The sequence below is a fragment of the Duganella qianjiadongensis genome (assembly GCF_009857915.1).
GTDB lineage: Bacteria > Pseudomonadota > Gammaproteobacteria > Burkholderiales > Burkholderiaceae_D > Rugamonas > Rugamonas qianjiadongensis.
Genome location: NZ_WWCM01000012.1, coordinates 113,954 through 154,830, shown reverse-complemented (window position 1 = coordinate 154,830; position 40,877 = coordinate 113,954). Strand labels below are relative to the sequence as shown.

Below are 40,877 nucleotides of genomic sequence, written 5' to 3'. Positions count from 1 at the left end.
GTTCAACGGGAAACGGGTACTGCTTCTTGGTTTTTGGCTTCTTAGTGGTCATTACGTCGGTCATGGAAAATCCCTTTCGGTATTATTTCATGACCCCGGATTCACACAAAAATTCTGACAGGCTCGCCAGAACACTCGGAGGCAAGTTTTCAAATCGTCCGCTTTATTTCCCGGCGGCCTTGGCAGCCTTCTCCACCCAATCGCCCAAATTTGTAAACCCGTCGTCAGCATTCCAACGATAGAAATCATAGCCAGCAGGAAGTTCACCGCAACGTTCAGTCGTGTTGCCGTTAAAGTCTTTAATCTTGCTGATGTCAATTCCAAGCAAGCCGTTACCACGAAGTTTGCTTTGCTCGATTTCATACGCGACCCACTCGCTATCGCAGGTCTTCTCGCCTACCAGAACGACGGTGACAGAAGTTCCTTTCATCTGTTCGTCAATCCAGTTCTTGATGGCTTGTTTACCTTTTCGTTTCACTTCTTCGAATTCCGCCTTATCGATAAAGCCAGCGGCTTCTTTACCCTTGGTGATCGCACTATTGCGAACAACCATTGCGCGGGTCACATCTTCGTATTTAAAGCTGAAAAAGACCTTCCTTGCCATTTGTTTCTCCGAATAAAAATCTACAATGATTCGATCGACGCAGCCTTGCAACAAAGCGAGGTGAGCCCTTCAGCCATTAAATCTGATCTCGTTTCTCGGTCGCCGATATGCCCAACTCTTCGTGAAACATTCGCGCAAAGTCAATGCGATTCTCAGCTTGCCCCATCTGATCCGCTAAAGTTAACGCAGCGCCGCCGGGCAATCGAAGGGCCAACACCTTTGCTTTCGGATGCATTTTCTGAAACATAGCAAACTCAGCAACAACCCCATCCATCCCCCCGACGAACACTGCTGCTTCGAACGTACCAGACAGCATTTCGGTGCGCATCCGTAAGAGGCTTTGCGCCTCATCGCCATCAACAGCGTCAGTCAGCACAACATTTCCAAAGCGCTTATTTTCATCCGGGAAATATTCGGTAAATAACTTACTTTGGTAAAGCGTAACGGCCTTGGAGTACTCAACCCCTAGTTCCTCACATACTGCCCAGACCATCGGGGTAATGGCGGGATGCCCTCCCCAAACCAGCAATCGTCGCCCAAGGCAGACGGTTAATAACTCTCGGACGGCAAACTGAATCAAAAAGGGATTCGCGGTCAGGTGATAGTCTCCACGACCTGGTTGCGGAATGCTTGTGGACAGAAATATGCGGCGCATTAGGTTGCCTCCCAGCCGCCAAGATCCCAAGCGGCATCAGTTTTCTTAATCCATCTAGCGCCGGGAACCTTCTGCGCCAACCAATTCATATGAGATTGCCAGCTACGCTTCAAACCAAAGTGATCATAGACAATCGCACTTTCATCCGGTCCGGCCCGCTCGAACGTCTCTTGCAAAATGGTCGACGTCGGAACTCCAATCGTAGGTTGCACCATCAGCTTTCGGCCGGACCGCAAGGTTAAATGTAACGTACGATTAGCTCCGATACCGTCAAATTTCCCCTCTACTTGCTGAACTGCATCCTGAACCGCAGTCACCATGCTTAGATGCCTTGTGGCATGACTAAGGCTTCGGACATCCTCCAGCTGCGAGCAAATCCTATCAATAGCGGATTGCGCAAATTGTCCTACAACATCGAGTTCTTCGGGGACAACTTCAACCAAGCTTGCTGTACCGGTGTGAATCGATGGCGTCGTGTCCGGCCATTGAATTCGCAAAACACCAATTCCTTTTGCCAATGCCCGTCCGTATTCCGCGCTTGTCCATCGACTCTCGAAATATCCCGGTGTTTCCAACATCACCAGTACGTCAACATCACATAGTTGATGCCATAGAGTTTCCTGAAAATCCACTGCCGGACCAATACCTTGTGTATCAAGGAAGACCTCGAACTGCCGTGACGACAATTCAGCAAAAAGCTGCACCGCTGATGGAGTTGCCTCATTTCGTCTGTAGCTGATGAATACCCGCCTTTGCCGAGGCAGAAGACCGACACATTCGAGAAGTGCATGGAAGATTCGCTCTGGTGTCACCTTATCCGCAAACAGACAGTTCAAACGGCGCAACGGGGGCGGGATTTCGGTCATTACCGCAGCATCACTAGACGCAATCGGTAAAACTGTCATCGCGTCAAAGTCGATGACCTTCGCTATGTCCAAGTTTACCGAGTTGATGCCGCCAAAAAAGATCGCGGCAGCTGCGGCTCTGCTATCAGGCCGGAATTCTTCCGGCTGGATGGTCAACGCTATATCTTGTCCCAACTCGAGTTGAAACTGACTGCACGCGGCCTGTAACAATTCCTGAAACTTTGCGATCTGTTCAACAGTTGGCGCACCCAAGACTGCGAGTTCTTAAAGGGCCATCAGGTCTCCGATAAATTGAAATAACTCAACTGCTGAATCATGGCGCACCTGATGAGGCAAGAAAGCCCACACAGTTGTGCACGAGAAGTACTAACTGTTATAAGTTTTTAACAAAACTCCCACCAGTGTTTTGCCCTGCTGGGAACAGCGCTAGGCCGCCAACGTCGGCCGGCGTAATCTGCTGATACAGTTGCAAATATTCGTTCCCGTGATGCCTTCCCGAAGTATCGGTGGTTGGGATCACCGCAATACGCCCCAAAGGCTTCTTACCGTCTGCATAACCGATTTCCCACGGACACCACCTTGATGCCGTCGAGTTCGCAGTCGCAAGAAACAAGAACCAATCTGCGGACACAATGCGGCTTTGGATACGACCTGCGGTCACTCGATTAGGTGACGCTGGCATTTCGGCATCCTGCCAATCGATGTAGACCTCCCACCCGGCCTCGTGAAGCAAAGTCTGGAGCCCTTCGGCAAGCGCGCGATCCAAGTGGGAATGGCAAAGGAACGCAGTGGGCTGCCCAGAACGGACAACACTCTTACGGATGACGCCTCTCGAGGAAGCGCGAGCGAGGTCTGACTGCAAAATTGGCATGTGATTTTCTCAGTTGTATTTAAGGAAAATTTGCATAAAGTATAGCAATAAATGGCTTGCAACAGCATCAAGTAATTTGCGGCGAGGCCAAGAATTGCCCCCCTCCTCCGCGCCGTAAATACAACTTCAGACACGCAGCCTGCATATCCAGTGGGCTACGTTGATAGTGCTAATATGCAATTTCTATCGACTACCCAATTACATCGCGCTGTTCCTCCAGCCCCACCGATACATACCAGTCCGTAGGATGAGCATAGATAAAGCACGCATCGTAATCACTGTTAGTCCCTACTCAATTTGTCGGCGCCACGCAGTCTTCTTGCGCTCGCGCAATTTTGAAGTTTTTGCGCTATTCAAAATGATTTCCTGAATCTTGTCCGCCCCCCATACTCATTGCGTGAGAGGAATCGAGATGAAACGCCATACGATCACTTTGGGTGCATCAACTAGCGCAGGTGGCAAGGTAATCACCGCGAGTAGCAACGGCAGTATTCACGGAAGCAAAATAGCTCTTGAGGGCGATGCCATCTTCTGCCCTGCATGCAAATCGCAAGGAAAAATTATGTGTACCGGGCCGCGAATTGCAGAGACTTGGAACGGCAAGAAAATTGCGTTGGAAGACGATCTATGCAACTGCGGATGCCTAATCCCTCCCAGACTATTACCGGTGCAGTTCGTCAGGTATCAAACTATCGCCATTTCTGCCACCAGCGCTAGTGCGCCCATGGATCGAACTTCAAACAAGGCAGCGATATTTGACGACAGGTACATTCTGTTCGATGGAGATACTGGTGAACTTTTGATCAATACAGAATATGCATTAAGAACGACAGACGGGGAACTTGAGTTTGGCACCACGGATGCAAATGGACATACACATCTTATTTCAACGTTTACCGAATCAAAGCCCATCGAAATTTACCTATAGGATAAGCATATGCCTTCAACAGTGACCTCTCCATCCGGCCGCATCCTGCATCATCGAACAACCCGGAATACAACGCCAAAGGAAGATGCAGAAGCTAAGCCTGTCAAAATAGATCTCTGCAGGGAGCGACGACTGGCAGAGAATCGAATCCTGCTCAAGAACACGAACGTTTGGGCGTTTCTGAAGGCAATTGCTGAAGCGGAGGGCGGTGGCTATGACTTCATGTTCGGTGCCATAAAAGGCAAGAAAAACGATCCTTGGCGTTTCACCAATTACTCCACTCATCCTGGACCTGGATTTGGAGGTAAGACAACGGCCGCAGGAATGTATCAGGAAAATATTGAAACTTGGCGTGAGATGGGCGGACAAATGGGATTGAACGATTTCACACCCGAAACTCAAGACCTTATCGCGGTAGAAATTCTCCGAACTATAAGGGTCATCGATAGTATCCAATCCGGCGACATCAATGCCGCATTAGAAGAAGCGTCGCATCGATGGTCTGCTCTCCCCAGAGGAAAGGGTAAGACTGGCCGCTATCCAAAGCAACGATCCGTCTCTTTTGAAAAATTCGAGTCCGACTACAAGAGTTCAGGAGGTAGCGTGAAATGATCACGGTCCGAAAAATACTTTCCCTTGCGTCTCTCATCCCACTATTAGCGACAGGAACTCCTCTCACACTGCATAAAGACATGCCTTTCAGTGCAGCACGTAAGCTACTTATTCAGCAGAAATGGAAGCCTATTCACGTCCATGCTGACGATCACTATTCCCTGATGGGAGTTGAACATGAACTTGCCAAACTGAATATTAGAGAGTTTGACTCATGCAGCATCGATTATTCGAACTGTATCATGCGCTACAAGCGTGACGATCAATGCCTAACGGTGTACACCATCGGCGAAAAAGTAAAATACATGAAAGTCGTCGATTGGACTAACGAATGCCCGGAATCGCAACAGTCAGCGGATGCGCCATCCAGACGATAACGGATCGTCTAAGGCCTCACATGGTAACGCCTGCACGAGTGGAGACTATGAAAATCAAGGCTACAGATTCATGAAGAACTCTTCCAAGAATTCCGCATACAATTAGTCCAGCCTTACAGCACAAGCCGACGCACCGTCCATTAGCCCTAAGAACGTAATGGTGCTATCCGGGAGCTGTAAACCCTCTTCGAGGAATACGCCGTTCGCCAGCGTGGCGCGAAAACCCGCCCGTTCCAGATTCGCCACCAGACAGGCTTCGCCCGCCTCGCCGGGAGCGCTACGCAGTGCCACATCCTGCGCCGACACCACCGACCGCAGCATGGCCACGCGCGCTTCCGCTATCGGCCCGCCGTCGAAAATATCGACGTAGGAATCCACATCGAAGCCTTCCGCCACCAGTATGCCGAACGGCAGTTCGCCATCGGGATGCAGCTGGCCCATGGCCCACTGGGCGTCCTTGGTCAGCAGCGACACATACACGGGATTACGCGGCATCAGCTCGGCGATATAGCTTTTGGAACGCCCCCCCGTGCGCTGTTCGGCCTCGGGAAAAGGCATCTTGAAAAAGCGGTGGCCCAGCGCATCCCATACGGGGCTATTGCCTTCGTCGTCGCACAGACCGGGGTTTTCCGCACCTATGCGTTCGGCAAACAGGTGCGGATAGTTACGGATGAAGAGCAGCCGGCCACGCGACAGCAGTTGCGGCGCCAGCGTGTCGCTGTATTCGGGCTCGATGTAGAAAGAACTCAGTAGCGTGTGGCCGGACAGGTCCTCGCACAGCCGTAAGGTGTGCTCGCGGTTGGTGATGCCCAGTTCCTCGCTGCCGTGCACGAGAAACTCGTTACGGTAGCAATAGAAACGCCCGTTCGAAGCGGCGCTGGCGACAATGCCGCTGGTGCCCACCACCCGCCCGGCCCGCAAATCTTCCAGCACGAAGTGATAGATCTCGTCGCCATTCAACGGTTCGCTGCCGGCAAACGCCTTGAGCGAACGCTCCACCCGCGCCGCCAGGCGGGCACGATCCGGTTTCAAGGTACGGATACTGAAAGTCGCAGCACGGGAAAATTTTTCGATGACGTCGAGGTCATCGAGCGTGGCCGGACGCAGCAGGTAATCCATGTGGTTCATTCGTTATCGTCTCCGGCATTATCAGTCTCGACCAGCGGCATGGTATGCCGGGCGCGCTCCTCCCGCGGAGTGTACCCAAAATAATTGCGGTAGGTGGTAGAAAAATGTGAACCCGAGGTGAATCCGCACACCAGCCCCACCTGCAGTATCGACAGGGTGGTCTGCTTGAGCTGGCGGCGTGCGTGCTTGAGGCGCAATTCGAGGTAATAGCGCGATGGCAGCGTATCGAGATGCTGACGGAACAGGCGCTCCAGCTGGCGGCGCGACACGCCCACCAGCTGGGCGATATCCTCTGCCGGCAGCGGTTCGGCCAGATTGGCCGCCATCAGTTCCAGCGCATCCTTGAGGCGCGCCGAACCTATCGCAGGCTGGGAAGAAGCTGGCACGGGCTGGCGTTCGTCGCCGCCGCGCATGCGCTCCAGCCCCAGCGCTACCGCGACTTCGGCCGCAAAGATACTGCCATGGCGCTTGCCCAGCCAGTGCAGCAGCATGTCCGTCACGGCCGCACCTGCACCGGCGCTGATGCGGTTGCGGTCGATCTCGAACAGCCCTGTAGTGAACACGGTGCCCGGATGGCGCTTGGCAGCTTCCGCCTGTATCTGCCAGTCGATGGCGGCGCGATAACCTTCCAGCAGGCCATGCTGGGCCAGCAACTGCGCGCCCGCGCCACTGGCACCGACGGTCCAGCCATTATCGAGTCCGAAGCGCTGCAACTGCTGCGCCAGATGATGGCTGGCCGCTACGCTCAGGCGCTCATCGGGACGTTCGCCGGCTATCACTAGCAGCAATCCGCCCTGCTCCGCCTGCAGCTGCTCCAGCGCTTCGGCCGCCAGCGTCAGACCGCATTGCGTGCTGGCGCTGTCGCCGTCCGCGCTGTACTGGCGTAGCCGGTACAAAGGCTCGCCTTCCACTTCATTGGCCAGCGCGAACACGGAGCGCACCGCACCCAGCGTAAACAGCGAGAAGCCGGGTAACAGAATCAGTGCAATCGAACAGGGTGTTCCCATACTATTTATCCTAAAGCCGCCCTGCCCTGTTACGCCGATAACAGCGGGCCGCTGCGCAGCGCGACCTTGCCGGCCACTTTACTCAGACGCGTGCCGGGACCCACGTAGCGCCGGTTCTCGCGCGCGAAGTAATAGCCGTCCACCGGCGCCAGCAACTGCTGTACGCTACCGCTAACCGGATCGATCAGATCGATAATCGGCTCACCGGCGCGCACAGTTTCGCCCAGCTCGCGCAGATAAACTACCAGCCCGGCCGCCGGTGCCGCCACCGGCATGCAGCCAGCCAGCGGGGTCGGCTCGCAGGCCGGCGGTACCGGCTGCGACAACGGCCCTCCCACCATGCCCTGCAAGCGCAGATAGTCGAGTATGGCCGCAGCATCATGCGCGGCCGTGGCGTGGTTGACGTCGATAAAGCCGCGCAGCTCGATGGTTACCGCCACGCAGGCCAGCGGAATCGGGAAGCGCTCGCCCGCCAGTGCCGCGATATCCCACCAGATGCGCGAGCAAGCCTCATCAAACGGATCGTCGCCCGATTCCGTCTCCAGCAGGGCCACATGGGCACCGAGCAGCCCCGCCAGCGGCGCCACGCGGTCCCACAGCGGCGTGCCCGCGTACATATGCAGCAGCGACTCGCAATCGCAATGCAGGTCCAGCACCACATCGGCATCGGCGGCGAGCCGCATCAGTGCCAGCCGCTGGGCCGACAGTTCGTCGGCAGCAGCCAGATCGCGCTGGCCATCGGCCAGACTGGCCCGGATGGCCGCACGGATCAGCTGCTGGTTGGCCTGTTCATCCTGTCCCAGCTGCGCCTGCACGCGCTGCCACACATCCTGCGACAGATTGTGGAACAGGCGATTGAAGTTCTGCCCCGTACGCAGATCGAACCGGCCCTGGCTGGTGCCCAGCAGGGTTTGCGCCAGCCCGACGGGATTGGCAGCCGGTACCAGGATCACCTCGCCCAGCAACTGGCCCTGCTGTTCCAGTTCGGTCAGCGCCGCGCGCAGATGATGGGCCACCAGCATGCCCGGTAGTTCGTCCGCATGCAGCGACGCCTGGATGTAGGCCTTGGGCCCCTTGCCTTGCTGGCCGAAGCGCAGATAGCTCAGACTGCGGGTGGTTCCGGCAGCGGGGGATGGCAGCGCAATAGTGATCTGTTCCATGAGAGTTTTCAGTGTGCAGTCAGGTGTGTAGTCAGATAGTCGGCAGCCAGACTGGCGAGCGCGCGTACGCCCGTCAGCAGAGCTGCTTCGTCAGGGTTAAAACGAGGCGAGTGGTTGGCGGCCCACTGTGCGGGGTCGCTACCCGCCGGATTCACCCCAAGGAAGAACAGCATGGAGGGAACTTGCTGGCCATAATACGAGAAATCTTCCGAGGTGGTGCTGGGCGCTACGTCGCTGAGCAACTGCGCGCCGGCCACGCGCTGCAGGCTAGGCAGCATCTGCGCCGTCAGCGCCGGATCATTCCATGTCACGGGATAGCCGGCATCAAAGCTCACCTGCGCCGTAGCGCCGGCGGACGCCGCCAGATTTTCCGCCGTGCGTTTTATCTGCACTAGCAGCTGTTCTCGCACGGCAGGGTCGAAGCTGCGGATGGTGCCGCTCATTTTCACTTCAGCGGGCACGATGTTGGCACGCTGGCCGCCGTGCACGGTGCCCACCGTAATCACGGCCGGCGCCACGGTCAGATTGGTCTGGCGGCTGACGATGGTCTGCAGGCCCAGTACGATCTGCGCTGCCACCACCACCGGATCAACCCCGTTCCACGGCAGCGCGCCATGGGTCTGGCGGCCCTGCACAGCAATCTCGAAGGTATCGCTACTGGCCATCAGCCCGCGCGCGCGGGTGGAAATAGTGCCGGTGGACTGGGGCGTAATGCCCACATGCAGGCCGAACATGGCCGATACCTTGGGATTCTCCAGCACACCCGCCTTGACCAGCCGTTCGGCCCCATTCGGTTCATTGGCCACGCCTTCCTCGGCCGGCTGGAACACCAGCTTGACCGCCCCCGCCAGCTGCCCGCGCATGTCGGCCAGCACGCGGGCTGCACCGAGCAGCATGGCCACATGCATATCATGACCGCAGGCGTGCATCACGCCCACTTCCTTGCCACCCACCTGCGCTTTGTCGCGCGAAGCAAACGGCAGCCCGGTTTCTTCCGTGACAGGCAGGCCATCCATATCGGCACGCAGCGCTACCACCGGGCCGGGCCGGCCAGTATCGAGCAGGCCGATCACGGCGGTTTCAGCCTGGCCCCGCGTCACCTGGTAACCCATGCGGCTCAATTCCCGCGCCACCAGATCAGCCGTGCGGCGCTCGTGAAAGGCCAGCTCGGGATGGGCGTGCAGGTCGCGCCGCCAGTTCACCACCTGCGGCAGCACCTGGGCCGCAGCAGCGTCGAGCGCTGCGTGCAGCGTCAGCGACTGGGCCAGTGGCGCAGGCGGTACGGGCGCTCCCACCTGGGCCGTCGCCTGAGCGCACAGCAGCAGCGCCGCTAGACAAAATCCTGATTTCATTTCCACGCCTGATAGAAGGGAACCTTGATACGTATCGGCCGCACATCGAGCCGTGCATCGAAGATAGAGTACTCGTTATCGTCCAGACCTGCACTATCCCAGCCGTGGGTGTGTTCATCGCGCCGCAGGATAAACTCGAAGCCCAGTTCCGGCGCAGGGTCGGCCACCGGCGCATCGGGCAGCTGTTCCAGATCGAAAGCGATGCCCCGTATATGGTCGCGCGGGCCATCCACCAGCTGGGTCAGCGCGCGCAGTATGGTATTTTCGCCCAGCATATCGGTGTAGGCCGGACGGATATTTTCCAGATCGGAGACAAAGCCGGGCTGGCGGAACTTGATCTCGCCGTGCGCCTGCTTGGCGGCCATGACCTTGCCCTGCAGTTTGGACAGGTCGTAGCGGTCGCCGTTATCAAGGTAGGAGATCCGCACATTCTTCACATGCACCGGCCCCGGCTCGCGCTTGGCCTGACGCAGGTCCACCAGCAGCGCACCGCTGGCGCCGACAATTTCGATTTCGCTGCCGTGAATGATGGCTGCGGTATCTTCATCCACGCCCAGCCCTACCTTGTAGCCCTTGGCCAGCATCAGCGCCAGCATGCGCCCTACCCGCCCGCGCTTGAGGAAGTGCTGGTCGATGAACAGCTGGTCGCCCACAAAGCCCAGCCCCCGCTCGATCTCTTTACCATCGCGCATCACGCCCTTCATCACCTGCACCGGATTGAGCGCATCGCGGAACATCACCGTACTCATAATGGCAGCTCCGGCACTGCTGCCGGCTATCACGCCGCCCCGCGCCTGCAGCTCGCGCACGGCCTGCAGCACAGGCGAAGCCACACCGTCGGGATTGAGCACATCGGCCGTGCGTTCCTGCGCACCGCCGGTAAAGAATACCGCCGTAGCATTACGGATCTTTTCCACATTGGCTGGATCGGCTGCGGCCTTGCGGGCCGATTCCAGCGATTCGCCTTTCCACATGGGAGCAATCTTGAGTAGCTCAGCCTGCGCGCCGCGCCGGCGCAGTTGCTCTACAGCATTAGCGCCCGAACTCTCCGGCAGCGACGAGGAAGTGGGTATCACCACAAAGCGCGCCGCCGTGCCGCCGGCCAGCTGCACCAGCCGCTGGCGCACGGCTTCATTATTGTCACGCACCGCGCCGCCCATCGGGATGACGGTGCCGGCCACGGGCTGGAAGGCCAGCGCCTGTGCAGATTCTTCGGCCTGGGCGGAACCGGCCAGCAGTTGCGCTGTCAGTTGGGCTGCACACAGCAGCAATAGCGACACGGATTTCACAGCGACAGCCTTTCACAACGATGGGATAGGCGCTTATGTTGCCACTGATCGCGCGACGATAGCCCGCATCAGGCCGCTCTTTGCGCACATTGGCAATTGCATGTCGCACTGTCGGAAGTCCGCAACAGCTGATTACTGATTAGATTGCAACAATGCGACACGGCATTTTCCCAGAGCGACCCATGCACTGTCCGATGCGCGCAAGCCGGTCTGTGCTGCATACACTGAAACTGTTCCATAAACTAGCCTATCAGGGCGGCGCCGGCATAACGCTTGCGTATAAATACTCACTTCAGAGGACTGATCGCATGAAAACACCAAGCAAGCACGAGGCGTCCGCATTCCGCCGCTCCCGCTGTACCCATGCCGTAATGCTGGCACTGGGCATCATGAGCCTGAATGCTCAGGCGCAGACCATGCAGCGCGTGGAAATTACCGGCTCCAGCATCAAGCGCATCGAAGGCGAGGCTGCGCTGCCGGTGGAAATCATCAAGCGCGAAGATATCGACAAATCCGGCGTCACCACCGCCGCCGAACTGCTGCAGAAGATCTCTTCCAACGTGGGCGGCCTGACCGACGGCGCCAGCGTGTCCGACGTGATGGGCGGCCAGCGCGGCTTCAACGGCGCCAACCTGCGCGGTCTGGGCGTGTCCAGCACGCTAGTACTGCTGAACGGCCGCCGCATGGCCAACTTCGCCAGCCCCGGCGACAACTCGGGCGTGGACCTGAACAATATTCCGGCTGGCGCCATCCAGCGCGTGGAAGTGCTCAAAGATGGTGCATCGGCGATTTACGGTACCGACGCCATGGGCGGCGTGATCAACTTCATCACCCGCAAGGATTATCAGGGCGGCGATGTCAGTGTGTACACCTTGCGCACGGGCGAAGGCGGCGGCGGCAAGCAATCGGCTTCGCTGTCGGGCGGTTATGGCGACATCACGACCGACCGCTTCAACATCTTCGGCGCACTGGACCTGCAGCAGACCGGCCGTCTGGCCAGCTCGCAGCGCAAGTTCATGCAGGAATACAGCCTGCCGGACCGTCTGTCGCCGCAGCTCTCCAGCACCACCTTCCCTGCCAACGTGGACCTGACGGCCGCCCAGCTGGCATTGCTCAACAAATCCAGCTACCTGAAAGGCTCCGGCCCCGGCGGCACATGGCTGCCTTCGCCTGGCCGCCGCGTCAACTTCGGCAAATCCTCCTGCGTCGACGGCAGCCCTAACGTAGTGCGTCCGCTGGGCCCCGGTGGCACGGAAGGCTGCTCCTTCAACTACATGGGCGATTCGGAAGTCTATCCGGAGTCGAAGAAACAGAGCTTCATCGGCCGCGCCACCTTCCAGCTGGCCGATGACCATCAGGTATTTGCCGAAGCGCTGATCAGCGAGGCCAAAACCCAGTACGCCGCTTCTCCCGCCACCTCGGGCAGCATCAACGGCACCAGCACCGGCATCTATCTGCCCGCTGCACTGCAGGCCCAGACCGGCATTACCACCCCGATCAACTTCCGCTTCCGTCTGACCGATGCGGGCCGCCGCACTTCGGAAGTGACCAGTAAAGCGTCGCGCTTCGTACTGGGCGCTACCGGCAAGTTGGGCAGCTGGGAATACGATACCGCCTACAACCACAGCGAAAACAAGGCCACCGACCTCGATATCGATGGCTGGGTCTCGCGCAGCAAACTGCTGGCCGGTATCGCCAGCGGCAAATACAACCCCTTCGTGCCGGCTACCGATGACTCGGGCCGCAAGTTCATGGACTCGATCAAGATCAACGGTGCTGCCCGTATCTCCAAAGGCACTAGCGACAGCGTCGATGGCAAGCTGACCCACGCCCTGATGGCACTGGGCGGCGGCGACGCCATGCTGGCCATCGGCGGTGAAGTACGGCGCGAAAAAACCTCGTTCACGTCGACCGATGCGCTGCGCACCAACGACGTGCAGGGCGACCGCTCCAGCTCCGACGAGCTGCTGGCCGATTCGTCCAACTCGCGCGATATCGCCGGTTTCTACACCGAGATCAACGCGCCGTTCAGCAAGGAATGGGAAGGCCAGTTCGCCATCCGTCATGACCGCTACAAGGCCGTCTATGATCCGATCACCAAGCTGACTGCGCCGGAACTCAAAACCACCAACCCCAAGCTGGCCGTGAGCTACCGTCCTAGCAAGGAAGTGCTGGCACGGGCTTCCTACGGTACCGGCTTCCGCGCCCCGTCGATCGCCGAACTGTTCCTGCCGGTGCGCTCGGGCACCACTGCCAGCTTCGTCAAGGATCCTGTCTCGGGCGAGATCGCCCAGTTCGATCTGGACCGCTACGGCAATCCTAATCTGAAGCCGGAAAAATCCAAACAGTTCTCGGCAGGTCTGGTACTGGAACCTAACCGCAACTGGAACGCCAGCCTCGATTACTGGATCATCCGCAAGACCGACATCATTTCGGAAATCGGCGAGCAGACCGTGTTCGACAATCCGGTCTACTACAACGATCCGAAAATCGTGGTGCGCGACAGCGACGGTGCTGTGTCCTATCTGCAGTTCAAGAAAGAGAACCGCGGCAAGCTCAATACCTCCGGTCTGGACGTCGGCCTGAACTGGCACGGCGACGCTACCACGCTGGGCCGCTTCAGCGCCAGCCTGAATGGCACCCTGATCACCGAGTACAAATTCCAGTCCGATCCTAACTCGCCGATGACCGACGGTCTGGGCGTGTTCCGCGACGATAAGGCCGTGCAGCGCTGGCGCCACAAGCTCAATATTGACTGGACTCAGGGTCCGATCAGTATGACGCTGGGTAACACCTTCTTCTCCAGCTACCGTGACCAGAACATTCCGGGTCTGGCCGATCCGGGCTGGAACGACCGTGATGTGAAAGCCTATTCGCTGTGGGATCTGACGGGCAGCTATGCATTCAGCAAGAACCTCAAGCTGCGTGCCGGCGTGATCAATATGTTCGATACGGCGCCACCGTTCACCAACCAGTCGCGCTACTTCGAAGTGACCTGGGATCCGACCTACGGCGATCCACGCGGCCGCTCGTTCTTCGCTAACCTGCAGTACAAGTTCTAAGTCCCCTCCGGCGCCCTGTCCTGTCATGCCGCTGTATGCATGGCAGGCAGGGCGTCACCTCATTTTGCCCAGACTTCTGCCGAGACCCTTGCCATGAGCAGCCCCGCTAGCCGCTTCAAAGTTCCCAATACCCTGATTATTCTGCTGTTCATTGCCCTGTTCGTGGCCCTGCTGGTGCCCTGGGTACCGGCCGGCTATTTCGAAAAAGGCGTGGCTATTTCGCTCGACTCCTATCGCGTGGCCGAACACAACATCCATATCGCGTGGTTCGCCAGCGGCAAGGAGGTGGGCCTGTTCAACGCGCCGTTCGAAGGCATGACCTCGGGCAGCCGTACCGGCTCGGCCATCGGCGTGATTGCCTTCATCCTGCTGGTGGGCGGCGCCTTCGGCGTGATCAATGCCAGCGGCGCGGTAGACCGTGGCCTGCTGCGCCTGATCGCGATGACGGGCGACCACCCGCGCCTGCTGCTGGGCAGCCTGTTTGCGGCGTTCGCTGCCGGTGGCGCCGTATTCGGCATGGGTGAAGAAACCATCGCTTTTCTGGCCCTGCTGCTGCCGCTGATCCGGCGCATGGGCTATCCGCCCGAAGTGGGCGTGATGATGACCTATGTGGCCAGCCAGATCGGCTTCGGCACCTCGTGGATGAATCCTTTCGGCGTGGCGCTGGCGCAGGGCATCGCCAATGTGCCGCTGCTGTCGGGCGCGCCGCTGCGCATGGTGATGTTCGTGATCTTCGTCAGCACCGGCATTGTCTTCACGCTGTGGTATGCAGAACGCCACCGCCAGCTTCCGCAGCCGACCGATGGCGAGGACAGTGCCTCCTCGTCCGCCGTCAAGCACGCCGCGATGACCATGGCCGACCGCCTGATCCTGGCCGGCATCGTCGCCACCATCGTCTGGATCGTCTGGGGCGTGGTGGCAGCAGGCTACTTCATACCCGAAATCGCCACCCAGTTCGTCACCCTGTGCCTGTACACGGCGCTGATCTCCATTCTGGCAAAGCGCCTCAGTGCCGATGGCGCCGCCGAAGCCTTCATCAACGGTGCCCAGCAACTGATGCCGGCCGTGCTGGTGATCTCCATGGCCAAGGGCATAGAATACCTGCTGGGCGGCTCCAATCCGCACGCCCCCTCCGTGCTCAACACCTTCTTGCACAGCATGGGCACCATGCTGGAAACCTGGCCGCCGATACTGGCCGCGCAGGGCATGCTGGCCGTGCAGACGGCATTTACTTTCGTGATCCACTCGGGCAGCGCGCAAGCGGCCATCAATATGCCGCTGATGGCTGGCCTGTCCGATCTGGTGGGCGTCACCCGCCAGACCGCCGTGCTGGCCTACCAGCTGGGCAACGCCATGGCAAATATGAGCGTTCCTACCGGCGCCATTCTGATGGCAACGCTGGGCGTGGCAGGCGTGCCATGGACGCGCTGGTTCGGCATCATCTGGCGCTTCCAGCTACTGATCCTGCTGATGTCGATGGGGATGGTGGCTTTTGCCGTAGTCTATGGCTACAACTGATAGCCCGGAACCGAACCAGGGTCCATACACGCTGCTCATTACCCGTCTAAATACTGTCTCCCCATGAATCCACACTATCTGCACTGCCCTGTTGCTGTTTCCCCCGCTGCGCAGGCGCGCGTACCGGCGCTGGACCGGATCGACCTGATCACGGTACGCATACCCTATCTGCGGCCTTTCTCCACCAGCGTACACACCTGGGCCGCCAAGGAAGCGCTGCTGCTAAGACTGGAATCGGGCGGCGTGGTGGGCTGGGGCGAATGCGTGGCCGATCCAGACCCGTTCTACGCCAGCGAAACTACGCGCACGGTGCGCCACATCTTCCAGGATTTCCTGCTGCCGCTGCTGGCGCCGGGCCAGACGCTGGCCGAGCTGCTGGCCAGCTGGAGCCCCGTGCGCGGCCACGGCATGGCCAAGGCTATGCTGGAGAACGCCCTGCTCGATCTGATTGCACGCCAGCAGGGTGTGCCGCTGCACCAGCTGCTGGGACTACGCCCGCGGCCTATCCAGTCCGGCGTGGCGCTGGGCATACAGCCATCCGTCGAGGCGCTGCTGGACGCCGTGGGCGATGCACTGCGCCGCCCCTATCACCGGGTCAAACTGAAAATCATGCAGGGCAAGGATGTGGAGTGGGTGGCCGCCGTGCGCGCCGCCTATCCGGACATCGCGCTGATGGCCGACGCCAATGGCGACTACGGACTCGAACATGCTGCGCTGCTGCGCCAGCTCGATGCCTACCATCTGACCATGATAGAACAGCCGCTGTCCTACAGCGACATCGTGCAGCATGCAGCCTTGCAGCAGGAACTGCGCACGCCGCTATGTCTGGACGAATCCATCCACGACCTCGACGATGCCCGGGCGGCACTGGCGCTTGATGCGGCACGCATCATCAACATCAAGCAGGGACGGGTAGGCGGCATGATCGAATCGCTGCGCATTGCCGCGCTGTGCGAACAGGCCGGGGTGGGCGTGTGGTCGGGCGGGATGGACGAAACTGGCATAGGCCGCGCCTTCAATATCCAGCTACAGGCCGCAACGGGCTTTACGCTGGCAGGCGACACGGCCGAAACGGCCAGCTACTTCAAGGAAGATATCGTCGACCAGCCGGTAGTGCTGGCCGACGATGGCTACATTGCCATGCCCGCCGGGCCGGGCATAGGCGTCAACGTGCTGGAAGAACGGGTGACGCGCTACACCCTCAAGCGCCAGCGCATCCGCTAGGGCATGCGCTGGGGCTGATCCGGCTTAAGGCTTGCTGGCCGGTGCTGCCGGCGCTGCAGCGGCTTTGGCGAAGTCGCCTGCCTTGACCACCGAAATAGCTTCCGGCTTCAGGTTGGCGCGCAGGGCTTCGTTGACCTGTGCCAGCGTCAGCGCGCTGACCTTGGCTTCCAGATCCTTCTCGAAGGCCATGGTACGGTCGAAGCTCAGGTAGTTCGACAGGCGGCTAGCCAGAGCGCCATCGTTGGTGCGGCCTACCTGTTGCGATTGCAGCCAGGCTTTCTTGGCATCGGCCAGCTCTGCCTCGGTGAAGCCGTCCTTGAGCACCTTGTCGATTTCTTCGCGCAGAGCCGCTTCCACCTTGACGGTGTTCTGCGGCGCGCTGATCGCGAAGGCCAGCCACAGACCGGCTGGATCACGCGAGGGCACCGACAACTGCGAACCGATGCCGTAGGACAGGCCTTCCTTCTGGCGGATACGGTCAGCCAGACGGCTGCGCAGTGCGCCGCCGCCAAGCATGTAGTTACCCATCAGCAGAGCCGGATACACCGCCGCATCATCCTTCAGCGGCACTGGCTGGATCGCCAGCAGCACCGAGTTGGCCTTGTCCGGCGTTTCCAGCGCCACCTTCTGCCCTGCGACCGGCTTCATCTCGGCCGGTATGCGCACATAGGCCTGCTCGGCTTTCCAGCTGCCGAACAGCTTGGCCGCCTGGGCCTGCACGGCTGCCACATCGAAGTCGCCCACGACCGACAGGCTGCCGGCGGCAGCACCGTAGTAAGCCTGGTGGAAGGCCCTGACCTGTTCCAGCGTCACGGCTTTTTCTTCCGCCAGCTGTTCCGGCAGCGTCTTCACGTAGCGCACATGGCCCTGCGGGAAGGGGTTGGTCAGGCGGCGCATGGCCACGCTGGCCAGCGGCTGCGGTTCCGTCATCTGCTGTTCGGTTTCCGAAATCGATTCGCGCTGGCGCTCGGAGTAGTCTTTCTCGCTCAGAGCCGGATGCATCAGCGATTCGGCCAGCAGATCCAGCGCCGCCGCCAGATTCGCGCGCGTGGTGGTGACGCTGGCCGTGATGCCTTCCGCACCGCCGGAGATATTCACATTGGCTTTGAGCTTGTCGAAGCTATCCTTGACTTCCTGCCGCGACAGACGGGTGGTGCCGTCAATCAGCAGCGCCGCCGTCATTTCGCCGATGGCTGCCTTGCCCTGCAGGCTGTCGGCAGTGCCCATGCGCAGCTGCACGGTGGCGCTGACAGTATTGCCCTTGGTGCTCTTGGACAGCAGCGCCAGCTTCATGCCGTTGGCCAGCGCAGAACGCTGCACGCGCTGCTCGATATTGTCCGGGCTAGGATCGAATACTTCGCCCTGCGCGATCACGGCGCGGCCCTTATAGTCCTTGACCAGTGCCGCGACGTCCGGCGTCTTCGGCACTTCGGTGCGGTCGGCGCTATCGGTCGGGATAAAGCGCGCCAGCGTACGGTTGGAAGCCTTCAGGTACTTGACTGCAGCGGCCTGCACAGCGGCAGCATCGACGGCTTCCACCTGATCGCGGCGCTGATGGAACAGACGCCAGTCACCTGCCGCCTGCGCCGAAGTCAGGGCGATAGTGAAGCGCGCCGTGTCATTGACGATCTGGTCGATGTCCTTGGCGATCGCCACTTTGGCACGCGCTACTTCAGCGTCCGTGATCGGATGGGACTTGATGTCTTCCAGCGTCTTGAGCATGACCTCTTCTACCGTAGCCAGCGGCACTTCCTTCGGCACTACGGCGCCGAACAGACGGTAGCCCGGTTCCATCTGGTTGAAGTCCAGATCGATCACATTGGAAGCCAGCTTGCTATCGACCAGCGCCTTGTGCAGACGGCCACTCGGCGCATCGGTCAGGATCTTGCCCAGTACCTGCAGCGCGGCTGCATCGGCGTGACTGGCAGGTGCCACATGGTAGCCGGTGGCCAGCAACTGGGTACCGCCACTGCGGCGTATGTTGACCGAGCGTTCACCATCTTGGGTCGGTTCGGTAGTGTAGGTCGGCGCCAGCACGCGGGTTGGTTTAGCAATCTTGCCGAACAATTCGTTAATCTGGGCCAGCACCTTGCTTTCATCAAAGCGGCCCGCCACCATCAGGATCGCATTGTCCGGCTGGTAGTAGCGCTGGTAGAAAGCGCGCAGGCGGTCCACGCTCACTCCTTCGATATCCGAGCGGGCGCCGATGGTGGACTTGCCGTAGTTGTGCCAGTCGAAGGCCACCGCCATGGTGCGCTCCAGCGTAACGCGGAACGGATCGCTCTCGCCGCTTTCGAACTCGTTGCGCACGACCGTCATCTCGCCCTTCTGGGTTTTGTTATTCCACAGATCGTCCTGACTGATGGGCGAATTGATCATGCGGTCCGCTTCCAGCGCCAGCATCTGCTTGAGGTTGTCGTCGTTGGCAGGGAAGGTGGCGAAGTAGTTGGTGCGGTCATACCACGTGGTGCCGTTGAAGCGGCCGCCGATCTGGTTCAGCACTTCTACCGGTGTCTTAGTACCTTTCTTGATGCCGAAGTTGGCCGTGGGCTTGAACAGCAGGTGTTCGAGCAAGTGCGCCATGCCAGTCTCGCCATAATTTTCGTGGCGCGAACCCACCATGTAGACGATGTTGGTAGTCAGGGTAGGTTTGCTGGCGTCGGGGAATAGCAGTACGCGCAGACCATTGGCCAGACGGTATTCGGTAATGCCTTCCACCGAAGTGACTTTAACGGGAGCAGCTTTGGCAGCAGCAGCGCTAGCCGGTGCAGGCGTCGTCGTGGCAAACGCAGGCGACAGTATGCCGGCGCTGAGCATGATGGCAGTTAATAGCTTCACTCTTAATAGCCCCTATAAGAAAGTTAAGGTTGAAGATTATATAACTGCAATTCCTGCACAGATGAAAATTCTTTCATGCTGTTACATGGCGGCCTGGCGCTCGCTGGAGAAATCTGGCGTCCCGACAGTTATGCAGGCAAACGCGCTGTTATAGATCAACTCACCTGACCTCTACACGTACAGTCCGGGCAATACCGCTCTGTGCTTGCGCACAAAAACACCGTCACCAGACCAGCCTTCCCGTGCCTGTGACAATTGTATAGATTCGCAATTAATTTACTCATGTAGTATTCGCCCGCCTATACAGCATCACCTCCACTCAGACCGAAAGCAGAATCATGTTGAATAAAATAGTCGCCGCCGTCCTCATCACGGCGGCAGGAATGTCCTGCGCACAGACCACCATTCCGGCAGGCAGCGGCGCTTACCTGGGTGCCAGCTACGCGCGTGTGACCGTCAAGAACGCCGTCATCAAAGGCGACAATGTTTCACCTTCCACACTGGGCGCCATATTCGGCTATGACTTCAACCAGCACGTGGCCCTGGAAGCCCGTCTGGCGGGCGGCGCCGGCAGCGACACCCTGAACCTCGCGGGCGCCGACTTCCATGTGAAATTCAACCGGCTGGCCGGCGTCTATGCCAAATGGAGCCAGCCGATTGATGACGGCCTGTCCGTGTATGGCGTGTTCGGTGCCACCAGTGGCAAGGTCAAGGTCAGCCTGGGCAGTAGCTCCGCCGCCAGTTCCAAGAGCAGCGCCAGTTTCGGTGCCGGTCTGAGCTATCAAATCACCCGTTCCAGCGCCGTCTCGATCGAATATGCACGCCTGTATTCCGACGCCAACGCCCTCAGCGTAGCAACCCGGTTTAATTTCTGATTCGCCCCTTACCGGATCCGGCCGGTCGGCCGCCCTGCCGGCCGCCGGATTGCGCCCCACTCCGCCCTAGCGGCTGGCCTCCACACCGGCGCGGGCAATCTGCCCGTCCTGTGCACTGGCGCCACCGGAAACGCCGATCGCCCCCACCAGCTTGCCATTGAGCAGTATCGGCTCGCCGCCTTCTATCATCAGCAGATCGGGCAGGCTGAGCAAAGCGTTGCGGCCACCGGCGATACCATCTTCCAGCGCCTTGCTGGGACGGCGCATCATGGCCGCCGTGCGGGCTTTCTGCAGGGCGAAATTGGGGCCGGCCGTCATGGTATCGTCCAGCACTTCCAGATACACGGGCGCGCCATGGGTATCGACGACGGCCACCGCCACCGACAGCTTCAGCTTGCGCGCTTCGGCCACGGCGCCGGCGGCCGCTTTCTTGGCCTGCTCCAGCGCGATGGGCGCACCGTAGCTCGGTTGCTGGGCAAAGGCTGGCAGGGCCAGCAGCAGCGACATGATCAGGGCTAGATTGCGGGGAAACAGCGACATCGCACACCTCCGGAACTGGATTGGAAAGAAGCGGACACATGCCGGATAGGCATGTTATTCTCACAAGACTATACCCCTGTTCGACCTGCCTGCGCCATGAAAAAGCCCCTGCTCCCCTTGCTGTGCCTGAGTTCACTGTTGTTTTGTATGACACCGCTCCGTGCCGAACCGGCGGCGCCGCCCAAGATGACCCTGACGCTGATGAAAACACGGCTGGGCGTGGCCCAGTTGCCGGCCATTGCGCGCATACCGGGCTGGAGCAAGCGTTGCGACAGCTTCGTCTCCATCACCCGCACCGCCAGCGAGCTGTCCATCGTCTGCCCGCAGGCGGTCATTCCCGCCAAGCTCAAACAGGAAAGCGGCTACCGCATCGTGCGCGTCGAAGGCCAGCTCGATTTCGCTCTGGTCGGCATACTGGCCTCGATTACCGCCCCGCTCGCACAGGCCGGCGTCAGCATCTTCACCGTGTCCACCTATGACACCGACTACGTCATGTTCAAGGACGACCAGCGCGAACAGGCGCTAGCGGCACTGCGCGCCGCCGGCCATACCGTCAGAATCGAAGAATAAACAGCGCTCAGGGCTGTACTGGCGGCAGATGCTGCACCGGACACAGGCGGTAAGGGTGGGCTTCCGTGCCCACATAGGCCGGGTAGGTACGGCAGCCTGCGGGCTGCAGCATCAGCCCATAGTGAGCCAGATGGCCCTGCACCTCGGCTTGCAGCGCCGCATCCTCGGCGACCAGATCGGCGCGGTACTGAGGCTGCAATACCAGCGTGCAGGCCTGTCCCGATGCAGCAGCCGTAGCCGCTTCCAGTGCCTGCACCTCGACCTGGAAACGGACTTTGCCCAGCCAGCCGGCCAGCCTGGTGCAATCGGCCGCACTGGCCGTCAGGCCTAGCGCGCGGGCCAGCGCCAGCTTGCGCTCGGCGCCGCTCTGGCGGATGTTTACGGCCGCGGGCAGCATCACATAATGCTGGCCGGTGCGCGCCGCCGCCTGCGCACGCAAGCGCTGCAGATAGGCGCCGGATTCGGGGAAGCCGCTACCGATCGCCATGAACGCCACCTCCGGCTGGAAGAAGCGGGTCAGCCACGCCATCGGCGTGCGCACCATGTACACCACGCTGGCCTGTGGCTGCGCCAGTTGCGGTGCTTCGGCGCGGAAGGCCTGCGCCGTCCAGCCGCTGTGGCCCCACGTCACAAACGGCAGCGTGTACAGCACGCAGGCGGTCAGTGCCCAGCCGGCGACGCGCTGCGCCCGGCCTGCTGTCATCAGGCCATGACACAGTAGCCAGACCAGCAATGGCGCCAGCAGTTCCAGCGGCACCAGATAGCGGTAGATGCTGAACAGCTTCAGCCAGATCAGATAGGCCACCAGCGTGAATACCAGCAGCACCTGCGCCGCTGCAGGCACGGTGGCAGCGGCAGTCACCGTAACGGCGCGGTAGCGGCACCACAGCCGCCGCGCCACATAAGCCACCAGCAGCACCATCAGCAGCGGCCAGATAAACTGGCGCAGCGGTACTTCGGCAATGCGCGCAATATCGCGGGTGAACACGAACGGCCAGAACACCGCTTCCGTCAGCGTGTGCGGCAGATGCTCGGTATCGAGCACGCCCAGTTGCGCCGCTAGCGGACTGCGGAAGATGTCGTTAAATTGCGGGAACAGGGGGTTGCCATACAGCCGCCACATGGTGGCCCACCACCAGCCTGCCGTTACCGCCAGCCCCGCCAGCACGCCCACACCGAACCACCATGCCAGTCCGATGCGGCGCCAGAACGCCTGCGGCCACACCAGCAGGGCCAGACACAGCGCCACCGCATAGTTGATATTGGTGAGCTTCAGACCGGCCGCTGCGCCCATCAGCAGCCCCGCCAGCAACAGCGTGCGCACGCTGGCCGCCACGCCATGGCGCAGCACCAGTAGCACTGACCACAGCACCAGCAGCGAGGTCAGATTGTCACCCATGCTATTGCCCAGTTCGGACAGGAAGCCCGCGCCCAGACAGCCCGCCAGCGCCAGCAGCAAAGCCGCCCGCTGGCGCTCCGGCAGCAACTGGCGCGCCAGCATGGACAAGGGTATGAAGTTCAGCCCGTGCAGCCAGCCGAACACGAAACCGGCCACAGCACCGGGCGCATAGCGCGTCAGCAGGTAGTAGGGCAGATCGAGCAGCGGGTTGAAATAGCTCTGGAAACCGGCCGGCGAGAAATCCAGCGCCAGCCTGCCATTGAGCAGCGCGTACGGATTGTACAGATGGTAGTTGCGCATATCCCAGCCATCATCCTGCCCCAGCAGCAGGGACTGCAACGCCAGCAGCAGCGGCACGAGCAGCGCCGCGTAAAACGGTGCACGGGGATGATCGAGCATGGCGCTGCGGCGCAGGAACCACGCTTCCAGCCGCTGGAATACAGTCAGCACAGACTACTCCTGATGATTTTTGGTGAAGATGAACAAGCGCGCCGCGATGAAATTCACCGACATGCCGGCCAGCGAGCCCACCGCCACGGCCAGCGCGGGCAACCAGAAGTGGTAGGGCAGCGCATAGTTCAGCAGGCTGGAGACGCCATAATTGACCGCCCCGCCGCCCAGCATCGCGGTCAGGTAGCGCCACCACTCCTGCCATGCGCTGCTGCCGCTGGCAGCAAACGTGTAGCGCCGGTTGAGCTGCCAGGTCACCCACACAGCAGACAGGAAGGACAGCCCCCGTCCTGCATAGAAGTTCGCTCCCGCCAGCATTGCCAGATACAGCACGGCCACATCGACGGCGCAGCCCAGCACGCCGTTCAAGGCGAAGCGCAGCAGTTGCTGCAGGCTGCTACGCATGCAGCATGGCCAGCGGTACGGCCAGATAGGCAAAGCGTTTCTGTTCGATCCGGGCCTTGGTCACGGCATCGAGCACAATGCCGCATACCAGCAGCATCACGCCGAACAGCATGATGGCGGAGCACAGCACGGCCGTCGGCAAGCGCGGCACCAGCCCGGTCTGCAGATAGGTCAGCACCAGCGGCCATGCCAGTGCCAGCGACAGCAGCGCACAGGCGCCCGCTGCCAGCGTATAGAAGGCCAGCGGCTTTTCCGATTTGAACAGGCGCGCAATGGTGCCGAGTATGCGCCAGCCGTCGCGGTAGGTATTGAGTTTGCTGAACGAGCCTTCCGGCCGGGCGCCGTAGCGGGTGGCCACTTCGGCCACCGGCATGCGCAATTCCAGCGCGTGCACAGTCAGTTCCGTTTCGATTTCAAAGCCGGTGGAATGGGCCGCAAACGACTTCACATAGCGGCGCGAGAACACCCGGTAGCCGGACAGGATGTCGGTGAAGCTGCGTCCGAACAGCGCCGTCACCACGCCCGTCAGCAAAGCATTGCCGAAGCGGTGGCCGAAGCGATAGGCCGCCTGCTCCTCGCTCACCCGGCTGCCCACCAGCATGTCCAGCCCCTGCTCGAACAGCTGCTGCACCAGTTGCGGCGCCACCTGCGCGTCATAGGTGTGGTCACCATCGACCATCACATAGGCATCGGCCTCGATATCGGCAAACATGCGCCGCACCACGCTGCCCTTGCCCTGCTCCGACACATGGCGCACCACCGCCCCTGCCGCGCGGGCAATGGCCGCCGTATCGTCGTGCGAGTTATTGTCGAACACATACACCTGCGCCTGCGGCAGGCTGCGGCGGAATGCCTGTACCGTGGCGGTGATGGTGGCCGCTTCGTTATAGCAGGGGATCAGCACCGCAATCCGGCGCATCGGCAAGGACATCATAGGGGAACCAGTGAGGAAATGGCTCCCATTATATTTCGATTAAGCAGACCGGCTCAACCACCGGTCTGCCCGATCAGGCGGGCAGCAACGTCCGGACCGGCTGACTACGGCGCGCCGCAAGCGGAGCACTGTTATCAAGCCGGAAGGCAGCAACAGCGCTTGCCAGCCGTTCGGCCTGTTCATGCATGGCTTGCGAAGCGGCGGCTGCCTGCTCGACCAGCGCCGCATTCTGCTGGGTCAGGGCATCGAGATCGCCCACCGCGTGGTTAATCTGCTCGATGCCGGCTTCCTGCTCGCGTCCGGCCGCACTGATTTCCTGCATATTCGCAGCCACCTGCTGGATGCCGTGCACAATCTGCACCATGGTGTTGCCCGCTTCATCCACCAGTACGCTACCCGCATCGACCCGCTGCACCGAGGCCGTGATCAGCGCCTTGATATCCTTGGCGGCTTCCGCGCTGCGATGGGCCAGACTGCGCACTTCCGTCGCCACCACGGCAAAGCCGCGGCCCTGCTCGCCGGCGCGGGCAGCTTCCACGGCCGCATTTAAGGCCAGAATATTGGTCTGGAAGGCAATGCCGTCGATCACCCCGATAATGTCGGCAATGCGGGTCGAAGAGGCGCGGATTTCATCCATGGTGCTCACCACCTGCCCGACAATCTGGCCGCCCCGCTCGGCCACCACGGCTGCCTCGCGTGCCAGCGTGCTCGACTGCTGGGCATTTTCCGCATTGTGCTGGACGGTCGCCGTCAGCTGTTCCAGCGAGGAAGCCGTTTCCTCGATATTGGCGGCCTGATTTTCCGTGCGGCGCGACAGATCGAGATTGCCCGCGGCGATTTCGCTCGATGCGACCGAGATAGCGCTGGCGCCGTCGCGCACTTCGCGCACCGTCAGTGCCAGTTTTTCCTGCATGCTTTCCAGTCCGCGCATGAGTGCGCTCATTTCGTCCTGTCCCCGCACGCTGATATGGGCCGACAGATCGCCTTCGGCGATGCGGCGGAAATGCTGCATCAGGCTGTGCACCGGCCCCATCACGGACTGCAGCAAAGAATAAGAGCCTAGCACCATCATCAGCAGGGCCAATGCACCGATGCCGCCCGTCAGCCACAGCTGGGTACGGAAATTCTGCTGGCTGTCAGCAAACGCGCGGCTGCTGCTACGCGACTGGAAATCCGTCAGCACCGCGGCACTATCCTGCAGCGCGGAAAACAGCCCGATATTCACCGTCATGATCAGCTGGTCGGCTTTTTCCCGCTCGCCGGCACGCAGCGCCTGCAACAGCGGCTGCAGGCCCTGATTCAGGAAAGCATGGCGGCGCCGCGTCATTTCCGCGGCCAGCGCCTGTTCCTCCGCGTCGGCTGGCAAAGCCAGATATTCGGCCCATGCCGCATCGGACTGCTTGATGAAATCCTCGGCCCGCTGCATCGTCTTTTCCGTATCGGCCGCATCGATATGCATGCTCACCCGGTCCAGCGACAGACGGGCACGCAGCAGATTGATCTGCGCCTTGTCGATGGCCAGAGCCGAGGGCATGGCGTTGGTATTGACTTCACGCAGGTCGCTATTGACCGTATGCAGACCAATAACACTCATGCCCCCCAACAACGCGGTGAGTATGCCCAACATCGCCATAACGGCGATTAAACGCTGCCGGATAGAAAACCGACTCAACATAAGAACTCCAGATGCAAACATAGGTAGTTGGCCGCGAACCGGGCAATGCAGGGGCCGGCACAAGACAAAGAGATGAACTGCCTGCGCCGCCGAAAGGGACGCCAGGTGTACGCTTGTCGGACAGAAGAACGGCGAGGATGGGGCCGCTGTCGCGAGTAGATTGCATTAGTATAGTTAATTTGCACCCAGTTTCCAAGCGGCAATTGCAAGATCCGGCTGCCCGAGCGCGCAAGCAAGCCAGACTGGCCCACTATATCGGCGCCAGCGGCGCCGCCCGCGCCCTGAAACCGCTTACCACATCAGGTCATCGGGAATCTGGAAGGCTGCGTACGGGTCATCTTCATCGACCACGTTGCTGCTCTGCTTGACGCGCACCACCAGCGCGGCATCGCGTTCGGCAATCTTGTCGGCGATGACCCGCGGCACCAGCTCGGTGGCGCCGTTCAGCACCACGATCACCAGCCGTCCGGCGATCAGGTGCCCCTGCACTTCGGGCGACACATACAGCCGCTCGATCTTGTTCTGGAAGGTGTAGTGATAGGCGATATCGCCCTTGCCGGCCGGCTGGCGGTTCTGCTGCACCATCTGCACGATCTGGGCGTAGATGGCTTTCTGCTGGGCGGCAGCATCGCGCTCGGCATTCAGCGCACGGGCCCGTTCAGCCTGCTGCCGCTGGGCTTCCTGCGCGGCCAGCTTGGCTTCATCCACGCTCTGCACGCCGCTGCGGCGCTGTTCTTTCTGCTGCTTGCTCTTGTCCTGGTTGGCCAGCTTGACCTTGGTCTTGTTGACCAGACCAGCTTTGAGCAATTGATCTTGTAGGGAAACCATAGCGACACTCCATAAAAAAAGCCGCCGGCTGCTACCAGCCGGCGGCCCTCATTATAGCGAACGCTTAGAAGCGGTAGTTGAGCGAAGCGGCGAAGGTACGGCCCAGCTGGCTGAACTGCGAGCCATCGTAGGTCACCATCGAGTAGCGGCCGTTGAAGGTCACCAGATTGCGCTGCACTTCCACCGGCGTCAGGCCGTAGGCCGGATCGATGGCTTTGCTGTCGAGCAGAGCCTGACCTTGCGCATTGCGGGCATTGAAGTGCCAGCTAGGCGTGACGTTGAACATATTGTTGACGTTGAACGACAGCGTGGTGTTCTGGGTCAGTGCATAGTTCAGCGCGAAGTCGGTTACCGTCTTGGTCTTGAACGCCACTTCCAGATTGTTGTCCATACCGGCATTGCGGAAGTGGGTAGGACCGAACACGGTGTTGTTCAGCGAGAAGTTGAACTGCTTGTAGTCCCAGTCTGCGCCCAGAATGGTTTTGAACTTCGGACGCGAGGTGAACATCAGCGCTTCCGTGGTGGCGTTGAGTACCGACTGGCCCGCTGCAGCGATCAGCGCAGGGTTGTTGACTTCCCCTTCACGCTCGTTTTTCAGCGAGTAGTTACCGGACAGGTTCAGGGTCAGCTTGCCGTCGGCGAAAGGAATGTTCTTACGCGAAGCCACGTAATCGATCCCTTCGGTACGGCTGGTCAGCGCATTGACGAAGAAGCTGGCCGACACGATGCCGGCTTTGCCCAGCTGCACGTCAAGCGGATTGGTGGCCACGCCGGTCGGGGTGATTTCCGTGCTCAGGACGATGCGGTCCTTGACCTTGATGTTGTAGTAGTCGAGCGTGATGCTGGTGTTGCTATCCGGCTTGAAGCCCAGACCCAGCGTGATGTTGTCCGACTTTTCCGCTTTCAGCTTGGGCACTTGCAGTGCCGCGGCGGCCGACGAGACGTTGTTGACCAGACCCGACACCTGAATGCCGCCACCGGCCACGAACGAGTACTGGGCTTTCTGGGTGTAGATCTGGGCCAGCGACGGTGCGCGGAAGCCGGTCGACGCCGAAGCACGCAGGGTCAGCTGGTCGCTGATTTTGTAGCGGGTCGAGGTTTTCCACACGAAGGCGCTGCCGAAGTCGGTGTACTTCTCGTAGCGGCCGGTGCCGTCGATCAGGAAGGCCGGGCTGATATCCCAGGTGGCGCCGGCATACGCGCCGTAGTTGGAGCGCGACGACGGGAAGGAGTTCTGCACCGAGTTACCGGCGTAGGAATCGGCGCCGCTGCCATAGGTCGAACCCAGATCGCCGGCGATGGTTTCATAGTGCTCATGACGCAGTTCGGTACCGGCATACACGCTGACGTCCGAGCTCATCTGCCGCGACACGTCGCCGTTCAGTACCCAGTGGCTGAACTGCACGCCACCGGCATCGAAGCTGGTCGGCGACGGGGTGCTGATCTTGTGCGCCAGATAGTCTTCCTGCATGCCGCGGTTAACCGAATTGGTGACCTGATAGTTCTGTTTGTTGCCGCCGTAAGTCAGGCTGACATCGGCATTCCAGTCGCCCAGCATGAACTTGGTGCCGCCGGTGGCGTTGTAGTCGTCGAGCGTACCGATGAAGGTCGGCACATAGCCGACGTAAGGCGTACCGGCAGCATGCAGCAGGCCGTAGTCGGTCGGACGCCAGTACGGGGTACGGTAGTTGGCGAAGGAATTGATGCGCTTGTTGACGTAGGCAGCGTTGCCGTAAATCTTGGTGGTGTCGCTGAGGTCGTAGCTGGTGTTGACTTCAGCCTTGGCGGCGCGGGTGGCAGGCGAACCGTTGATGTTGCCGGCGTCCGGATGGGCCGTCAGGAAAGGCAGCACCTGGGTATTCAGGTCGGCGCCGAAGTCGCCTGCTTCGCCTTTGGCATTGACCACGCCGGGACGGTTAGACAGATTGATTTTCGAAACGTCGAGCGTGTAGTTGACGAAGCCGCGGTCACCGAGCGGCAGGCCCTGATTCAGGCTCAGGCCACCCATCTTGCCGTCGCTCTCGTGGGTGATGCCGGTGCGGGCCGTGACGGAACCGCCTTCGGCGTTGTCTTTCAGGATGATGTTGACCACGCCGGCAATCGCATCCGAGCCGTACTGGGCGGACGCACCGTCACGCAGCACTTCGATGCGCTTGATCGCATCCGGCGGAATGGCGGAAATGTCGGCACCGCTTTCGCCGCGGCCCGGCGACGTCTGGGTATAGATCAGCGCGCTGGAATTCTTGCGCTTGCCGTTAATCAGAATCAGCACGCGGCTAGGACCCATGTTACGGATTTCGTAAGGATCGAGCAGCGAGGTGGCGTCATTGACAGGGGTCTGCACCGTGTTAAACGAGGGCACGCGGAACTGCAGCGATTTATCGAGCGTGGCCTGCCCCGTCTTGCTCAGATCGCGCGCACCGATGATATCGATAGGCACAGGCGTATCCACCATGGTGCGCTGGGCGCCACGGCTACCGGTCGAGACAATCACCACTTTCTGGATGTCATCCGGCGTGGCATCCGCCGCCGGTTGCACTGCGGCAGTCTGGGCCACCGCGGTGGCCTGGGCTAACACGTAGGGGCTGGCCGATAGCAGCAGCGCTGCGAATGGGAAATTTTTTTTCATGTCTGAGCTCTTCCGGATTTATGGTTATATGCGACTGCGGCAACTGCCATCTTTGTGAGTGGCTAGAAGTGAATGTATAGACATGGTTTCGGCCCGTCTATGGTTTCCCGCATACGCCGCCCGGAAACTGTTGAACATGCGGCAAATAAACAACTAGCGTAAGTATTTCCCGTACAAAATAAACACGTTTTTTAGTGATGAAATAATGTCCAGAATCACTGGTATGCAAGCGGTATATCTACCGCCCTCAGCGTGCTGCCAGCGAGGCGCGCAGGGTCATGCTGACGGGGTAGTCGCGCGTCACCGGACGCTGCAGATCGTAGCAGCTATTGAGCAGGGCATTGAGTCCGTTCTGCGTCATTTCGCGCCATGGCATGTGCACCGTACTCAGGCGCGGTGCGGAAAATTCTGCGCTCGGCGTGTCGTCGTAGCCGAGCACCGACAGCTGCTGCGGCACGCGGATGCCGGCCTCCTGAAAATACGATAGCGCGCCCACCGCCATTTCATCGTTGGCACAGAACAGCGCTGTGCACGGATGGCCGGACGCCATCAGTTCGCGCGCCGCCGACCAGCCGCCGGCCGGTGAAAAATCGCGCTCGGTCTGCCACAGGCTGGCCACATCGATGCCCGCTTCGGCCAGCGTGGCGCCGAAGGCCTGCACCCGCAGCACGCTGTCGGGCAGGCGCGACGGGCCGGCCACGATGGCGATCTCGCGGTGGCCCAGATCGAGCAGGGTGCGCGCGGCCAGCGCCCCGCCCTGCGCATGGTCGACCGTGAAGCACTGCGCAGCAATACTGGCAAAACTGTGGTTGAGCACCACCATGCGCCTGTGCATGGTTTCCAGCGCTGCCACGTCTTCTTCCTGCAGCAGATTGGTCATCAGGATCAGGCCGTCGCAACCCCGTTCGACCAGAAAGCTGATGCCTTCCACGGCCTGCTGGCGCGCGTCGCCCAGACCGGCGCCGAAGGCCACCACCATGTGCAGGCCGGCCGCGCGCAGCTCATTGTCGATGATCTGCAGGATGGGCGTGTAGAAAGTGCCGCTCAGCACAGGGATGTACACGCCTATCATCTGGCTGGAACCGGACAGCAGCGTGCGCGCCGCGTGCGAGGGGCGGAAACCCAGCTCTTCGATGGCGGCACGCACCCGCGCCAGCGTGGCCGGCGACACCGAACCCTTGCCGCTGACCACACGCGAAGCCGTGCCCAGACCTACTCCGGCCAGCTTCGCCACGTCTTTAATGGTGGCCATCAGCATCCTCCTGTGCGCGCACATAGCGCATGATGTTGCGGAACGTGTCGGTCCAGTACTCGTCACGGTGGCTGGCCAGATAGGCCAGCAGTTCTTCATGCGCGGCGGCCGAGGTGCTCAGATAGTCGCCGCCCACGCCGTGGAAAGTCAGGTTGACCATATCGCCCTGGGCGGCGGCGGAGCGCACCAGCGCGATCAGTTCGCTGCCGCTCAGACCCACCGGCGCCAGCACGGCCACCGCATGGCGCCGCAGCGCGCTGCGCGCCGTCACGGCGCTGCCGCCGCCCGCCTTGATGCCGACGAAAGCGGGCGCGATGCGGACCAGATAGTCGCCATCGCGCGCCACATGGTCGCCGCAGGGCACGGTGTAAGTGCGTTCGGTCGCGCCGTCGATGGCGTTCAGCATGGCATTGCCGAGCAGGACCTGATCGGCCATCTGCGCTGCCGTGATGCTGCCCAGATCGCGCGCTGCGCTCACCCATGCGTGGCCGGGCAGGCTGCCGGAGCACTGGTGGAACAGGCTGTGATTGCCCAGTTCGTGCCCCTGCTGTGCCGCCAGCCGCCATTGCGCCAGCCGGCGCTCCAGCACGGGACTGGAAAGCTGCAGATAGAAGCTCGCTTTCAGGCCATGCCGCTGCAGCGCCGGCAACGCCACATCGAGCTGGGAATCCAGCGTATCGTCGTAGCCCAGGCTGACGGCCACGCGGGCGCCGTGCGGCCATGCCGTGGTCTGGGCCATGGCGCTGCCGGCAAGCAGGCAGAACAAAGCCGGAAAGAAGATTTTTCGCATCGCAGAGTCGCCTATAAGTCCCTGAGTGTCTCATTTTGGAAACGTTCCCACATGTTGCACGCCTTAATTTAGCCTGTCAACGCCTGCGCAGCGCTTCTTTGCGGCGTTGCAAATTGACTTTGAAATTCTTTCGGTGCTATATTTGCCACATCGATTGGAAACCTTTCCAAATTGAGAAAAAACCTCAGAAAGCGGAGACATGAGACGGCTAGCGACAATGACAGCTCTGGTAGCGCTGTGTGCCTGCGGTGGTGGCGGTAACGCTGCCGGCGTGGCGGCATCAACGCCCGCCGCTAGCCCCGTCACGCCGCCATCCTCCGCTCTGCCGGCCGGTGGCAAACCGGACGGCTGGAAGCTGGTCTGGGCCGACGAGTTCGACAAAGACGGCCTGCCCGACGCCAGCCATTGGGCTTACGACACCGGCTTCAACCGCAACGGCTGGTTCAACCACGAGCTGCAGTACTACGCTGCGGGCCGGCTGGAAAACAGCCGGGTGGAAAACGGCAAGCTGATCATCACGGCGCGCAAGGAAGCACTGAGCACCATGGCCGACTATGGCGGCCAGCAATACAGCTCGGCCCGCCTGATTACGCGCGGTCTGGCCAGCTGGACTTACGGCTACATCGAAGTGCGCGCCAAGCTGCCCTGCGGCGTAGGTACCTGGCCCGCCATCTGGATGCTGGGCAGCAAGGGCCGCTGGCCCGACGATGGCGAGATCGACATCATGGAACACGTGGGCAAGAATCCCGGCCAGATTCTGGGCAGCATCTACACGGCGGCGCAGAACTGGCCCGCCGGCACACCCAACACCACCAGCACGACGGTGGCCGACGCCTGCAGCGCCTTCCACAACTACCAGCTGACCTGGAATGCCGAGCGCGTGGTGATAGGCGTGGACAACCGCAATTACATACAACTGATTAACCCCGGTGACGGGGATTACCGGAAATGGCCGTTCAGCGCACCGCAATACCTGCTGCTGAATCTGGCCATAGGCGGCGACCTAGGGGGCAAAGTCGATGACTCTGCCCTGCCGCAGCAGATGGAAGTGGAGTACGTGCGGGTGTACCAGCCCTAAGCGATTTTTTTACAACACAACCGGAGCAAAACCCCGACCAAACCGGGCTGTACGGGCCAATTGGCGGGGCGGCGATTGACAAGAAAGCACGTCAATCATACTATTCGACGGCAGCGAGTGGAAAGGTTTCCAGTGCCGTTCGGGGAAGTGGGAAAATAAAAACACAGGAGATAACATGCATTATCCAAAGGCACGACTGAAGTTAATGACGCTGGCGGTAGCCAGCGCTTGCGCGGGCGCCGTTCCGGCCTATGCGCAGGAGGCCGTGAAAGCGGCCGACCAGCCGCAGACCGTGGTCGTCACGGGCTTGCGCCAGAGTCTGCAATCGTCGATGAACCTGAAGCGCAATTCGGACGGTATCGTGGACGGCATCGTGGCCGAAGACATCGGCAAATTCCCTGACACCAATCTGGCCGAATCGCTGCAGCGTATCTCCGGCGTATCGATCGACCGCTCCATCGGCGAAGGCTCGAAAATCACCGTGCGCGGCGTCGGTCCCGACTTCAATCTGGTACTGCTGAACGGCCGCCAGATGCCGACCTCGAATCTGGGCGACCTGAACGGCCGCGCCTACGACTTTGCCAATCTGGCGTCGGAAGCCATCTCCCAGCTGCAGGTATATAAAACGGGCCGGGCCGATTCGCCTACCGGCGGCATAGGCGCCACCGTCAACGTGATGACGGCCCGTCCGTTCGAACGTCCGGGCCTGCACGCCAGCATAGGCGCCAAAGGCGTGTACGACAGCACCAACGGCAATCTGCCGGGCGATGTCAAAGCCAGCCGTTCCACCACCCCTGAAGTCTCGGGCATCTATTCCAACACCACGGCCGACGGCAAGTTCGGCGTGGCGCTGACGGGCAGCTATCAGGAACGCAATCTGGGCTACAACACGGCCGCCGTATCGAACGGCTGGCGCGGCCCGTTCCGTGGCGACGAAAACAACTGGGGTACCATCGCCCAGCCCGGCACTCCGGGCGCGGCCAATATCACCAACCGTCCGGGTCCTACCGATCTGTACTCGGTGCCGCAGAACCTGAACTACAACTTCAACGGCGTACAGCGCCAGCGCACCAACGCCCAGCTGACCCTGCAATACAAGCCGGTCGACACGCTGGTGACCACGCTCGACTACACCTACTCGGAAAACAAGATCCAGACCAAGCGTAACGACGTCTCGGCCTGGTTCAACTTCGGCGATTCGGCCAGTTCGTGGACCAAGGGTCCTGTGTCGAGCCCGCTGATGTACAAAGAGTTCGTGGCCAACAGCGATATCGCCATGGGTGCGGCCGATTTCGCCACCAAGACGCAGAACAAATCGCTGGGCTTTAACGCCGTGTGGAAACCGACCAACACCCTGCGGCTGGAACTCGATACCCACCACTCGACGGCAGAATCGGGCGCCGATAGCCCCTTCGGTTCGAGCAACACCCTGGGTTCGGCCAGCTTCAGCCGCGGCAATACCACGGTGGACTTCAGCCACGACTTCCCTGTGCTGAGCATCGAAGGCGCCGACTTCACCAAGTACGGCCAGCAGGTGACGGGTTCGGTCTTCACCAACCAGTACATGAAGGGCATCGTCGATCAGACCCAGGTGAAAGGCCAGTGGAAAGTGCTGGAAGCTTCGGAGCTGAAATTCGGCGCCGGCGCCACCAAAGTATCCAACCGTTCCGCCTTCTCCAACCAGCAGCGCGATACCTGGGGCGGCGCTACCAAGCCGTCCGATTATCCGAGCAGCGTCTGGCATCCGGAATCGGTGCGCCAGTACTTCGACAAGATCGATGGCAGCGGCAACCCTAACCTGTTCAACCAGTTCTACACCTTCAACTTCGCCCAGGTACGCCAGCTGGCTGCCACCGCTTCCGGCCTGCCGGCGCTGTACCTGCCGAAGAATACCTTCGACAACGACGCCCGTACCGAAGAGAAGTCCAACAACGGCTACCTCCAGTTCAATACCGACTGGGATACCAAGTTCCCTATCCGCACCGCTCTCGGCCTGCGCTATGAAACCACCGACGTGGTCTCGACCGCACTGGTGCCGGCCGCGACTGCCATTACCTGGGTCTCGCAGAACGAATTCCCGATCACTTTCGGCGATCCGACTTTCACCACCCTGACCGGCAAATACCACAACCTGCTGCCTAGCTTCGACTCCGACATCGAGCTGACGCCGGACCAGAAACTGCGCTTCAGCCTGGGCGAAACCATAGGCCGTCCGCGCTGGGACCAGATCCAGGGCGGCACTACCCTGAACTCGCTGGCCCGCGCCAACGGCGGTACCGGTAACGCGGGTAACCCTGCGCTGAAACCGGTCAAGTCGAAGAATCTGGACCTGTCCTACGAGTGGTACTACGGCCAGCAAAACTTCTTCTCGCTGGGCTACTTCCGCAAGAATCTGGAGAACTATGCGGGCCAGTCCATGGTCAACGCCACCCCGTTCAACCTGCACACGCCGGTGGGCGGCAAGTACTGGAATGCGGCGCTGGCTAACGGTTGCGCCACGGCCGATACCACCTGCATCCGTAACTACATCTTCCGCAACTTCGCCGGCCAGCCGGGCGTGGTACGCGGTGCCGATGATCCGATCACCAAGAACGCTACCGGCACCATCACCGGCCAGCCTAGCGATCCGGTGGCGAACTTCCAGATCACCTCCTTCTCCAACCAGAAGGCGGCCAGCCTGAATGGTCTGGAAGTGAATCTGCAGCACATGTTCGGCAACAGCGGCTTCGGCGTATCGACCAACTACACCTATGTGCACTCTGGCCTGAAGTACAACAACGCTTCGGTGGGCGAGCAGTTCGCACTGGTGGGTCTGTCGAATTCGGCCAACGTGGTGGGTATCTACGAAGACAAGAAATTCAACGTGCGTCTGGCTTACAACTGGCGCGGCGAGTTCCTGTCCTCGACTTTCGACGGTTCCGGTCCTAACCCGCAATACGTCGAGCCATATGGCCAGGTCGACCTGAGTGTCGGTTATGCCTACAACGAGAAGCTGAGCTTCCAGTTCGAAGGCATCAATCTGACCAACAGCATCACCCGCACCCACAGCCGCACCCAGCAACAGCTGGAAGGCGTGACGCAGCAAGGTGCACGCTACATGGTCGGCGTACGCTACAAGTTCTAAGCTTGCTTTGAACCTGTAACTCCCGACCGGACAGGGCCGCTGAGTCACTACGTATCAGCGGCCCTTTTCGGTTAGACTTTCAGACCATCACTTCTACACAGGGCGAACAGCATGATCCGACGTATCGTGATTGTGGGCGGCGGTTCCGCCGGCTGGCTGACGGCCGGCCTGCTCGCGGCGGCGCAACAGGGCACGCCGGTCGAGATCACCCTGATCGAATCGCCCGACGTTCCCGCCATCGGCGTGGGCGAAGGCACCTGGCCCAGCATGCGCGACACGCTGCGCCGCATCGGTGTCAGCGAAACCGAATTCTTCCGCCAGTGCGACGCTTCCTTCAAACAGGGCTCGCGTTTCAATGGCTGGGTCGACGGCCGTGCCGACGACGTGTATTTCCACCCCTTCGTGATGCCGCAAGGCTGGGGCGAAGTGGACCTGCCACGCCACTGGCAGCAACAGCATGCCGACATTCCGTTTGCCGATCTGGTGAGCTATCAGCCGCACCTGTGCGTGCAGGGCCGCGCCCCCAAGCAGGCGGTCACGCCGGAATTTGCCGCCGTGGCCAACTACGGCTATCACCTCGATGCCGGCAAATTCGGCCTGTTCCTGCGCGAGCACTGCACGCGCAAGCTGGGCGTGCGCTATCTGGCCGACCACGTGCTGGCGATTAACAGCACTGCTGATGGCGACATCGCCAGCCTGCAGACGGCGCGCAACGGCGTGCTGGAAGGCGATCTGTTCATCGACTGCACCGGCATGCAGTCGCTGCTGCTCGGTAAGCACTATCAGGTGCCGCTGATCTCGCAGCAGCATGTGCTGTTCAACGACACGGCGCTGGCAATACAGGTGCCGTATGCCAGCGCCGCAACGCCCATCGCGGCGCAGACCACTTCCTCCGCACAGAACGCCGGCTGGATCTGGGATATCGGCCTGCCCACGCGGCGCGGCGTGGGCCACGTCTACGCGCGTGCCTACATCAGCGACGACGAGGCGGAAGCAGCGCTGCGCCAGTACATCCGCGCGACCGGCGGTCCGGCTGATGCGGGCCCTGTGCGCCAGATCAAATACGAACCGGGCTACCGCCAGCGCTTCTGGCAGCGCAACTGCGTGGCCATCGGCCTGTCGTCCGGCTTCATCGAACCGCTGGAAGCGTCCGCACTGGCGCTGGTGGAAATGGGCGCGGCCATGGTGGCGGATGAACTGCCTGCCAGCCGCGCCGCCATGGACATCGTGGCAGCACGCTATAACGAGACTTTCACCTATCGCTGGGAGCGCGTGATCGACTTCCTCAAGCTGCACTATGTGCTGAGCCAGCGGCGCGACACGGCCTACTGGCGCGACCAGCAGAGCACCGTGCCGCAGCGCCTGCAGGATCTGCTCACCCTGTGGCAGCATCGCGCCCCCAGCCGCAACGATTTTCCCCGCATCGAGGAAGTATTCCCTACCGCCAGCTACCAGTACATCCTGTACGGCATGGGCTTCCGCAGCCAGTTCCGTCCTGCGCCAGCGCAGGAGGCCGCCATGGCCGACGGCTATTTCCGCGAAGCGGCCAGCCTGACGCGGCGCATGCTGGGCGCGCTGCCGGACATGCGCAGCCTGCTCGAGCATATCCGCCAGCACGGCTTGCAGAACATCTGAAGCAGCAAGCAGTATCATCAGAACGACAACCACAACGAGACACGAGATCACCATGGCCAAGCACGCACTACTGAACAATATCGATCACAAGGACCTGCACGTCATCACCCGGCGCGGCGCCGAATTCGGCGACAACCAGATGCTGGCCGTGACCTTCCCCGCCGAATTCCGCGACGTCCAGGCCTGCTACCCCATCGTGTTCCGCAAGACCACCGACGGTCTGGGCTTCGAGCCGGTGGCCCTGTTCGGCTTTACCGAGGGCGACAACCTGTTCCTCGAAGGCGAGCAGTGGCAGGCCATGTATCTGCCCATGATGGTGGAGCGCCAGCCTTTCCTGATCGGCGTGAATGGCGATGAACTGATGATCAACATCGATCTCGAAAGCCCGCGTCTCAGCCGCAGCGAAGGCGAAGCCGTATTCAAGCCGCACGGCGGCAGCACGCCTTTCCTCGAACAGACCAACTCCCTGCTGGCCGCCATCCATCAGGGACTGCAGGAGACGCCGGCCTTCCTCGCCGCCCTGCTGCAGTACGACCTGCTGGAAAGCTTCGTGCTCGACATCGAACTGGATAACGGCTCGCAAAACCGGCTGGTGGGCTTCTACACCATCAACGAAGACAAGCTGGCGGCGCTCGATGCAGCCGCGCTGGCCACGCTGCATGCGGGCGGCCACCTGAAGTCCATCTACATGGTGCTCGCTTCGCTGTCCAATCTGCGCAGCCTGATCGACCGCATGAACTACCGCCATGGCTAAGGCTATCCGTGAAATCTGCGGGCTGGGCGTCAACGATCTCGATGACGCCATCCTGACGTCGACCGAACCGCTGCTGCTGCGCGGGCTGGCCAGCAGCTGGCCCATGGTGCAGGCGGCGCGCAGTTCGGAGCAGGAGGCCGACGCCTATCTGCGCAGCTTCTACCGTGGCGCCACGGTAGGCGCCATGCTGGGCCCGCCGGAAGCGGGCGGCCGCTTCTTCTACAATGACGATGCCAGCGGCTTCAATTTCTACCCTGTGCACGCCAAGCTGAATAACGTGCTCGACGAAATCGAAGCCAAGCGCCATCTGGACCCGGCACCCACCGTGTATGTGGGCTCCACCACGGTCGATACCTGTTTGCCCGGCTTCCGCGAGCACAACGATCTGGCGCTGGGCCAGCGCGATCCGCTGGTCAGCATCTGGATCGGCAACCGCACCCGCATCGCCGCCCACTACGATGTGCCGGACAATATCGCCGTGGTGGCTGCAGGGCGCCGCCGCTTCACCCTGTTCCCGCCCGACCAGCTGCAGAACCTGTATATCGGCCCGCTCGATTTCACCCCGGCCGGACAGGCCATCTCGCTGGTGGACTTCCACCAGCCCGATTTCGAACGTTACCCGAAATTCGCCACCGCGCTCGAACATGCGCAGGTAGCGGAAATGGAGGCGGGCGACGCCATCTTCATCCCCAGCATGTGGTGGCACCACGTGGAAGGGCTGGCCGCCTTCAATGTGCTGGTCAACTACTGGTGGCGCCAGTCGCCCGACTACATGGATACGCCCACCAATGCGCTGATGATGGCCTTCCTCACCCTGCGCGACCTGCCGCCGGAACAGCGCAAGGCGTGGCAGGAGATCTTCCGCCACTACATCTTCGAAGCGGACCAGCAGACCGCCGCCCACATCCCTGAGCATGCGCGCAATGTGCTGGCGCCGCTCGACGACGAAGGTGCGCGCATGCTGCGTGCCCAGATTCTGAAAAAAATGAACCGTTAAGGAACCATCGTGCAAGCATCTACTTTTGCAATGAATTCTGCTCCTGCTGCCGGCGCGCACCGGCCGGTACGCCGCGTGGTGATCTGCGGCGGCGGCACCTCGGGCTGGATGGCGGCAGCCGGTCTGGCCAAGGTGCTGGGCAAGCGGCTGGACATCAAGCTGGTCGAATCGGACGATATCGGCACCGTCGGCGTGGGCGAAGCCACCATTCCTACCCTGATCAACTTCCACAATCTGCTGGAAATCAACGAGCAGGAATTCATGGCCGAGACGCAGGCTACCTTCAAGCTGGGCATAGGCTTCGAAAGCTGGCGCAATGTCAGACAGGACTACATCCACTCCTTCGGCATGACCGGCACCGACCACTGGACGGCCGGCTTCCAGCACTTCTGGCACAAGGGCGTGGAACGCGGGCTGGCCGGCGACTACGGCGACTACTGCCTCGAGCTCAAGGCCTCGCAGGAAAACCGCTTCGCCCATCTGCCCAATCAGGGCATGAACTACGCCTACCACCTCGATGCGGGACGCTATGCGCGCTATCTGCGCCGCCTGTGCGAACCGCGCGGCGTGCAGCGCATCGAAGGCAAGATCGTGCGCTACACCCGCCACGAGGACAACGGCGACATCCGCTCCATCGTGCTGGAATCGGGCCAGGAGATCGAAGGCGATCTGTTCATCGATTGCACCGGCTTCCGCGGCCTGCTGATCGGCGAAGCCATGCAGGAACCCATGCAGGACTGGTCGCAATGGCTGTTCTGCGACCGCGCCATTGCCGTGCAGACGGCCTCGGTGGGTCCGGCCATTCCGCTCACCCGCTCCATGGCCCATCAGGCCGGCTGGCAGTGGCGCATACCGCTGCAGCACCGCGTCGGCAATGGTCTGGTGTATGCGAGCCGCTATCTGGACGACGACGCCGCCCTGCGCCAGCTGCTGGGCAATGTGGAGGGCGAAGTGCTCACCACGCCGCGCGTGATTCCGTTCAAACCCTGCCAGCGGCGCAATACCTGGGTGGGCAATGTGGTGGCCATCGGCCTGTCCAGCGGCTTCCTCGAACCGATCGAATCGACTTCCATCCACCTGATCCAGCGCGCCGTGATCCGCCTGATGCAGAACTTCCCGGCCGACGGCATCAGCCCTTACGATGTGGCCGAATACAACGCCCAGTGCAATAGCGAGATCGAACATATCCGCGACTTCATCATCCTGCACTACCACGTCAATCAGCGTAAGGACTCGCAGTTCTGGCGCGATGCACGCGAGATGGACATACCCGCCGGACTGCGCCACCGCATCGAACTGTTCCGCGCCACCGGACGGGTATTTCGCATTCCCAACGAACTGTTTGCCGAAAACTCGTGGATACAGGTCATGCTGGGACAGGGCATCATGCCGGCTGCGCACCACCAGACGGCCGACCTGATGGGCGATGAAGAACTGGCGCACTTCCTCGG

At 60.9% G+C, this 40,877-nt stretch carries 33 protein-coding genes and 1 pseudogene (1 of these 34 cut by a window edge); 14 read left to right on the top strand and 20 right to left on the bottom strand.

The window, feature by feature from the left end:
* Window positions 1–163: 163 nt before the first annotated feature.
* The 5 genes and pseudogenes from GTP27_RS17070 to GTP27_RS23840 all read right to left on the bottom strand — a co-directional run.
* Complete coding sequence (locus GTP27_RS17070; RefSeq protein ID WP_161040364.1) at window positions 164–604, bottom strand: TIR domain-containing protein; 441 nt, start codon at window positions 602–604, stop codon at window positions 164–166.
* A gap of 76 nt (window positions 605–680) precedes the next feature.
* On the bottom strand, window positions 681–1,259 hold the full coding sequence (thcA, locus tag GTP27_RS17065) for a Thoeris type III anti-phage system protein ThcA (protein WP_161040363.1): 579 nt from the start codon (window positions 1,257–1,259) through the stop codon (window positions 681–683).
* Window positions 1,259–2,377: a Thoeris type III anti-phage system protein ThcB4 gene (gene thcB4, locus GTP27_RS17060; protein ID WP_229634098.1), complete on the bottom strand. Its 1,119-nt coding sequence runs from the start codon at window positions 2,375–2,377 to the stop codon at window positions 1,259–1,261. The genes thcA and thcB4 overlap by 1 nt, the downstream gene beginning before the upstream one ends.
* A 121-nt stretch (window positions 2,378–2,498) precedes the next feature.
* The gene (locus tag GTP27_RS17055) at window positions 2,499–2,996 is read right to left on the bottom strand and encodes a toll/interleukin-1 receptor domain-containing protein (RefSeq protein WP_161040362.1); all 498 of its coding nucleotides are present in this window, start codon (window positions 2,994–2,996) and stop codon (window positions 2,499–2,501) included.
* 190 nt (window positions 2,997–3,186) lie between these two features.
* Window positions 3,187–3,270: pseudogene (locus tag GTP27_RS23840) on the bottom strand (nucleotidyltransferase domain-containing protein); the annotation flags it as partial.
* 138 nt (window positions 3,271–3,408) lie between these two features.
* On the opposite strand from GTP27_RS23840, the gene GTP27_RS23835 reads away from it, so the two are divergent.
* From GTP27_RS23835 to GTP27_RS17035, 3 genes are read left to right on the top strand one after another with little or no spacing between them, the layout of a single operon-like run.
* Window positions 3,409–3,924, top strand: coding sequence for a PAAR domain-containing protein (locus GTP27_RS23835; protein WP_229634097.1), 516 nt, complete (start codon window positions 3,409–3,411; stop codon window positions 3,922–3,924).
* A 9-nt stretch (window positions 3,925–3,933) separates the two neighbouring features.
* Window positions 3,934–4,536: a lysozyme family protein gene (locus GTP27_RS17040; protein WP_229634095.1), complete on the top strand. Its 603-nt coding sequence runs from the start codon at window positions 3,934–3,936 to the stop codon at window positions 4,534–4,536.
* Window positions 4,533–4,913 (top strand): hypothetical protein, encoded by a 381-nt coding sequence (locus tag GTP27_RS17035; protein WP_161040361.1) that lies wholly within the window; start codon window positions 4,533–4,535, stop codon window positions 4,911–4,913. The genes GTP27_RS17040 and GTP27_RS17035 overlap by 4 nt, the downstream gene beginning before the upstream one ends.
* A gap of 102 nt (window positions 4,914–5,015) precedes the next feature.
* Here the strand turns inward: GTP27_RS17035 and GTP27_RS17030 are convergent, their stop codons facing one another.
* From GTP27_RS17030 to GTP27_RS17010, 5 genes are read right to left on the bottom strand one after another with little or no spacing between them, the layout of a single operon-like run.
* The gene (locus GTP27_RS17030) at window positions 5,016–6,041 is read right to left on the bottom strand and encodes an arginine N-succinyltransferase (protein WP_161040360.1); all 1,026 of its coding nucleotides are present in this window, start codon (window positions 6,039–6,041) and stop codon (window positions 5,016–5,018) included.
* Entirely contained in the window at window positions 6,038–7,048 is a 1,011-nt protein-coding gene (locus GTP27_RS17025) for a GlxA family transcriptional regulator (protein WP_161040359.1), read from the bottom strand. Before GTP27_RS17025 ends, GTP27_RS17030 begins: the two co-directional genes overlap by 4 nt.
* A 29-nt stretch (window positions 7,049–7,077) precedes the next feature.
* Window positions 7,078–8,208 carry a succinylglutamate desuccinylase/aspartoacylase family protein gene (locus GTP27_RS17020; RefSeq protein WP_161040358.1) on the bottom strand — a complete coding sequence of 377 codons (1,131 nt, stop codon included), beginning with the start codon at window positions 8,206–8,208 and terminating at the stop codon, window positions 7,078–7,080.
* An 8-nt stretch (window positions 8,209–8,216) separates the two neighbouring features.
* The gene (locus tag GTP27_RS17015; RefSeq protein WP_161040357.1) at window positions 8,217–9,560 is read right to left on the bottom strand and encodes an amidohydrolase; all 1,344 of its coding nucleotides are present in this window, start codon (window positions 9,558–9,560) and stop codon (window positions 8,217–8,219) included.
* Complete coding sequence (locus tag GTP27_RS17010) at window positions 9,557–10,849, bottom strand: cyanophycinase (protein ID WP_161040356.1); 1,293 nt, start codon at window positions 10,847–10,849, stop codon at window positions 9,557–9,559. Before GTP27_RS17010 ends, GTP27_RS17015 begins: the two co-directional genes overlap by 4 nt.
* A gap of 308 nt (window positions 10,850–11,157) precedes the next feature.
* Here GTP27_RS17010 and GTP27_RS17005 point away from each other — a divergent pair, with 308 nt between their 5' ends.
* The 3 genes from GTP27_RS17005 (at window position 11,158) to menC (ending at window position 16,653) form a co-directional block, all read left to right on the top strand.
* A complete protein-coding gene (locus tag GTP27_RS17005) occupies window positions 11,158–13,911 on the top strand; it encodes a TonB-dependent receptor (protein ID WP_161040355.1) in 2,754 nt (917 codons plus the stop codon).
* A 93-nt stretch (window positions 13,912–14,004) separates the two neighbouring features.
* Complete coding sequence (locus GTP27_RS17000; protein ID WP_161040354.1) at window positions 14,005–15,429, top strand: transporter permease; 1,425 nt, start codon at window positions 14,005–14,007, stop codon at window positions 15,427–15,429.
* A gap of 63 nt (window positions 15,430–15,492) precedes the next feature.
* A complete protein-coding gene (gene menC / locus GTP27_RS16995; RefSeq protein ID WP_161040353.1) occupies window positions 15,493–16,653 on the top strand; it encodes an o-succinylbenzoate synthase in 1,161 nt (386 codons plus the stop codon).
* Window positions 16,654–16,677: 24 nt separating this feature from the next.
* Here the strand turns inward: menC and GTP27_RS16990 are convergent, their stop codons facing one another.
* On the bottom strand, window positions 16,678–19,491 hold the full coding sequence (locus tag GTP27_RS16990) for a M16 family metallopeptidase (protein WP_161040352.1): 2,814 nt from the start codon (window positions 19,489–19,491) through the stop codon (window positions 16,678–16,680).
* 338 nt (window positions 19,492–19,829) lie between these two features.
* On the opposite strand from GTP27_RS16990, the gene GTP27_RS16985 reads away from it, so the two are divergent.
* Window positions 19,830–20,366: an outer membrane beta-barrel protein gene (locus tag GTP27_RS16985; protein WP_161040351.1), complete on the top strand. Its 537-nt coding sequence runs from the start codon at window positions 19,830–19,832 to the stop codon at window positions 20,364–20,366.
* A 66-nt stretch (window positions 20,367–20,432) separates the two neighbouring features.
* Here the strand turns inward: GTP27_RS16985 and GTP27_RS16980 are convergent, their stop codons facing one another.
* Window positions 20,433–20,906, bottom strand: a complete 474-nt coding sequence (locus tag GTP27_RS16980) for a GlcG/HbpS family heme-binding protein (RefSeq protein WP_229634093.1) — start codon at window positions 20,904–20,906, stop codon at window positions 20,433–20,435.
* 147 nt (window positions 20,907–21,053) lie between these two features.
* Here GTP27_RS16980 and GTP27_RS16975 point away from each other — a divergent pair, with 147 nt between their 5' ends.
* Complete coding sequence (locus tag GTP27_RS16975; protein WP_202416872.1) at window positions 21,054–21,476, top strand: ACT domain-containing protein; 423 nt, start codon at window positions 21,054–21,056, stop codon at window positions 21,474–21,476.
* 7 nt (window positions 21,477–21,483) lie between these two features.
* Here GTP27_RS16975 and GTP27_RS16970 read toward each other — a convergent pair whose 3' ends face one another.
* The 8 genes from GTP27_RS16970 to GTP27_RS16935 all read right to left on the bottom strand — a co-directional run bounded on the left by GTP27_RS16970 (window position 21,484) and on the right by GTP27_RS16935 (window position 31,838).
* Complete coding sequence (locus GTP27_RS16970; RefSeq protein ID WP_161040350.1) at window positions 21,484–23,325, bottom strand: hypothetical protein; 1,842 nt, start codon at window positions 23,323–23,325, stop codon at window positions 21,484–21,486.
* A 3-nt stretch (window positions 23,326–23,328) separates the two neighbouring features.
* Window positions 23,329–23,730, bottom strand: a complete 402-nt coding sequence (locus GTP27_RS16965) for a GtrA family protein (RefSeq protein ID WP_161040349.1) — start codon at window positions 23,728–23,730, stop codon at window positions 23,329–23,331.
* Window positions 23,723–24,661 (bottom strand): glycosyltransferase family 2 protein, encoded by a 939-nt coding sequence (locus GTP27_RS16960; protein WP_202416882.1) that lies wholly within the window; start codon window positions 24,659–24,661, stop codon window positions 23,723–23,725. Before GTP27_RS16960 ends, GTP27_RS16965 begins: the two co-directional genes overlap by 8 nt.
* Window positions 24,662–24,737: 76 nt before the next feature.
* Window positions 24,738–26,339, bottom strand: coding sequence for a methyl-accepting chemotaxis protein (locus GTP27_RS24070; RefSeq protein WP_161040348.1), 1,602 nt, complete (start codon window positions 26,337–26,339; stop codon window positions 24,738–24,740).
* A gap of 291 nt (window positions 26,340–26,630) precedes the next feature.
* Window positions 26,631–27,167 (bottom strand): DUF2058 domain-containing protein, encoded by a 537-nt coding sequence (locus tag GTP27_RS16950; protein WP_161040347.1) that lies wholly within the window; start codon window positions 27,165–27,167, stop codon window positions 26,631–26,633.
* Window positions 27,168–27,231: 64 nt separating this feature from the next.
* A complete protein-coding gene (locus GTP27_RS16945) occupies window positions 27,232–29,796 on the bottom strand; it encodes a TonB-dependent receptor plug domain-containing protein (protein WP_161040346.1) in 2,565 nt (854 codons plus the stop codon).
* 247 nt (window positions 29,797–30,043) lie between these two features.
* Window positions 30,044–31,048 carry a LacI family DNA-binding transcriptional regulator gene (locus GTP27_RS16940; protein WP_161040345.1) on the bottom strand — a complete coding sequence of 335 codons (1,005 nt, stop codon included), beginning with the start codon at window positions 31,046–31,048 and terminating at the stop codon, window positions 30,044–30,046.
* On the bottom strand, window positions 31,035–31,838 hold the full coding sequence (locus GTP27_RS16935; RefSeq protein WP_161040344.1) for a polysaccharide deacetylase family protein: 804 nt from the start codon (window positions 31,836–31,838) through the stop codon (window positions 31,035–31,037). Before GTP27_RS16935 ends, GTP27_RS16940 begins: the two co-directional genes overlap by 14 nt.
* Window positions 31,839–32,055: 217 nt before the next feature.
* Here GTP27_RS16935 and GTP27_RS16930 point away from each other — a divergent pair, with 217 nt between their 5' ends.
* From GTP27_RS16930 to GTP27_RS16905, 6 genes are all read left to right on the top strand, one after another.
* Entirely contained in the window at window positions 32,056–32,916 is an 861-nt protein-coding gene (locus GTP27_RS16930) for a glycoside hydrolase family 16 protein (RefSeq protein ID WP_202416870.1), read from the top strand.
* A gap of 175 nt (window positions 32,917–33,091) precedes the next feature.
* A complete protein-coding gene (locus GTP27_RS16925) occupies window positions 33,092–36,040 on the top strand; it encodes a TonB-dependent receptor (RefSeq protein WP_161040342.1) in 2,949 nt (982 codons plus the stop codon).
* A gap of 111 nt (window positions 36,041–36,151) precedes the next feature.
* The gene (locus GTP27_RS16920; RefSeq protein WP_161040341.1) at window positions 36,152–37,675 is read left to right on the top strand and encodes a tryptophan halogenase family protein; all 1,524 of its coding nucleotides are present in this window, start codon (window positions 36,152–36,154) and stop codon (window positions 37,673–37,675) included.
* A 52-nt stretch (window positions 37,676–37,727) separates the two neighbouring features.
* Complete coding sequence (locus tag GTP27_RS16915) at window positions 37,728–38,429, top strand: SapC family protein (protein ID WP_161040340.1); 702 nt, start codon at window positions 37,728–37,730, stop codon at window positions 38,427–38,429.
* Complete coding sequence (locus GTP27_RS16910; protein ID WP_161040339.1) at window positions 38,422–39,426, top strand: cupin-like domain-containing protein; 1,005 nt, start codon at window positions 38,422–38,424, stop codon at window positions 39,424–39,426. Before GTP27_RS16915 ends, GTP27_RS16910 begins: the two co-directional genes overlap by 8 nt.
* Before the next feature lie 9 nt (window positions 39,427–39,435).
* Window positions 39,436–40,877, top strand: partial view of a tryptophan halogenase family protein gene (locus GTP27_RS16905; RefSeq protein ID WP_371865943.1) — the 5' portion only. 100 nt of this gene lie beyond the right edge of the window; 1,442 of the gene's 1,542 nt are visible here — the first part of the coding sequence; its start codon is at window positions 39,436–39,438; its stop codon lies beyond the right edge, outside the window.

What these genes read in the sequence shown, in the direction of transcription:
- GTP27_RS17070 (WP_161040364.1), bottom strand. Translation starts at nt 604, where the DNA reads ATGGCAAGGAAGGTCTTTTTCAGCTTTAAATACGAAGATGTGACCCGC.
- thcA (WP_161040363.1), bottom strand. Translation starts at nt 1,259, where the DNA reads ATGCGCCGCATATTTCTGTCCACAAGCATTCCGCAACCAGGTCGTGGA.
- GTP27_RS17055 (WP_161040362.1), bottom strand. Translation starts at nt 2,996, where the DNA reads ATGCCAATTTTGCAGTCAGACCTCGCTCGCGCTTCCTCGAGAGGCGTC.
- GTP27_RS23835 (WP_229634097.1), top strand. Translation starts at nt 3,409, where the DNA reads ATGAAACGCCATACGATCACTTTGGGTGCATCAACTAGCGCAGGTGGC.
- GTP27_RS17040 (WP_229634095.1), top strand. Translation starts at nt 3,934, where the DNA reads ATGCCTTCAACAGTGACCTCTCCATCCGGCCGCATCCTGCATCATCGA.
- GTP27_RS17035 (WP_161040361.1), top strand. Translation starts at nt 4,533, where the DNA reads ATGATCACGGTCCGAAAAATACTTTCCCTTGCGTCTCTCATCCCACTA.
- GTP27_RS17030 (WP_161040360.1), bottom strand. Translation starts at nt 6,041, where the DNA reads ATGAACCACATGGATTACCTGCTGCGTCCGGCCACGCTCGATGACCTC.
- GTP27_RS17025 (WP_161040359.1), bottom strand. Translation starts at nt 7,048, where the DNA reads ATGGGAACACCCTGTTCGATTGCACTGATTCTGTTACCCGGCTTCTCG.
- GTP27_RS17020 (WP_161040358.1), bottom strand. Translation starts at nt 8,208, where the DNA reads ATGGAACAGATCACTATTGCGCTGCCATCCCCCGCTGCCGGAACCACC.
- GTP27_RS17015 (WP_161040357.1), bottom strand. Translation starts at nt 9,560, where the DNA reads ATGAAATCAGGATTTTGTCTAGCGGCGCTGCTGCTGTGCGCTCAGGCG.
- GTP27_RS17005 (WP_161040355.1), top strand. Translation starts at nt 11,158, where the DNA reads ATGAAAACACCAAGCAAGCACGAGGCGTCCGCATTCCGCCGCTCCCGC.
- GTP27_RS17000 (WP_161040354.1), top strand. Translation starts at nt 14,005, where the DNA reads ATGAGCAGCCCCGCTAGCCGCTTCAAAGTTCCCAATACCCTGATTATT.
- menC (WP_161040353.1), top strand. Translation starts at nt 15,493, where the DNA reads ATGAATCCACACTATCTGCACTGCCCTGTTGCTGTTTCCCCCGCTGCG.
- GTP27_RS16985 (WP_161040351.1), top strand. Translation starts at nt 19,830, where the DNA reads ATGTTGAATAAAATAGTCGCCGCCGTCCTCATCACGGCGGCAGGAATG.
- GTP27_RS16980 (WP_229634093.1), bottom strand. Translation starts at nt 20,906, where the DNA reads ATGTCGCTGTTTCCCCGCAATCTAGCCCTGATCATGTCGCTGCTGCTG.
- GTP27_RS16975 (WP_202416872.1), top strand. Translation starts at nt 21,054, where the DNA reads ATGACACCGCTCCGTGCCGAACCGGCGGCGCCGCCCAAGATGACCCTG.
- GTP27_RS16965 (WP_161040349.1), bottom strand. Translation starts at nt 23,730, where the DNA reads ATGCGTAGCAGCCTGCAGCAACTGCTGCGCTTCGCCTTGAACGGCGTG.
- GTP27_RS16960 (WP_202416882.1), bottom strand. Translation starts at nt 24,661, where the DNA reads ATGTCCTTGCCGATGCGCCGGATTGCGGTGCTGATCCCCTGCTATAAC.
- GTP27_RS24070 (WP_161040348.1), bottom strand. Translation starts at nt 26,339, where the DNA reads ATGTTGAGTCGGTTTTCTATCCGGCAGCGTTTAATCGCCGTTATGGCG.
- GTP27_RS16950 (WP_161040347.1), bottom strand. Translation starts at nt 27,167, where the DNA reads ATGGTTTCCCTACAAGATCAATTGCTCAAAGCTGGTCTGGTCAACAAG.
- GTP27_RS16945 (WP_161040346.1), bottom strand. Translation starts at nt 29,796, where the DNA reads ATGAAAAAAAATTTCCCATTCGCAGCGCTGCTGCTATCGGCCAGCCCC.
- GTP27_RS16940 (WP_161040345.1), bottom strand. Translation starts at nt 31,048, where the DNA reads ATGGCCACCATTAAAGACGTGGCGAAGCTGGCCGGAGTAGGTCTGGGC.
- GTP27_RS16935 (WP_161040344.1), bottom strand. Translation starts at nt 31,838, where the DNA reads ATGCGAAAAATCTTCTTTCCGGCTTTGTTCTGCCTGCTTGCCGGCAGC.
- GTP27_RS16930 (WP_202416870.1), top strand. Translation starts at nt 32,056, where the DNA reads ATGACAGCTCTGGTAGCGCTGTGTGCCTGCGGTGGTGGCGGTAACGCT.
- GTP27_RS16925 (WP_161040342.1), top strand. Translation starts at nt 33,092, where the DNA reads ATGCATTATCCAAAGGCACGACTGAAGTTAATGACGCTGGCGGTAGCC.
- GTP27_RS16920 (WP_161040341.1), top strand. Translation starts at nt 36,152, where the DNA reads ATGATCCGACGTATCGTGATTGTGGGCGGCGGTTCCGCCGGCTGGCTG.
- GTP27_RS16915 (WP_161040340.1), top strand. Translation starts at nt 37,728, where the DNA reads ATGGCCAAGCACGCACTACTGAACAATATCGATCACAAGGACCTGCAC.
- GTP27_RS16910 (WP_161040339.1), top strand. Translation starts at nt 38,422, where the DNA reads ATGGCTAAGGCTATCCGTGAAATCTGCGGGCTGGGCGTCAACGATCTC.